General features: G+C 72.2%; 55 protein-coding genes (2 of these 55 running past the window's edge). 22 read left to right on the top strand and 33 right to left on the bottom strand.

The window, feature by feature from the left end; genetic code table 11:
- From mpaP to ACYVD5_RS07930, 13 genes are all read right to left on the bottom strand, one after another.
- Nucleotides 1-960: the 5' portion of a daptide biosynthesis intramembrane metalloprotease gene (mpaP, locus tag ACYVD5_RS07990; RefSeq protein ID WP_461000291.1), read on the bottom strand. The gene continues 696 nt to the left of window position 1, outside the view; the window shows 960 of its 1,656 coding nt (coding positions 1-960); its start codon is at nt 958-960; its stop codon lies beyond the left edge, outside the window.
- Nucleotides 957-1,697 carry a hypothetical protein gene (locus ACYVD5_RS07985; protein WP_461000290.1) on the bottom strand — a complete coding sequence of 247 codons (741 nt, stop codon included), beginning with the start codon at nt 1,695-1,697 and terminating at the stop codon, nt 957-959. Before ACYVD5_RS07985 ends, mpaP begins: the two co-directional genes overlap by 4 nt.
- Nucleotides 1,690-2,427 (bottom strand): ATP-binding cassette domain-containing protein, encoded by a 738-nt coding sequence (locus ACYVD5_RS07980; RefSeq protein ID WP_461000289.1) that lies wholly within the window; start codon nt 2,425-2,427, stop codon nt 1,690-1,692. The genes ACYVD5_RS07985 and ACYVD5_RS07980 overlap by 8 nt, the downstream gene beginning before the upstream one ends.
- Nucleotides 2,424-2,618 carry a hypothetical protein gene (locus tag ACYVD5_RS07975; protein WP_461000288.1) on the bottom strand — a complete coding sequence of 65 codons (195 nt, stop codon included), beginning with the start codon at nt 2,616-2,618 and terminating at the stop codon, nt 2,424-2,426. The genes ACYVD5_RS07980 and ACYVD5_RS07975 overlap by 4 nt, the downstream gene beginning before the upstream one ends.
- Nucleotides 2,619-2,793: 175 nt before the next feature.
- Entirely contained in the window at nt 2,794-2,961 is a 168-nt protein-coding gene (locus tag ACYVD5_RS07970) for a daptide-type RiPP (RefSeq protein WP_461000287.1), read from the bottom strand.
- 67 nt (nt 2,962-3,028) lie between these two features.
- A complete protein-coding gene (locus ACYVD5_RS07965) occupies nt 3,029-3,205 on the bottom strand; it encodes a daptide-type RiPP (RefSeq protein ID WP_461000286.1) in 177 nt (58 codons plus the stop codon).
- A gap of 4 nt (nt 3,206-3,209) precedes the next feature.
- Nucleotides 3,210-4,514, bottom strand: coding sequence for a daptide-type RiPP biosynthesis dehydogenase (gene mpaC, locus ACYVD5_RS07960; protein ID WP_461000285.1), 1,305 nt, complete (start codon nt 4,512-4,514; stop codon nt 3,210-3,212).
- Entirely contained in the window at nt 4,511-5,794 is a 1,284-nt protein-coding gene (gene mpaD, locus ACYVD5_RS07955) for a daptide-type RiPP biosynthesis aminotransferase (RefSeq protein WP_461000284.1), read from the bottom strand. Before mpaD ends, mpaC begins: the two co-directional genes overlap by 4 nt.
- A complete protein-coding gene (gene mpaM, locus ACYVD5_RS07950) occupies nt 5,791-6,609 on the bottom strand; it encodes a daptide-type RiPP biosynthesis methyltransferase (RefSeq protein WP_461000283.1) in 819 nt (272 codons plus the stop codon). Before mpaM ends, mpaD begins: the two co-directional genes overlap by 4 nt.
- Nucleotides 6,606-7,685 carry a daptide biosynthesis RiPP recognition protein gene (gene mpaB, locus ACYVD5_RS07945; protein WP_461000282.1) on the bottom strand — a complete coding sequence of 360 codons (1,080 nt, stop codon included), beginning with the start codon at nt 7,683-7,685 and terminating at the stop codon, nt 6,606-6,608. Before mpaB ends, mpaM begins: the two co-directional genes overlap by 4 nt.
- Before the next feature lie 97 nt (nt 7,686-7,782).
- Nucleotides 7,783-8,715: an LLM class flavin-dependent oxidoreductase gene (locus ACYVD5_RS07940; RefSeq protein ID WP_461000346.1), complete on the bottom strand. Its 933-nt coding sequence runs from the start codon at nt 8,713-8,715 to the stop codon at nt 7,783-7,785.
- Nucleotides 8,716-9,405: 690 nt separating this feature from the next.
- Nucleotides 9,406-9,546, bottom strand: coding sequence for a hypothetical protein (locus ACYVD5_RS07935; RefSeq protein ID WP_461000281.1), 141 nt, complete (start codon nt 9,544-9,546; stop codon nt 9,406-9,408).
- Nucleotides 9,543-10,283 carry an SAM-dependent methyltransferase gene (locus tag ACYVD5_RS07930; protein ID WP_461000280.1) on the bottom strand — a complete coding sequence of 247 codons (741 nt, stop codon included), beginning with the start codon at nt 10,281-10,283 and terminating at the stop codon, nt 9,543-9,545. The genes ACYVD5_RS07935 and ACYVD5_RS07930 overlap by 4 nt, the downstream gene beginning before the upstream one ends.
- A gap of 279 nt (nt 10,284-10,562) precedes the next feature.
- Here ACYVD5_RS07930 and ACYVD5_RS07925 point away from each other — a divergent pair, with 279 nt between their 5' ends.
- Nucleotides 10,563-12,092 (top strand): aldehyde dehydrogenase family protein, encoded by a 1,530-nt coding sequence (locus ACYVD5_RS07925; RefSeq protein WP_461000279.1) that lies wholly within the window; start codon nt 10,563-10,565, stop codon nt 12,090-12,092.
- Nucleotides 12,093-12,318: 226 nt separating this feature from the next.
- Here ACYVD5_RS07925 and ACYVD5_RS07920 read toward each other — a convergent pair whose 3' ends face one another.
- Nucleotides 12,319-15,219 carry a type I polyketide synthase gene (locus ACYVD5_RS07920; protein ID WP_461000278.1) on the bottom strand — a complete coding sequence of 967 codons (2,901 nt, stop codon included), beginning with the start codon at nt 15,217-15,219 and terminating at the stop codon, nt 12,319-12,321.
- 976 nt (nt 15,220-16,195) lie between these two features.
- Here ACYVD5_RS07920 and ACYVD5_RS07915 point away from each other — a divergent pair.
- Entirely contained in the window at nt 16,196-16,792 is a 597-nt protein-coding gene (locus tag ACYVD5_RS07915; RefSeq protein WP_461000277.1) for an NADPH-dependent FMN reductase, read from the top strand.
- Nucleotides 16,792-17,154 carry a winged helix-turn-helix transcriptional regulator gene (locus ACYVD5_RS07910; protein WP_461000276.1) on the top strand — a complete coding sequence of 121 codons (363 nt, stop codon included), beginning with the start codon at nt 16,792-16,794 and terminating at the stop codon, nt 17,152-17,154. The genes ACYVD5_RS07915 and ACYVD5_RS07910 overlap by 1 nt, the downstream gene beginning before the upstream one ends.
- Before the next feature lie 98 nt (nt 17,155-17,252).
- Here ACYVD5_RS07910 and ACYVD5_RS07905 read toward each other — a convergent pair whose 3' ends face one another.
- The gene (locus ACYVD5_RS07905) at nt 17,253-18,176 is read right to left on the bottom strand and encodes an alpha/beta fold hydrolase (RefSeq protein ID WP_461000275.1); all 924 of its coding nucleotides are present in this window, start codon (nt 18,174-18,176) and stop codon (nt 17,253-17,255) included.
- A 128-nt stretch (nt 18,177-18,304) separates the two neighbouring features.
- On the opposite strand from ACYVD5_RS07905, the gene ACYVD5_RS07900 reads away from it, so the two are divergent.
- Nucleotides 18,305-18,598 (top strand): ArsR/SmtB family transcription factor, encoded by a 294-nt coding sequence (locus tag ACYVD5_RS07900; RefSeq protein ID WP_461000274.1) that lies wholly within the window; start codon nt 18,305-18,307, stop codon nt 18,596-18,598.
- 82 nt (nt 18,599-18,680) lie between these two features.
- On the opposite strand, the gene ACYVD5_RS07895 is transcribed toward ACYVD5_RS07900, so the two are convergent.
- From ACYVD5_RS07895 to ACYVD5_RS07870, 6 genes are all read right to left on the bottom strand, one after another.
- On the bottom strand, nt 18,681-19,715 hold the full coding sequence (locus ACYVD5_RS07895) for an alpha/beta hydrolase (protein ID WP_461000273.1): 1,035 nt from the start codon (nt 19,713-19,715) through the stop codon (nt 18,681-18,683).
- A 121-nt stretch (nt 19,716-19,836) separates the two neighbouring features.
- Nucleotides 19,837-20,139, bottom strand: a complete 303-nt coding sequence (locus ACYVD5_RS07890) for an aldehyde dehydrogenase family protein (protein WP_461000272.1) — start codon at nt 20,137-20,139, stop codon at nt 19,837-19,839.
- Between the two features lie 196 nt (nt 20,140-20,335).
- Entirely contained in the window at nt 20,336-21,157 is an 822-nt protein-coding gene (locus ACYVD5_RS07885) for an ABC transporter ATP-binding protein (protein WP_461000271.1), read from the bottom strand.
- Nucleotides 21,158-21,925, bottom strand: a complete 768-nt coding sequence (locus tag ACYVD5_RS07880) for an ABC transporter permease (RefSeq protein WP_461000270.1) — start codon at nt 21,923-21,925, stop codon at nt 21,158-21,160.
- Nucleotides 21,926-21,936: 11 nt separating this feature from the next.
- Nucleotides 21,937-22,701, bottom strand: coding sequence for an ABC transporter permease (locus ACYVD5_RS07875; protein WP_461000269.1), 765 nt, complete (start codon nt 22,699-22,701; stop codon nt 21,937-21,939).
- Nucleotides 22,698-23,633 carry an ABC transporter substrate-binding protein gene (locus tag ACYVD5_RS07870; RefSeq protein ID WP_461000268.1) on the bottom strand — a complete coding sequence of 312 codons (936 nt, stop codon included), beginning with the start codon at nt 23,631-23,633 and terminating at the stop codon, nt 22,698-22,700. Before ACYVD5_RS07870 ends, ACYVD5_RS07875 begins: the two co-directional genes overlap by 4 nt.
- Nucleotides 23,634-23,920: 287 nt before the next feature.
- Between ACYVD5_RS07870 and ACYVD5_RS07865 the strand changes: the two genes are divergently transcribed.
- Nucleotides 23,921-24,448: a MarR family winged helix-turn-helix transcriptional regulator gene (locus tag ACYVD5_RS07865; protein ID WP_461000267.1), complete on the top strand. Its 528-nt coding sequence runs from the start codon at nt 23,921-23,923 to the stop codon at nt 24,446-24,448.
- 150 nt (nt 24,449-24,598) lie between these two features.
- On the opposite strand, the gene ACYVD5_RS07860 is transcribed toward ACYVD5_RS07865, so the two are convergent.
- From ACYVD5_RS07860 to ACYVD5_RS07850, 3 genes are all read right to left on the bottom strand, one after another.
- On the bottom strand, nt 24,599-24,955 hold the full coding sequence (locus ACYVD5_RS07860) for a CU044_2847 family protein (protein WP_461000266.1): 357 nt from the start codon (nt 24,953-24,955) through the stop codon (nt 24,599-24,601).
- A gap of 18 nt (nt 24,956-24,973) precedes the next feature.
- On the bottom strand, nt 24,974-25,897 hold the full coding sequence (locus ACYVD5_RS07855; RefSeq protein ID WP_461000265.1) for a trypsin-like peptidase domain-containing protein: 924 nt from the start codon (nt 25,895-25,897) through the stop codon (nt 24,974-24,976).
- Between the two features lie 271 nt (nt 25,898-26,168).
- Complete coding sequence (locus ACYVD5_RS07850) at nt 26,169-27,002, bottom strand: DeoR/GlpR family DNA-binding transcription regulator (protein WP_461000264.1); 834 nt, start codon at nt 27,000-27,002, stop codon at nt 26,169-26,171.
- A 181-nt stretch (nt 27,003-27,183) separates the two neighbouring features.
- On the opposite strand from ACYVD5_RS07850, the gene ACYVD5_RS07845 reads away from it, so the two are divergent.
- From ACYVD5_RS07845 to ACYVD5_RS07795, 11 genes are all read left to right on the top strand, one after another.
- Nucleotides 27,184-28,068, top strand: a complete 885-nt coding sequence (locus tag ACYVD5_RS07845) for a carbohydrate kinase family protein (protein WP_461000263.1) — start codon at nt 27,184-27,186, stop codon at nt 28,066-28,068.
- Complete coding sequence (locus ACYVD5_RS07840; RefSeq protein ID WP_461000262.1) at nt 28,065-28,994, top strand: hypothetical protein; 930 nt, start codon at nt 28,065-28,067, stop codon at nt 28,992-28,994. The genes ACYVD5_RS07845 and ACYVD5_RS07840 overlap by 4 nt, the downstream gene beginning before the upstream one ends.
- Before the next feature lie 81 nt (nt 28,995-29,075).
- Entirely contained in the window at nt 29,076-30,089 is a 1,014-nt protein-coding gene (locus ACYVD5_RS07835; protein ID WP_461000261.1) for a zinc-dependent alcohol dehydrogenase, read from the top strand.
- A 32-nt stretch (nt 30,090-30,121) separates the two neighbouring features.
- Nucleotides 30,122-31,501: an MFS transporter gene (locus ACYVD5_RS07830; RefSeq protein ID WP_461000260.1), complete on the top strand. Its 1,380-nt coding sequence runs from the start codon at nt 30,122-30,124 to the stop codon at nt 31,499-31,501.
- Nucleotides 31,502-31,532: 31 nt separating this feature from the next.
- Complete coding sequence (locus ACYVD5_RS07825; protein WP_461000259.1) at nt 31,533-32,984, top strand: aldehyde dehydrogenase family protein; 1,452 nt, start codon at nt 31,533-31,535, stop codon at nt 32,982-32,984.
- On the top strand, nt 32,981-33,724 hold the full coding sequence (locus ACYVD5_RS07820) for a TSUP family transporter (protein ID WP_461000258.1): 744 nt from the start codon (nt 32,981-32,983) through the stop codon (nt 33,722-33,724). The genes ACYVD5_RS07825 and ACYVD5_RS07820 overlap by 4 nt, the downstream gene beginning before the upstream one ends.
- A 216-nt stretch (nt 33,725-33,940) precedes the next feature.
- Entirely contained in the window at nt 33,941-34,705 is a 765-nt protein-coding gene (locus ACYVD5_RS07815; RefSeq protein ID WP_461000257.1) for an N-acetylmuramoyl-L-alanine amidase, read from the top strand.
- Nucleotides 34,706-35,045: 340 nt separating this feature from the next.
- On the top strand, nt 35,046-35,744 hold the full coding sequence (locus ACYVD5_RS07810) for a Crp/Fnr family transcriptional regulator (RefSeq protein ID WP_461000256.1): 699 nt from the start codon (nt 35,046-35,048) through the stop codon (nt 35,742-35,744).
- Nucleotides 35,745-35,884: 140 nt separating this feature from the next.
- Nucleotides 35,885-36,985, top strand: coding sequence for a hypothetical protein (locus ACYVD5_RS07805; RefSeq protein ID WP_461000345.1), 1,101 nt, complete (start codon nt 35,885-35,887; stop codon nt 36,983-36,985).
- Nucleotides 36,982-39,183 (top strand): hypothetical protein, encoded by a 2,202-nt coding sequence (locus ACYVD5_RS07800; protein ID WP_461000255.1) that lies wholly within the window; start codon nt 36,982-36,984, stop codon nt 39,181-39,183. Before ACYVD5_RS07805 ends, ACYVD5_RS07800 begins: the two co-directional genes overlap by 4 nt.
- Complete coding sequence (locus ACYVD5_RS07795) at nt 39,180-40,805, top strand: hypothetical protein (protein WP_461000254.1); 1,626 nt, start codon at nt 39,180-39,182, stop codon at nt 40,803-40,805. Before ACYVD5_RS07800 ends, ACYVD5_RS07795 begins: the two co-directional genes overlap by 4 nt.
- 201 nt (nt 40,806-41,006) lie before the next feature.
- Here ACYVD5_RS07795 and ACYVD5_RS07790 read toward each other — a convergent pair whose 3' ends face one another.
- From ACYVD5_RS07790 to ACYVD5_RS07780, 3 genes are all read right to left on the bottom strand, one after another.
- Entirely contained in the window at nt 41,007-41,825 is an 819-nt protein-coding gene (locus ACYVD5_RS07790; RefSeq protein WP_461000253.1) for an SAM-dependent methyltransferase, read from the bottom strand.
- A gap of 208 nt (nt 41,826-42,033) precedes the next feature.
- Nucleotides 42,034-42,288, bottom strand: coding sequence for a DUF6343 family protein (locus tag ACYVD5_RS07785; protein ID WP_461000252.1), 255 nt, complete (start codon nt 42,286-42,288; stop codon nt 42,034-42,036).
- Between the two features lie 116 nt (nt 42,289-42,404).
- Nucleotides 42,405-44,354 (bottom strand): hypothetical protein, encoded by a 1,950-nt coding sequence (locus ACYVD5_RS07780; protein WP_461000251.1) that lies wholly within the window; start codon nt 44,352-44,354, stop codon nt 42,405-42,407.
- A gap of 137 nt (nt 44,355-44,491) precedes the next feature.
- Between ACYVD5_RS07780 and ACYVD5_RS07775 the strand changes: the two genes are divergently transcribed.
- Together ACYVD5_RS07775 and ACYVD5_RS07770 are read left to right on the top strand one after the other, a co-directional pair.
- The gene (locus ACYVD5_RS07775) at nt 44,492-45,139 is read left to right on the top strand and encodes a nucleoside/nucleotide kinase family protein (protein ID WP_461000250.1); all 648 of its coding nucleotides are present in this window, start codon (nt 44,492-44,494) and stop codon (nt 45,137-45,139) included.
- Nucleotides 45,140-45,299: 160 nt separating this feature from the next.
- Complete coding sequence (locus ACYVD5_RS07770) at nt 45,300-46,253, top strand: glycoside hydrolase family 6 protein (protein WP_461000249.1); 954 nt, start codon at nt 45,300-45,302, stop codon at nt 46,251-46,253.
- Between the two features lie 139 nt (nt 46,254-46,392).
- Here the strand turns inward: ACYVD5_RS07770 and ACYVD5_RS07765 are convergent, their stop codons facing one another.
- From ACYVD5_RS07765 to ACYVD5_RS07750, 4 genes are all read right to left on the bottom strand, one after another.
- Nucleotides 46,393-46,563, bottom strand: a complete 171-nt coding sequence (locus ACYVD5_RS07765) for a hypothetical protein (protein WP_461000248.1) — start codon at nt 46,561-46,563, stop codon at nt 46,393-46,395.
- Between the two features lie 134 nt (nt 46,564-46,697).
- The gene (locus ACYVD5_RS07760) at nt 46,698-47,093 is read right to left on the bottom strand and encodes a hypothetical protein (RefSeq protein ID WP_461000247.1); all 396 of its coding nucleotides are present in this window, start codon (nt 47,091-47,093) and stop codon (nt 46,698-46,700) included.
- A 90-nt stretch (nt 47,094-47,183) separates the two neighbouring features.
- On the bottom strand, nt 47,184-48,179 hold the full coding sequence (locus tag ACYVD5_RS07755) for a bile acid:sodium symporter family protein (protein WP_461000246.1): 996 nt from the start codon (nt 48,177-48,179) through the stop codon (nt 47,184-47,186).
- Nucleotides 48,180-48,337: 158 nt separating this feature from the next.
- Nucleotides 48,338-49,240 (bottom strand): LysR family transcriptional regulator, encoded by a 903-nt coding sequence (locus tag ACYVD5_RS07750; RefSeq protein ID WP_461000245.1) that lies wholly within the window; start codon nt 49,238-49,240, stop codon nt 48,338-48,340.
- A 157-nt stretch (nt 49,241-49,397) separates the two neighbouring features.
- Between ACYVD5_RS07750 and ACYVD5_RS07745 the strand changes: the two genes are divergently transcribed.
- The 3 genes from ACYVD5_RS07745 to ACYVD5_RS07735 all read left to right on the top strand — a co-directional run bounded on the left by ACYVD5_RS07745 (nt 49,398) and on the right by ACYVD5_RS07735 (nt 53,776).
- Nucleotides 49,398-50,165: an SDR family NAD(P)-dependent oxidoreductase gene (locus ACYVD5_RS07745; RefSeq protein WP_461000244.1), complete on the top strand. Its 768-nt coding sequence runs from the start codon at nt 49,398-49,400 to the stop codon at nt 50,163-50,165.
- 581 nt (nt 50,166-50,746) lie between these two features.
- On the top strand, nt 50,747-52,489 hold the full coding sequence (locus ACYVD5_RS07740) for a DUF2637 domain-containing protein (protein WP_461000243.1): 1,743 nt from the start codon (nt 50,747-50,749) through the stop codon (nt 52,487-52,489).
- A 240-nt stretch (nt 52,490-52,729) separates the two neighbouring features.
- Nucleotides 52,730-53,776: a DMT family transporter gene (locus ACYVD5_RS07735; RefSeq protein ID WP_461000242.1), complete on the top strand. Its 1,047-nt coding sequence runs from the start codon at nt 52,730-52,732 to the stop codon at nt 53,774-53,776.
- 52 nt (nt 53,777-53,828) lie between these two features.
- Here the strand turns inward: ACYVD5_RS07735 and ACYVD5_RS07730 are convergent, their stop codons facing one another.
- Nucleotides 53,829-54,806 carry a helix-turn-helix transcriptional regulator gene (locus tag ACYVD5_RS07730; protein WP_461000241.1) on the bottom strand — a complete coding sequence of 326 codons (978 nt, stop codon included), beginning with the start codon at nt 54,804-54,806 and terminating at the stop codon, nt 53,829-53,831.
- Between the two features lie 62 nt (nt 54,807-54,868).
- Here ACYVD5_RS07730 and ACYVD5_RS07725 point away from each other — a divergent pair, with 62 nt between their 5' ends.
- Nucleotides 54,869-55,294: a VOC family protein gene (locus ACYVD5_RS07725; protein WP_461000240.1), complete on the top strand. Its 426-nt coding sequence runs from the start codon at nt 54,869-54,871 to the stop codon at nt 55,292-55,294.
- A gap of 46 nt (nt 55,295-55,340) precedes the next feature.
- On the opposite strand, the gene ACYVD5_RS07720 is transcribed toward ACYVD5_RS07725, so the two are convergent.
- On the bottom strand, nt 55,341-55,439 hold the final stretch of the coding sequence (locus ACYVD5_RS07720; protein ID WP_461000239.1) for an SDR family NAD(P)-dependent oxidoreductase. 825 nt of this gene lie beyond the right edge of the window; the window shows 99 of its 924 coding nt (coding positions 826-924); the start codon falls outside the window, past its right edge — the gene reads right to left on this strand; its stop codon occupies nt 55,341-55,343.

The raw sequence follows: 55,439 nt of genomic DNA, 5'->3' as shown, positions 1-55,439 counted from the left end.
GCGCGCGTCGGTGATCGCCCGGTCCCGGAGGTAGGGGATGTCCACGCGGCTCATCAGGGCGATGTAGCCGTCCAGCTTCACGAACGGGATCAGGTTGAACACGCCGGCCAGGTAGGCGACGACCGCGAACACGAGCATCCCGCTGCGCACGTCCCCCGGACCCGCGGCCAGCGAGCCCACCGCCACCGCACCGGCCACCACGCACTGGGTGGCGATGCCCGCCAGCGCAATCCGCACCCGTTGCAGCTGCCCCAGCCGCCACCCGTCGGACACGTCGCAGAAGAACGCCGGCATCAGGTAGAACAGCATGATCCCGATGCGCGACGGTATGCCGCCGTAGCGGACCAGGACGGCCGCGTGGCCCATCTCGTGCAGGGCCGTCGAGGCGAGCAGCCCCGCCGTCACCCACAGGTAGACGCCCATCGGCAGCGGTGCGCCCACTGCCTGCTGGAGCGCCTGCGCCTGCACCACCAGGGCGATCAGCCCGCCCAGGCCCAGTGCCACCGCGACCGCCGCGGTGACGGGGTTGGCCATGGCCGTGAAGAACGGGCGCAACCGCGCCAGCAGCGCCTCGGGCCGGACCAGGGTGAACTGGACCGTGAGCGGGGGCACGAACTTGACCCACGGGGTCGGGCGCACGGGGACGCCGTTCGCGCCGTCGAGCAACCCCTGCTCGTCGAACGTGCGCAGCGCCCCCTGCACCACTTCGGGCCGCCATGCGGGACCGCACGCCTGGGCGAGCTCCTGCCAGTTGCGCCGGCCGTCCAAGTGGCCGAGCAGGTGGGCGGCGTCGGCGCCGATCCGGAAGTACTTGCCGCCGCGCTGCACCACCCACTTGGCGCCCTCTTCCGCGGGCGGGTGCAGCCTGACCCCGGCGGCCAGCCGCGGTGTCTCGGGCAGGGGGTCCGGCTCTCCCAAGGGAGGGGCCGGCGCCGCAGCCCGGCGCTTGGTCTTGGTCACACGATGTCCCGGTTGCGGAACAGCGCGAACCCGGCGGCGCCCAAGGCGGCGATCCAGCCCCCGATTACCGCCAGCGCCCAGGGCACCGACAGCAGTTCGGGTTTGCCGTCCAGATAGACCGAGCTCATGGCGATGGTCATCAGGTACTTGGCCACCTCGGGGACGGCGCGCAGCAGATACGGCTCCAGGCCCATCGTCAGCAGGACGAGGATGAGCACCGCCGCCACCCGGTTGCGGACGATCCAGCCGACCATGGCGCCCCAGGGGACGGCCAGCGCCGTGACGGCGAAGACCCCCGCGGCGGTCTGCCAGGTCTCGGTGGTCCACTCGGGGCTGAAGCCGCCGGCCGGCATGAACAGCATGGGCGACACGAGTGCGCCGGCGGTCGCCGCCGCACCGAAGAGGACCCCCATCGCGGTGGCGACCAGCGCCTTGGCGGTGAAAATCCGCCCCCGGCCGCCGCCGAGCAGCACAGAGCGGCTGATGGTGCCCGTTCCGTACTCCTGGGCGACGTAGACGGCCCCGAACAGCGACGACAGCAGGTGCATGGTCATCCATGCCCGCACGACCTCGCCGGTCAGGTCTGCGCGCGCCTGGGTGGGCAGCTCACCGGCTTCCACCTCCGACACGAAGCCGTAGGCCGAGACCACGCTGAGCAGCACGCCGCCGCCGATCATGTACAGCCAGACCGGTGTGCTGACGGCCTTGGTCGACTCGGCCAGCAGGGTGTTACGCATCCGCTCCTCCTTGTGCAGCCTCGCCGACCAGGTCGAAGAAGCGCTGCTCCAGGTCGCCGGCCGCACCGGTGACCAGTCCGTCGAGCGGACCGGCGTAGCGGAGGGTCTGCTGGAGCACCACGACGTCGTCCACGGTCTGCTGGACCTCGGACAGCAGATGGCTGGAGAGCAGGATGGTGCGGCCCTCGTCGGCCAGGGAACGCAGGAACCCGCGCAGCCAGCGGATACCGTCGGGGTCCAGCCCGTTCATCGGTTCGTCCAGGATCAACAGCTCCGGGTCGGCCAGCAGCGCGCACGCCAGTGCGTGCCGCTGCCGCATCCCGGTCGAGTAGTTCTTGACCTTGGTGCCGCCCTGCCCGCCGAGTCCGACGAGTTCGAGCACCTCGTCGGCGCGTGCAGCGGGCAGCCCCAGCATCCGCGCCCACACGCGCAGATCGCGGCGGCCGCTCAGGGTCGGCACCGAGTTGACCCGCTCCATGCTGACCCCGACCCGGTGCGCCGCCCGGTCCAGCCCGGCGTAGGGCCGGCCGAAGACGGTCGCCTCGCCGGCGCTCGCCTCCATCAGCCCGGTGAGAATCCGCAACGAGGTCGTCTTGCCCGCGCCGTTGCGACCGAGAAGCCCGGTGATCCGACCACTGCGCACGCTGAACGTCACGTCGTCGACGGCCGCGGTGCCGCCGAAACGCTTGGTCACCGAGTCGAACCGGACGGCGGCGTCCTCAGCGGTCAACTCTTCCCCTTCTGGAACCCGGCCAGGGCGCCGCACAGCGCAACGACCACGATGGTCGAGACGACGGCCACGATCCGGATGGTGTCCCCCTCAAGGAAGAAGAAGGTGAAGGCGCAGAACAGGAGCATCAGGGCGGGGACGCCGATGGCGATCCGGTTCGCGGCGCTCGACGGGAGCGATTTCGCGGACATGGGAACCTCCTGGGTTCGTTGAACGGGGTAGCTTGAATCCGAGGCGCCGCCCGTTGCCGGATCGAATCCGACGACGTGTCCGGGACGATCGCGCTGTCTACTCGATCCGGCTCGGGGCGGCGCGGCCAGGTGCCGCCCGCGGCAGCCGACCGGGTCGGCTGCCGCGGGCGGACCGTCAGGTCAGGCTGATCGCGAACGAAGCGCTGACCCCGGCGCCGACCAGGGCGCTGGTCCAGAAGCCGGGGGCCTCCATGGTCTCCAGCTCCTGCATCTCCAGTTGCTGCATCTCCAGTTCCAGGGTCGGTTCACCGGGTGCCGCGCTGGCGGGGAAACGGTTGTCCATGGCCTTTCCTACTCCTAGGTACTCAAAGGGTTGCGGATGGTGATGGGGCGGTCCGGCTGTTACCGGATCAGGTGATGGCGATGCTGACGGTGTACCCGCTGTAGGCGGCCGAAGCGGTGGAGGCGGTGCTGACGATGAAGCCGCTGACCGTGGCCCAGCCGGGGGCCTCCATGGTCTCCAGCTCCTGCATCTCCAGCTCCAGCACCTGGTCGGGAACCGCTGCCGTCGTGTTCATCTCCTGCATGGGCCTAATCTCCTTCTGTTTCGGTGGGTGATGCGTCCCGGAGCAAAATCTCCGGCAGCCGGCGCCCGTCGGGCGGACACCGGCGGTCTGTGGCGGGTCCAGCGCGGCCGGCCTGCTCGGTGGGCGCCGCCGACGGTGCGGCAGCCGCGGTGAGCAGGGAGTTGACGTCGGAGGTCGTGAGCCCGCCGAGCATCGGCAGCCCCGCGCCCCACGCGCGCACGGCGCGGGCGGCCACGTCCCGGATCTGCTCGGGTCCGGCGCTGATGCGGGCGTCGATCCCCCAGGCTCGGACCAGCGCGGCGATGCCCTCGGCCGGTGCCTGCGGCAGGCCCGGGCTCTCATCGCGGATGCGGCGCCACATGCGGTGCAGTTTCGGCGCGCTGCCCAGCCGGTGGTCGCCGTCGGCGATCCGCTGCCACAACGGGGGCAGGACCGCCGCGGCCGCCGGGACCTTGCGCAGCCCCAGCGCCCACGACAGCTCGTTGGCCAGCGGCCACCCCTTGGCCGGGAAAGGCATCCGGTGCGCGAGCAGGTCGGCGGAGTGGCTGTACCCGCTGAGGCCGGCGATGCGCAGCCGCAGCTCTGGGCCGGCCCGCTCGCCGGCCGCGCGCAGCCGGGCGGCCTCGTTTCCGGCGCGCACCAGGCTCGCGGCGGTGTCCTCGGCCGCGCCGTCCTGCGCGGGAAGCTCCGCGGGGTCGCCGATGCAGGGGCCGACCGTCCGGAACAGCGCTTCGAACACGCCCTCCGCGACCAGGTGCGCGGGCAGGGTCTCGGTGGCCTCGGCAACGTGTGCCCACGCGTCCGGCCGCAGGCAGATCCCTTCCACAATGCGTTTGCCGCGGGCCGATGCCACACACGCGCTGCAGCCGCGCTCACTGCCCGTGCCCAGGGTGGTCGGCACCGCCGCCAGCCCGATGTGCCGCGCGAGCCCAGCAGGCAGTACCAGGCTGCCGCTGCGTTGGGGCGAGTCGATACGGGCGGCCGCAGCGGGGTTGCCGTGCAGGGCCGCGGCCAGCTTCGCCTGGTCCAGCACCGTGCCGCCGCCAACAGCGACCACCAGGTCCGCGCCGTCCAGGTGTTCGGTCAGCGCACGGATGGCGCCGATGTCGCCGCCGGTATCCAGTACCCGGGTGCGGGCGGCGCACCCGGCGGCGCCCAGCACGTCGCGGACCGCGGACTCCACCGGTGTCCCGGCAACGGCCGGGTCGGCCAGCAGCACCGCGTTCCGCGCCCGCCTTTGTGCGGCTGCGGCGGCCACGGCACCGTAGGCGCCGACCGGCTCTTGCAGCGGCGGTGCTGCGGCGGTCATCGGGCCACCGCGGCCGCACCCGGGCGGCGGGAGGCGCTGTGCGCGGCGATCCCGCGGCGCACGCACTCCAGTAGCTCGTCGACCTCGGCGTCGCTGTAGGTCAGCGCCGGGATGAGCTGGACTCCGTGCGGGCCGGGGTGCACCACGGCACCGGCCGCCCGCACCGCCGCGACCAGGTCGGGCACCTGCTCCGGAGGCAGCGGATCCCCCGAGTCGCCGGCGACCGCCAGCGAGCGGAAGCATCCGCTCCCGGCGGTGCCCGCGACCTGCGCCACGTCCCGGACCAGGCGTTCACACCCCTCGCGGAGCCGTTCGCCGACCCGCCGGCCGGCGGCGACCGCATCGAGCCTGCGCATCTCCGCGATCGTCGCGGAGATCGCGGCGCACGGCACCGGGCTGCCGCCCTGGGTTTCGGCGTGGCTGAGCACGGCGTTGCGGTCGGCGAAGGTGCCGGCAACCCGGTGGGAGGCGACGATCGCGGCGGCCGCGCAGGTGCCGTTAGTCAATCCTTTGGACGTGATGAGCAGATCCGGCGGCTCCGGCCACCGCTGCGACGCGAAAAAGCTGCCGGTACGGCCGAACCCGGTGGCCACCTCGTCGGCGATGACGAGGAAGCCGTGCTCCGCGCGCAGCCGCAGGAGTTCGGCGACGTACTCCCCGGTCAGCGGCAGTGTTCCGGTGCCCAGCACAGGCTCGACCACCACGGCCGCGAGGCGGCTGCCGCTCCGCGCCACCAGGGCGGCCAGTTCGCCGGTGTCGTTGGGCGCGGTGTGCCGGATCAGCCGCTGGTCGACGCCATAGGACTGCTGGCCCAGGTCCTCGCCCGTCAGCGAGAACCCGCCGAAGGTGAGGCCGTGGAAACCGCCGCGCAGTGCGGCGACCAGGTTGCGGCGCGGTTCGCCGGCCAGTGCGTGGTACTGGCGGGCCAGCTTCATCGCGGCGTCGTTGGCCGCCCCGCCGGAGGTGGAGAACAGCACCTTGCCGTAGTGGCCGGGCCCGCACACCTCGAGCAGGTCGGCCGCTGCCCTGCGGGCATAGGCGTTCTCGTAGCGGAACGCGCTCAGATACGAGGCGTCCCGCAGCGCGGCGCCGACGGCATCGGCGATCGCCGGGTTTCCGAAGCCGAGATTGGCGTTCCACAACCCGCTCGCGCCGCACAGCACTTCGCTGCCGTCGGCGAAGCCGATGCGGTGGCCGCGGGCCCAGACGGCGCAGACGCCGTCGTCGCCCTGATCGGCCGGTGCCATCAGATAGGGCCAGAGCCCGTTGGGGTCGTTCATCGGGCGGCCTCCGCTTCGAGCAGCGTGATGTGGTGCCGGCCGGGGTCGGCCCATTCGGTCCGGTCGCCAACGGTCAGGCCGGCGCGGGCCAGCTCGCCGGCCAATCGGTCGGCGGGCAGCACGGCGACGCGGGCGACGAAAACCTCGACGGCTCCCGCGGACTCCGGTTCGGCGGGCAGGACCGTGATCACCCGCTGGTCGGCGTCCTCGGGCCAGTACTCGTGGAGCCGGTACGCGGTGCCGCTCGCACCGCGGACCACGTGCTCGGTCTCCGCGCCGGCTTCGGCGCCGCCTGCGTCTCCGCGGGTCAGCGCGGTCGTCAGGAAGCGCCCGCCCGGCACCAGGTGGGCTGCGACCGCGCTGAACAGGCCCGCCCGCCCGTCCGCGTCGAGCAACGACGCCGATGTGGCACCGAGGACCACCGCGCGGAACCGGTCCGCGAGCCGGAAGCCGTTCATGTCGGCTTGGACGAGCGTGCAGCGGTCCCGCAAGTGGGCGGGCGCCGTACCGAGCCGTTCCGCCAGCACGGCGAGCATGTCCGCTGATAGGTCCAGGGCCGTGACAGCGCGGCCCAGCGCCAGGATGGGCAGCGTGATCCGGCCGGAGCCCGCCGCGAGGTCCAGCACCGGGCCGGGAACCGCGCGCACCCGCCGGACGATCTCGCGGGTCTCGGCCGTGTCACCCGCGGACATGTCATGGTAGACCGACGCGCCTTCGGGGCCGTAGAGGTCGCGCAGGCGCGCCCGCGGCCCGAGCTCGGCAACGCGCGCCCCGGCGGCACCCGGCGGCGGCGCAAGCTGGTCGCGGATGGTCATGCGGCGCTACCTGCCGTTTCGTGGTCGGCATCGCCGGGCGCCAAATCCACGCCGGCAGCGGCGAACCGGTCCTGCACACCGCTGAGCGCCTCGGGTGCGGCGAACTCCGCGGCGGCCTGCAGGCCGCCGGTGGCGAGCACGGCCTCGATCGCCTCCGCCGCTTGGGGGCCGACACGGAAGACGCGTTCGCTGTCCGGGAGGTAGACGTAGCGGCCTGCGCCGCTGCCGTCGTCGCCTTGCAGCAGCAGCGGAGCCGCGCCCCCGCGCATATCGGCGGGCCGGGCCACGTTGTCCAGCGCGGGCAGGAACCGCCCGCCGAACCCGGAGACCCGCACGTCGGTGATCTCGCGCGCGGCCAGTTGGCGGATGCCGTCGAGGGCGGCCAGGTAGCGGCCGAGCCAGGGGCGGGCACCGATCTGCGGCGCGCGTTCCTCCTCGGGTACGGCCGCGCCCAGGCAGACGGCGCACGGCGCGGCGCTGGCGGCGTTGGTGCGGTCCCAGGCCTCCTGCAGCGCACCCATCCCGTCGCCCGTTCGGCCGAGGTTCAGCCCGCCGACGGACGTGGAGATCCCGCCGTCGGCGCCCACGTACAACCGCAGCGACGGGCCGTCGGCCGCGGTTCGCGCACCAAGACCGCCCATGTCGGCGATCCGCACCGAGGGCGCGGTGGCGAACTCCGGGAACAGGCCCTCGGCCAGTGCCGTGTCGGCGTCCTCCAGGAACACCGCGAAGTCTTCGGTACCGCAGACCCGGGCCAGGGTGGGCCCGAGCACGGACATGAACTGGCTGGTGGCGTAATCCTGGATCTGCAGATAGAAATCGTCGCCGACGCAGATTTCCGCACCGGGATCGCCGATCGCGCCGGAAATGGTGACGGCTCCGCTGGATTCTTCCCCGGGCGGAGCGACGACAAGGGTCTCGGCGCCGATGACCCCGGACTCCCGCAGACCGGGAAGGTGACCGGAATCCGCGACCACCGCGGTCGCCGCCGCGGCCGAACCGGTGCGGGTATCCAGATGTCCCGTACCCCAGGACATGAGGTTCCGCTTGATTCTTTTCCGCTCGGTTTTTTCCATTCCAGCCACCTTCGTTCTGAGTGCGGTTTCACCGGTTTTTGTGCCGCGCAGGATCAAGCCGGGAGTCCACCAGAATCCCGCGCAGGTTGCCGGGCACTCACGCGGACACCGCCGAAAGTATCGACTTGGTGTCGTCCAAAGCGGCCTGCGGCCCGAATTCGTTGTACACACCGGTCAGGTTGAGAACGATCTCCTCGACCCCGGCTTTCCGGTACTCGTCAAAGAGGATCGCGACCTCTTCGGCCGTACCGCTGACGAAGGCGTTTTCCGCCACCAGGGCACGGGCGCCGGCTTCAGGGTCGTCGGCCGACACGTCGAGCCCTGCCTTTTGCAGCATGTCGACGTAATGCGGCCCTTGGAGATGGCCCCGGTTGCTCGACAGGGCGAGCTGTTCCGGTGAGCGCTCCGGCCGGGAGAGGGCCGTGGGAACGACCGCGGTGACGGTGGGGGTGTCGCGCCCCGCCTGCCGGGCCCCGGCCTGCAGCGCCGGAACGAGGGTGTCGCGGATGTATGCCGGAGGAGCCAGCCAGGTGATGGCGACATCGGCGAGTTCACCGGCGACCCGCGCCATCCCCGGCCGCAGGACGCCCAGGCCCGTGCGTATCTCCGGGGTGAGCGCCGGCGGCAGTTGGCCGTGGCACGAATGGTATTCGCCGCGCTGGTCCACTGTCTCGCCGGCCAGCAGGCCGCGGACGGCACCGAGGTACTCCCGGGTGGCGGTCAGCGGGCTCCGGTAAGGCGCGCCCAGCACCGACCGCTGCAGGGGCCGCGCACCCGGACCGAAACCGGCGACCACGGACCGGCCGGTGGTGAGCGCAATGGAACGCGCCTGGAGCGCAGCACCATAGGGCGAGTGAAATGGCATGAGTGAAACACCCAGGCCGATGGGAACGCGAAATCCGGAACCGGCGGCGTAGGCGGCCCCTTGTTGGGCGTCGAGAAGCGCCGCCTGCCCCTGCCACAAGCGCTCGGCTCCGGTCCAATTCACCAAGGCCGCGTACGGAAGCAACTGCTCCGGCCTGCGGGGCATGAAAGGGACGAGGACCGAGCAGCTTGTCATTCAATCGTTCCAGATCGTGGTGGGAAACAGGGGGATGGGGTCCGGGATACCTATTCAGGCCCGACCGGTTCGCACCAAGGTATTACGAATAATGAAAGACACCGGCACACCGCTTCCCCTCCGCGACACCAATACACCCGCATGCTGCTTAAGAGATCAATAAAGAAGATCAACGGGCAACTTAACAAGTAATTCGCGTTAACTCAACGTGAATCGGATACGCAGGGTTCTGATCGTGGCACCCTCCGGATCCGGCTGAGTGGTTTTCGCAGGCCGCAGGGGCGCAATGGATGACGAGCGGCAGCCGCCATGTGGCCGGATCAGGACACGCGGGACACACAGCGCGAACCAGGACACTCTGGGACCGGCGGCGTGGAGGGCCCGGAGCGGCCTGCGGGTACACAGTCACGGGTGCGCGGCTGCGCCCCGCGACCGTGCCCGTGCACGCCCTTCCGTTATCAGGCCCGCAGCGCCCGAGCCGGTCAGCGGCACGGCGCCGCAGTCGGCCGCCCGGCACGACCGCCGACAACCAACTGCCCTGGTTGCGGCAGCAGCGAAAGGGGCGTGGCCGGCGATCCCAGGCCCGGCCCCGGCGCCGGCCCGTGCGGGCGGTGCCGGGGCCGGAGGGGTTGTTCGCCAGCTGCTCGGTTGTCCAGCGGCTCAGCCGGTATCGCCGGACCGTCCGGCAGCGGTGGTGGTGGGGCCGCCGTTCCAGCGGCCCACCCCGGCGACGGCCCAGACCTGCTCGGGGTCGTAGTAGGGCTCGTCGGCGTACGGGCGCCAGTCGGCCAGGTGGGTCACGCCCGGATCGACCAGGTCGAGGTCGTCGAAGAAGTGGCGGATCTCGGTTTCTGCGAGCGGATCTGGCCGGGCGAACTGGTGGCCTCGTAGCTGTCCTGGGCGAACCGCGCCCGCTCGGGATGGGTATCCCCCTCGACGTGGCTGATGGCCACGTAGGACCCGGCGGGCAGGTGGTCCAGGTAGTTCCGGACCAGGTCGAAGGGCCGCTGCTCGTCCTTGAGGAAGTGCAGCACCGCGACCAGCAGCAGCCCGATCGGACGGGAGAGGTCCAGGCGCCGCGTCAGCGCGGGATCGGCGAAGATCGTCTTGGGGTCGCGCATGTCGGCCTCGACCACACCGGTGATGTCGGGCCGGTCGGCCAGCAGCGCCTCGGCGTGCACCCGCACCACCGGGTCGTGGTCCACATAAACCACACGGGCCTCGGCATGGTGGCGCCGCGCCACCTCGTGCACCGGCGCCTCGGCCGGCAGCCCCGCACCGATGTCCAGGAACTGGTCGACGCCCCGTTCGCACATCAGATCCACGGCCCGCCCCAGGAACGCCCGGTTGGCCCGTGCCCACATGCGCCCCTCGGGGATTGCGGCGAGAATCCGGTCGCCGGCTTCGCGGTCGGCCGCGTAATTGTTCTTGCCACCCAAGTAGTAGTCGTAAAGCCGGGTGGAGCTGGGCACGGTGGGGTCCACGCCTGCGGACCTACCGGGAGCGGCCGGGTTCGCGGGGTCGGCTGAGTCGTTCACGGCGGTTCCTCATCGTCGGGAGGGCGCGGGCAGGCACCCCTCTGCGTGATTGCGCACGGTGTGTACTCATATTATTACGGAAAGCCATTACCGCGCCGGATTCCGTAGCGGCCGGCGCCCGACCGGCCGGGTTTGGCACGCACCCGGCCGGATAGCCGTCCCGATCGGGGACCGTTGATCCGGCGATCCGCCCCACCGGACCCACCGGCCCCGCCGCCCCATCCGACACGGCCGGGCGGCCGGGCGGCCCATCACGGCGCGAAAGAGTGAGGCAGCGGAATGACAGAGACCGCGGAACGCACCGAACCGGTCCGCACCGGGCTGCTGATCGGCGGCGAGACAGTGCAGCCCCAGGAGTCGTTCCCGGTGCACGACCCCGCCGCCCCCGACCGGGTCGTCGGCCACGCGGCGTCGGCGGCGCCGGCGCATGCGCGCCAGGCGGTCGAGGCCGCCCACGACTCCTGGGCCGACTGGAGCGAGCGCGCTCCGGAACGGCGCGCCGAGATCCTGACCGAGGCGCTCGGCGCGCTGGATACCGGCAACGAAGAGCGCACCGACCTCCTCGTGCTGGAGAACGGCAAGATCCGCGCCGAAGCCGCGGCCGAGATGGCGGTGTTCGCCCAGCGCTGCCGGCTCGCGGCCACGCTCGCCCAGGAACTGCGCCACGTACGCCACCACCCCGCGGCCGGGCACCAGGACATGGTGGCCTCGACCTCGGCGGCGGGAGCCGCCCCCGACGGCGCCGGGCCGCGGTTCCGCTCCGAGGTGTCGATGCTGCCGCTGGGCGTGGTGACCATCATCGTCCCGTACAACTGGCCGCTGGCGATCCTCGCCGCGAGCCTGCCCTACGCCCTCGTGGCGGGTAACACCGTGGTCGTCAAGCCGCCGCCCACAACTCCGCTGTCGGTGGTGACCACGCTCCAGCGGCTCGCCGCGCGGTTGCCCGCGGGCGTGCTCAACATCGTCACCGGTACCAACGAGGCCGTGGCGCCCGCCCTGGAGGACCCCCGGGTCCGCCGGATCGTGTTCACCGGTAGCACGAACGCGGGCCGGACCATCATGCGCACGGCCGCGCAGAACCTCACCCGGGTGACCCTGGAACTCGGCGGCAACGACCCGGCCATCCTGCTCGACGACGTGGAGCTGGACGACGCCGCCGTCGGACGCCTGGAAGCGGGCGCCTTCCTGACGGCCGGCCAGGTGTGCATGGGCATCAAGCGCCTCTACGTGCACCGCTCCCGGTTCGACGAGGTGGTCACCGCGCTGTCGGCGGCCCTGGGCCGGCACCGCGTCGGGCACGGCCTGGACCCGGATTCGACGATGGGGCCGCTCAACAGCGCCCGGCAGCGCGACTTCGTACGCGGTCTCGTGGACGACGCGCGCTCCGCAGGCCGCGAGGTGCGCGAGTTCGGCATCGTCAGCGGCGAAGCCCGCGAGTCGGGCGGCTACTTCCTGCCTCCGGCGCTGGTCCTGGACCCGGCGCCGCACGACCGCATCGTGGTGGAGGAGCAGTTCGGTCCGGTGCTGCCCGTCATCGCCTACGACGACGTCGACGAGGCGGTCGACGCGGCCAACAACGACTGGTCCGGCCTGTGCTCGTCGGTGTGGACCGCCGACCCCGACCGCGCGGCGCGGGTGGCCGGCCGGCTGCGGACCGGCACCACCTGGGTGAACGACGCCAATGCCGTTGCCGAGGACGACCGGGCGCCGTTCGGCGGGTTCCGGCAGAGCGGCATGGGCCGCGAACTGGGCATCGAGGGACTGATCGAGATGACCGAGCCGCACACGGTCACCTACACCCGCCGGTGACGCGCCGCCGGCAGGGCGGCTGCGCCACCGCCACGGCCCCGGCCCGGGCAACAGCGCGGGACACTGCGGGACGCGGGGGCACCGCGGCACACCCCGGAAGCGAACGGGGCCCCGCCCGGCCGATGGCCGGGGAGGCCCCGCACTACGCGGCGGTGCCGGGCACCACTCGGCGGTTCCGATTACCGCCCGGCACCGCCGTACAACCCGGCCCTACCGGGCTCCGCCGCTACCGCGACGACCGGGCGGCCAGCGCCGCCGCCAGAGTCGGCACCCCCGCCTCGCCGTAGAAATCGCCGATCTCGACGCGGTGGTCCGGGTCGAGCTGCTGCAGGCGCGAACGCAGTCCCATCAGCACCAGCGAACCCAGCCCCAGCGCGGTGAGGTCGGTGTCCAGGCCCACTTTTTCTCGGGCCTCGGCCTGACCGGGCACCTGGTCGGCCACCCAGTCCTGCAGCGCCGCCGCCAGCACAGCGCGGCGTTCGCCCTCGTCGGCGGCTGCCGCGAATTGGGCGCGGCGCCAGGCCAGCTCGTCCTCCGGAGCCTCATCGGCCGCGGAACCCTGGTCGAGGCGCGCCCAGGCGCGCGCGGGCAGCGGCGCCACCGTCGCCGGCCGCTCCGCATCCCAGGCCCGTTCGACCCCGCGGACGTACAGGCCCGCGGCGGTGCGCAGCAGCGCGGTGTGCTCGTCGTGGTTCTCGTCCGCACAGGGCAGCACGTCGGCGTCCAGGATCGGCGCCAACACACTGTGGGCACCGATCTCGACCAGCACCGTCGACTCGCCATGGCCGTCGATGGCGGCGGCCACCGCCGCATCCAGCAGGACCGGCGCACGCAGTTGGCGGCCCCAGTAGTCGCCGTCGAGCCGCCCGCCGTCGATCTGCGCGCCCGTGGCGGTGGAGTACAGCGGCATGGTCAGACCGCCGGGCCGCACGTCGGCCAGGTCCTCGGCGAGGTGGCCGGCGGCCGTGTCCAGCAACGGCGAGTGCCCGGGCGGAGCCTGGGACACCTCCCAGGACCGGGCCCGCGGATAGTGGGCCTCCAAGTGCTCGGCCAGCGCCGCGAGCGCGTCGTGGGCCCCCGAGAACACCGTCGATCGCGGCCCGTTGACCACGGCCAGCGTGGCGCCGGTCGCCTCGGCGACCGCCGCGGCCCGGTCGGGGTCCAGGTCGGTGGCGACCATGCCGCCCAGGTCGGCTGTCTCGGCCAGCAGCGCGCTGCGCCGGGTCACCAGCCGGGCGGTGTCGTCGAGGGTGAGCGCGCCCGCGAAGTGCGAGGCCGCGGCCTCGCCCAGCGAGTGGCCCACAACGGCATCGGGGCGGATTCCCCAGTGGGACAGCAGCGCGCTCAGCGCGATCTGGTGCGCCACCGCTGAGGACTGCACGACCTCGATGTCGGCGTCCGCCAGCCCCGACTGGTGAGCGGACATGGCGGCGGTGGCCTTCTCCAAGGCGGCGGCGTAGACGGGTTCGCGCCGAGCCAGCACCTCGCCCATGCCGGGGCTGTGCGAGCCGTGGCCCGGGTAGAGGAACACGACCCGCGGCCGGGGCGCGGTCGCGCGGCGGGAGGCCGCCACCGCCGGGTGGGTCCGGCCCGCGGCGAGGGCCTCCAGCGCGTCGGCCGCCTCATCGGGGGAGGTGGCGACCACGGCGGAACGCTGGGCGAGGTGGTCGCGCCCGGTGGCCGCGGTGCGGGTGATCTTTTCCCACGACGATTCCTCCGCGCTGCGCAGCGCCGGAACCCAGCGGGCGGCGGTGGTGGCCAGTGTCCGCGGATCGGCCGCCGAGACCGGCAGCAGGCGCGCAACCGGATCCGCCGCCGCACCGGCCGCAGCCTCCGAGGCAAAGGCAATGCCGGGATCGGGGTCGGGGTCGGGTTGGGTGAGGATGACGTGGACGTTGGTGCCGCCGAATCCGAACGCCGACACGCCGGCGACGCGCCGCTTGCCCGGCGCACCGGGCCAGGGCCGCGGCTCTCGGGCCACCTCCAGCCCCAGATCGCCCAGGCGCGGGCGCGGCTCGTTGTGGTTGGGGGTCGGCGGGATCTGGCCGTGCTCCATCGCCAGCACCGTGGACACGACCGAGACCAGCCCGGCCGCGCCCTCCAGGTGGCCCACGTTGGCCTTGACCGAGCCGACCAGCAGCCGCTCGCCTTCGGCCCGGCCGCGGCCCATCACGTTGGCGAGTGCCATGGACTCCGCGCCGTCGCCGGCGCGGGTGGCGGTGCCGTGGGCGTGCACGTAATCCACCGAGTAGGGGTCGATGCCGGAGCGCTCGTAGACGTGCCGCAGCAGGTCGGCCTGTGCCGCGCGGTTGGGAGCGGCGGGGTTGAGGTGGACGAAGCCGTCGGAGTTGGTGTGGCTGCCGGGCATGGCGGCGCGCACCCGCGCACCGGACTCAGCGGCGCGGCCGGCCGTGGTGAGGACGACCACGGCCATGCCTTCACCGCGCACGAACCCGTCGGCGTCGGAGGCGAACGGGCGGCAGCGCCCCGTTGGGGAGTAGGCCCCCGAGCGCCGGAACAACTTGGTGTGGTTGTCCAGGCCCAGGTACTGGACTCCGGCGACGATGGCCGTGTCGGCCTCGCCGGACAGCAGGGCCTGGCGGGCGCGGTGCAGGGCCACCAGCGAGGAGGAGCAGGCGGTGTTGATGACCTCGGCCGCGCCCCGCAGGTCGTAGACGCGGCTGATCCGGTTGGCGAGCATGCTCGGCAGGGAGCCGGCGGTCTCCAGCATGGTGCCGGCGTGGTCGACGCCGAGGTGGGTGATGGCCTGGTCCAGGCACGAGGAACCCACCCACACCCCGACCGCGCTGCCGCGCAGGTCGCGGGGGGCGATTCCGGAGTCCTGGAGTGCTTCCTCGACACCCTCCAGCATCAGCGCCTGCTGCGGGTCCAGAGTGCGGGTCTCGGCCGCCGACATGCCGAAGTGCTCGGCGTCGACGCCCAGTTCCGTCTCTTCCAGCAGGCCGCCGGGCAGTACGTCCTGGCGAGGGTGCGGGGTTTCGTCGGCGGGAGCCGGGTCGGTGATCAGATCGGCGCCGTCATACAGCGCCTTCCAGAGGCTTTCGGGAGAGTCGATACCGCCGGGCAGGCGGCAGGACATGCCTACGATCATCACCGGCTCGGTCATCGGCGCGCCCCCGATCCGCCGGCGGCGCGCTCAATGGTCGGTCTCGGCGGGCCCGGTTCGGCTCCGGGGCGGTGGCGGTCGGGCAGACGGTCAGGATCGGATGCGAACAGGCAGGCCAAACCATTCTCCTAGGGACGGTGACAACGGGGGCGGTGTGGTCTCTATGGAGTAGCGTCTGCACGGTGCGGAGTCAGCTGCCTGCGCGGGCGGCGGGTTCGGCCGGAAGCGCGGGCACCCGGCGGCTCATGCGCCGGAGACGGCGGTGGCTTCCGCCGGGAAGGTGCGCGCCTTGGCGGGGTCGGCGATCCAACCGGCGGGCTTGTCCCAGCTCTTGGAGAACGCTGCGGCGACCGGAGGTGTCCGGCCCGATGGGGCGCGCCTCGCGACCGGCGCCGAGCAGTGGGCGCGCCAAGGTCGGTCCTGACCGGCTCCGACCGACGATGGTGAACCTGCTCTGCTTCGGCATGGGCGGGGTTCCTCGGGTCGGGTTGCCGTTGGGTACTGAAGCGGTCGCGGTGCCGGCACACGCCACCCCGGGCGGGAGAAACGAGGGGGACCCCACCATCCGCTCCTGAACTTGTCGGCACTGCCGGTACGAGCGCAACCCGTCACAGATCACGCTAAGGCGGGATTATTCCACCCGATGATCTTGGCAGTCCAGCGGCCCAGCGCCCCGAAATGCCCGCCACACAAGGCTTCCCGGCTTCTCCCACCAGTCACTGGAGCCACAACGCGCAGGTGGGAGGCGCTACAGGAACCGGGCATTTCGGGTCCGTACCTGGCTCTAAAAGACCCCGGCGTCCGGTGATGGGACGACCGGCCGGGACGGCCTGCCGGCCTGTCCGCGGTTGCCGCCGTGTGACTAAGCTTTCCTTTTCAACTCAACTTTCCTTACCTAGGATGGCCCGGTCAGTGCAGTTGCAGCCCGCCGGGCGTTGGGCCCCGCAGGGTTGCGGAACTCTGGGAAGAGGTCACCTTGGCCGTACTTCAGATCATCGTCGCCAGCACCCGCCCCGGCCGCATCGGTCCGTCGGTCGCCCGGTGGGTTGAGGGCGAGGCCCGTGCGCACAGCGGGTTCGACGAGGTGGAGGTGGTCGACCTCGCCGAGGTGAACCTCCCGTTCCTGGACGAGCCGAACCACCCGCGCCTGGGCCAGTACACCCACCAGCACACCCTCGACTGGAGCGCCAAGGTCTCAGCGGCCGACGCGTTCGTGTTCGTGATGCCCGAGTACAACTACGGTTTCAACGCCGAACTGAAAAACGCCATCGACTTCCTGCACCACGAATGGGCCTACAAGCCCGTCGGCCTTGTCAGCTACGGCGGCGTGGCGGCCGGTACCCGCGCCGCGCAGATGATCAAGCAGGTCCTCACCACGCTCAAGATGACCCCGTTGCCCGAGGCCGTCTCCATTCCGTTCGTCCGGCAGTTCCTCGACGAGTCCGGCGGCACCCTGGTGCCCAACGACACCATGACCTCCGCTGCCAAGGCGATGCTCGACGAACTCGTCCGCACGAGCGGCGCCCTGCGCCCCCTCCGCGAGAGCGCCGCGCAGCAGGCGCAGGCCGGGTGATGTCCGGCGGCACCGGCGGCACCGGCGATGTCCACCGCGTCTGCACGCGCTTCCACGCGGCGATCGAACTGATCGGCGCCCGCTGGACCGGCGCCATCGTCCGCGCCATGTTCACCGGGCAGCACCAGTATTCGCAGATCAAGGCGGCCGTTCCCGGGTTGAGCGACACCATGCTGGCCCAGCGGCTGCGCTCTCTGGAAGCCGAGGGCATCGCCGAGCGCCGCGTCTTACCGACCACGCCGGTGCAGGTCGAATACCACCTCACCGAGAAAGGCCGCGACCTGGGACCGGTGCTGGATGCCGTCGTCGACTGGTCGCACCGCTGGATCCCGACCCCGCCGGCGGACGGCGACCGGTCATAACGCGGCCGGTCCGGCGGCGCGGCTCTCGGGGCCGGCGCCGCCGCCTGCCCCCTGTACCCGCCGGTGCCCGGCGGCACCGGCGGGAGCAGGGCACGGTCTCAGCGCAGGAAGGCGGTCAGGGCGTCGATGACGGCCTGGGGTTGCTCCTCGGGGATGTAGTGGCCGCTGTTGGCGACCTCGACCACCTCGACGTCCGTGCCCTTCGACGGCATCACGTTGCGCAGGAGGGCGTGGTTGCTCTCGTCGCCGCCCAGCGCGAGCAGCGGCACCGCCACCGGCGCGTAGGTCTGCTCGTCGGCGATGTCGCGGTTGAACGCCCGGTACCAGCCGTTGCCGGCGCGGACCGCGTCGGCGGTGGAGTAGGCCGCGGCGTAGATCTCCCGGGAGCGTTCGTCGATGCTGGCGGGGTCCTTGGCCATGCGGTCGAAGAGCCAGTCGGCCAGCAGCCGCGCGCGGCCCTCCAGCAACTGCTCGGGCAGGCCCCCCACCTGGTTGAACGCGAACCACCACAGGTAGTTGCGGGCACCGTCCTCAATGACCGAGTCGACGTGCTGGTCGGGTCCGGGCAGCAGCTTGAACTCCGACCACACCGCATCGGGGTGCGGCACGTCCAGCATCGCGAGCCTGGTGGTGGCCTCGGGGTGGTTGGCCGCGAAAGCGTAGGCGACCATGGCGCCGATGTCGTGGCCGGCGATGGTGGCCGCCGGCAGGCCGAGGTGCCCGAGGAGTCCGTGGATGTCGCGCGCCATGGTCTTCTTGTCGTAGCCGCCGGCGGGCTTGGCCGAGGACCCCATGCCGCGGATGTCGACGGCGATCACCCGGTGGTTGCGGGCGAGGGCGGGCATGACCTTGTGCCATTGCCACCAGGTTTGCGGCCAGCCGCCCAGCAGGACCAGCGGCTCGCCGCTGCCGCCCTCGACGTAGTGCAGCCGGGTGCCGTTCACCTCTGCTTCGTGGCTGGAGAACCCGCCGTCGAGCGAGTCGGCCAGGGCGGCGTCGTTGTCTCGGTGGGACGTGTACACGGCACTTCCTCAATGTTCGATGATACGAATTTTTCGCATAAACTGTCGTACGACATCCTCGTATGATCGGACGATGGCCGTCAACCTGGATCACTAAGGTTTATACGAAAATCGCGTACACTGGGTCGATGGCCGTACTGCACCATCCCGACGCCGCGGAAATCGAGCTCGTCGACGTGCTCGCCGCCCTGGGACACCCCGTCCGGCTGGAAATCGCCCGGGCACTGGCCTCCGGCGAAGAGCGGTTCTGCGGCGAGTTCATGCCCGACGTGCCGAAGTCGAGCATGACCCACCACTGGCGGGCACTGCGCGAGAGCGGCGTGATCCGCCAGCGCCGCTCCGGCCGCAGGCTCTACCTCACCCTGCGCCGCGACGACCTGGACTCCCGGTTCCCCGGGCTGCTCGACATCGTGCTCAACTGAGCCGGCGCCCGTCCGACAAGCCGACCGGCCTACCGGACGGCACGGCGGGCTGCCTACACGCACCGGTCTTTCCGCGGCCCCGTCAGGACATGTGCGCCGCGAACCAGTCGAGCACCGGCTCGGGGCGGCGCTGGAACTCCAGGTAGCCGTCCCAGCGGGCGGTCGTGCCCTCGATCCACTGCAGCTTCTTTTCAGCGGCGGGGAGGGGGATGTTGTCGAACATCGCCTGCACGTCGCCCGGGTGGGTCAGCACGTCGTCGCCCACCTGGTACAGGAAGGTCGGGATACCGACACTGCGGGCCCATTCGCGCGGGTTGCGGGCCGCGAAGCCGATCCCGGTGCGCCGGATGATCCGCTGTTCCAGATCCGCGGTCCGGTCCGGGAGGCCCATCATCGCCAGCCGGCGCCCGATGATCGTCTGCGCGGTCACGGGCTGGGGCCCGACCAGGCACCGCACCCCCTCGAACTCTTCGGGGAACCGCTCCATGGCGGCGAACGTGGAGCTGCAGCCCAGGCACCGGCTGAACAGACCGATCGCCGCGCCGCGGGTCTCCGGCCGCCGGCGGGCGTAGGACAGGGCGCCGACGACGTCACGCGCCTCGAAGATCCCGCTCGAACTGATACCGCCGTTGGCCGCCCCGCTCAGTCCGTGGTTGCGCAGGTCGTAGGCGAGGACGTGGTAACCGGCGCTGTGCAGGACCGCGTAGTCGGGGATCAGATTCACCTCGAACCCGTTCCCGCTGGGCGCCCACAGCGAGTGCCAGGGCTCCAGGTGGGCGGGCAGCCCCGAGCGGGTGAAGCCCATGGGGTGGTTGGCGATGACCAGCTTGTCCGAACCGGGCGCAGGGATGAACCAGCCTTCCAGCGGTACCCCATCGCGCGACGGGAAGGTGACCTCCTCGAAGTCCAGTCCGTATTCGTCCGGCGAATGCAGCACCGGGGACCGGGCCTGGAAACTGAACCCTGCGGCGAACCCGTCGAGCAGCCGCTCGGTCCGCTCGGCCTGTTCTGCCTGTTCTGCCTGTTCTGCCTGTTCGGTCCGTTCGCCGGACGGTGCCGAAGGCCCGCCCGCGCCCGGCACGCCGGGGGTGTGCGGCACGTCTTGCACATCTGCCATGGTCGTCGGTTCCCCTCATTGCGTTGGAAAGTAAACGGAAACGGAGTGGCGGGGCGGCGGTGTCCCGTACACGGCCGGCGCCGCCCCGGGTACTGCGCGGACGCACCGCGGGTCCGCCGGTTCAGTGCCATGCGGGCTTGCCGTTCTCCGCGCGGATGAGTGCCGCCAGGTCCTCACCGCCGCGGGCGATGTCGCGGCGCCACGCCCGCAAGCGCGCCGCCCGGCCGGCGAACCCGAGGTCCCACCACGGGTCGGCGGCTGCGCGCGCGGCCGCGACGGCCGCGTTCGCCTGCTCGGGTCCTGCCGCGGGGTAGCGCGCCAGTTCCCGGCCGGTGGCCTGGTCGAGCGTTACCACCTCGGCCCCGGTGGCGCCCGGGTCGCCGTCGCGCGTGGTGGCCGCCGTGTTCGCGGCGTCGGTGCTCATCGCCGCCCTCCTTTGGCTGGTTGGCCGGTTGGCCGGTGTTTCGGGTATCTGCGGACATGCACGGTTGGCGTCCGCGGCGGTGCCTTGCCGCCTTGCCGCCTGACCGCGTTGGTGGGATCGGTGGCTCGGTGGACCGTCGGCTCAATGCCCGGATGGCCTGCTGTGGCTTGCGCCCCCGCGCCTTCGGACCGCGCCTTCACGGGCCGGCGACGGGTTCCGCTGCCGCCGCTGCCGCCTCCGCCGCGGTGCCGCGGTCGCCGCCGCTGCGCCGGATGAGCGTCAGCACGTGCGCGCGCAGCTCGGCAAAGCCGCTCAGGCTCTTGGTGGCGACCTGGTCGCGCGGCCGCGGCAGGTCGACGTCGACCGTCTCGACCACGACGCTGGGGCGCTGCGATAGCACCACGACCCGGTCGGCCAGGTAGACCGCCTCGTCGATGTCGTGGGTCACCAGCAGCATGGTGACCCCCGTCCGGTCGCGCACCCGCAGGATCAGGTCCTCCAGTTCCGCGCGGGTCTGGGCGTCCACGGACGCGAAGGGCTCGTCGAGGAGCAGGATCGCCGGCTCGTAGGCCAGGCCGCGGGCGATCGCCACACGCTGCTGCATGCCGCCGGAGAGCTCCCACGGGTAGCGCGCGGCGGACGACTCCAGACCCACCGCCTTCAGCGCGTCGGCGACCCGGGCGGCGCGGTCGGCCGCCGACCGGTACTTGTTGCGCAGCGGCAGGCCGACGTTGCGCTCCACGGTGAACCACGGCATGAGCGACCGGCTGTAGTCCTGGAACACGGCGGCCATCGCCGTGGGCGGCCCGGCCACCGGCGCGCCGGCGAGCTCGACCGTGCCCGACGACGGCTCCAGTAGGCCGCACAGGCACTTCAGCAGCGTCGTCTTGCCCGCGCCGGAGGGCCCGACGATGCAGGTGAACTCCCCCTCGCCGACCGCCAGGGTCAGATCGCGGACCGCTTCCACGGCGCGGGCGCCGGAGCCGTAGGTCTTGTGCAGGTTCGTGACCGAAAGCATTTAGTTCCTCCCTGTCATGCCGATGTGCCAACGCAGGACCCGCCGCTGCAGTAAGAGGAAGAGGGCGCTGACCGCCACCCCGAGCAGGCCCAGCAGCACCGTGCCCGCCCACATCTGCGGCACGTCGAACGAGTTGCGCGCACTGAGGGTGACGAAGCCGATGCCGTTGGTCGCCGCGTAAAGCTCGGTGACGACCATCATGATGAAACCGATCCCCAGCGCCGTGCGGATACCGGCGAAGATCTGCGGGCCCGCCGCCGGCAGCAGGACGAAGGCCAGCCGCTGGGTCGGGGTGAGCCGGTAGGAGCGGGCGGTGTCGTCGAGCTGCGGGTCGATACCGCGGACCGCGTCGGCGGTGTTCAGCAGTACCGGGAACACGCACACGAACGCGATCACCGCGATCTTGGCGCTGTCCCCGATGCCCAGTAGGACGACGCTGACCGGCACGAGCGCGGTCCCGGGCACGGAGCGGCAGAACTGCAGTGCCGGGTTCAGCGCCCGGGCAAGAAGCCGGTTGCGGCCGAGCGCGGCGCCGGCGGCGACACCGGCGACCGCGGCGATCAGCAGGCCGGCGGCCAGCCGGACCAGGCTCGGCACCGCGTCGGAGCCGGCCTGCGCGAACAGCCAGGTCTCCCGGAAGGACAGCGCCACTTCGCTCAGCGGGGGGTAGACGGGCGATGGGCTTCCTGCCGAGGTCGTCCACCACAGCAGGACGAGCAGTGCCGGAACGAGCAGCCGAAGGCCGGTTCTCCGGAGGGTTTCCACCATGTGCGGGCTCCTCATGCGTTCCGGGGCCGGTGGGAGGGGTGCCACCGCAGCACGCGCCGCTCCAACCGCTCGAAGGCGCCGTTGAGCAGCACACCGAGCAGGCCGGCGATGGCAATGACGCCGTACATCGCCTCGTAGCGGCCGTTGGCGGCGTGGAGCGCCAACGTGCTGCCGAGGCCGGGGACGGCGCCGATGAGTTCGATCGCGATCGCCGCGAGCAGCGTGATCGCCGAAGCGATGCGCACGCCGGTGGAGAAGTACGGCAGCACGCTCGGGACGACCACCTGGAGCAGCCGCTGCCCGGGGGTCAGCCCGAACACCCGGGCGGTGTCGCGCGCGACCGGGTCGATGTCGGTGACGCCGTAGCAGGTCTGCAGCAGCATCGGCCACGCGGCCGCCACGGCAGCGAGGATGACCACCACTGCGGGCGTGGCGCCGAGCAGCAGCAGCATGATGGGCAGGTAGACCACGACCGGGATCGCCCGGAAGAACTCCACCGGCCCGATCAGCAGTTCGTTGACCGCCGGGACCGCCGCCATTGCGCCGCCGATGGCCGCGCCGGCAGCGGCTCCCGCCAGCAGGGCGAGGCCCCAGTGCCCCAGCGTCTGCGCGACGGCCGTTGCGACCTCTGCGGTTGCTGCGTTGCCCCGCAGCCAGCCGGCGACGGCGGAGACCGCGGGGATCTCGACCGGGAGCGCTCCCAACGCTGACAGCGCCTCCCAGCCGCCGAGCAGCGCGGCGGTGGTGAGCACGGGCAGCAGCGCAGCGGGCTTCACGGCGCCGCCCCCGAGACTTCCAGCCCCCGCGGGGGAGTCGTGAGGCCGGTCGCGTCGGGCGCCTGCGGCCAGGTGAACTCCTCCAGGGCGGGCGCAGCCTCCAGCCAGCCGTAGTCGGCCATCAGGCGGGCGATGAGCCGGGCCGAGGGGCGGTCGATTCCGCTGACGAACCACGGCAGCGGCAACTCCGCCACCGCCTCCGGGGGTGTACCGGTCGTCTCGGCGATCGTCCGGCGGACCTGCCCGGGGTGGTCGTTGGCGTACTCGGTGGCCTCGCCCCAGGCCCGTTGGAAGCGCCGCATGACGCCCGGGTTCTGCGCCACGAACTCCCGCGACCCCATCAGGACGCTGGGGACGCTGCGCGGGCCGAGGGCGGCGGTCGCGGGGTTGCCGACCGAGCGGAACCCGTCCGCAAGCAGTTGGCCCGCGAACGGCTCGACCGTGCTGACCGCGTCGACTCGGCCCTGCCGCAAGGCGCCGGCCTGGTCCTCGAACGGCACCTGGAGGATGTCGACCGCGTCCGGATCGCCGCCGGCCCGCCGGACTGCTTCGAGCAGCGTCAGGTCGAAGAAGCTCTCCAGCCCGTTGACCGCGACGGTGCTGCCTTCAAGGTCCGCGAAGGACCGCACGGTGCTGTCGTCGGGGACGACAAGGGAGAACGCGTCGCCCTGCGGCGACTCGTAGTCGGTGGTCAGCGAGGTCACGATCTGCACCGGGAAGTCGGCGGCGGCTGCTTTGGGCACCGCGGTGATCTCGGTGACGGCCAGTTGGGTCTGGCCGTTGATCAGCAGCGCCACGCTGTTCGCGCTGGCTCCGGAGCCCGGCACCTGGTCGATCGCAATGCCGTGGCGCTCGAAGACCCCGCGCTCGGCACCCAGGGTGAGCTGGGCGTTGTTGGCGGTGTGGCTGTAGTCGATGACGATCTGCGTCAATCCCGACGCGGTGGTCCGCGCCTGCTGGGCACTGCCCGTCCCGCACGCGCTGAGGGTTGCGGCGAGGCTGACGGCAAGGCCCGCGGCGGCCAGCTTCCGCCGCGGCCGCGCGCCGCCCCTCGCTGCCCCCGGTGGTCTCCTGCCCATGTCCGTTGATCACTCTCCCCTGTCTGTGCCGGGTCGGCGGGTCCATCACGGACACCCTCTCTTCACTCGCTGACGCTAATCAAGATCTTGATACTTGGCAAGATATGTATTCAAATGAAGTTGCGTTAAACTCGGTGGCCATGACCGACGAGCCGACAGCCGCAGCGCACAACGCCGAGGTCCTCGGACGTGTCCCCGCTGTCCTGCGGCGGGCCGACCTTGCGCTGCTGGCCGCCAAAGAGCCCCCGCTGCGCAAGCTAGGCGTCTCCGGATCGCTGTACTCCGTGCTGATGAATCTTCAGGTCGAGCCGGGCCTGACCGGCGCGGAACTGGCCCGCGTCGTCGGGGTCACGCCCCAGGCGATCGCGCCGCTGGTCGGCAAATTGGTCGAGCGCGGTTGGATCGAACGCCGCGCACACGCCCGGCACACCAACGTCCAGGAACTCCACCTCACCGACAGCGGGCGCCGCGAAGCAGCCGAGGCCGACCAGGTCATGGTGCACCTCGACGCCCATCTCCGGCGGTCGCTCGGCAATGAGGACTACGAGCGGCTCGCCGCGTTGCTCGGCCGGGTCATCGAGACCCTGCCCGCCTGGACACCGCCGGACGGCGCGGCAACCGAAGAAACGGCAGCCGAGGACACGGCCGCCGGCGGCGAGCGGCCCTGACCTGGCAGGCGGCAACAGGGGCGATCGGGGCGGCCCGGCGGCGGCGCCGAAAGCAAAACCGCCCCGGCGGTGGCCGGGCGCCGGGGGCGGCGCCCGCAGAACCGCGGGGCGGCGGAAAAAGGCGTAGGGGGTCTCAGCGGGTGGCGGGTATCAGAGCGGACCGCTGCGGCCCGGCTCCGGCTTTGGCGGTGCGGCGCCCCAGTTCAGCGTGACGGTGACATGGGCTTCGGCCTTGGTGCGCGCGACGACGACACCCAGGTCGGTGGAGAACTTGACCCCGAACTCGGCCTGATAGGACTCGGGCCGCACCGGCAGGCGCCCGATCGCGCTGGTGATCGCCTCGGCCATGGGCCGGATGCGCTCCATTGCCTCGTTGAGGGACCCCTGCATCCGCCCGACCTCGGCTTCGGAACCGCGCCCGGCCGGCACCATGCCACCGGGCGGAGCATCCACCTCGATCCGAACCACGCCGCCGCTCTCGTCCGGAACATCCAAGTAGTGAGCCACGCAAATCCCTTCTGTTCGTTAACCGCAGAGGTTTTCGGTTTGAGTTCCCGGCGGCAGGCCGCGTTCTTCGACCGGCGCGAACTCCGGGTCCCCCACCAATCCGCATAGATGGCCGATCCAGTCATCGGGATCCAGCGAATACGTCGCGACGCCGTCGTGGGGACCGTTCGCCACCATGGTGTGCAGTTCACCGTCGGGTTGCCCGATGTGTTCGGTGACCGATTCCACGAGCTGCTCCCGCCCATGGAAAAGGCGGTGCTCCTCCGGTTGGAAAGCGCGCAGGCCGCGGTAGGGATTGGGCGGAATGGCGCGCTGCTGGAGCCTGGGGGCGGCGGCGATGAGTGCCCGCCCGGTTATCGCATAGCTCGTCCGATGTTCGGGCCGCGGTGCGACGGCCACGGTCATCCGCACGACTCCCTGCAAGTCGTCCGACCACAGCGGCCCCCCGCTGAAACCCGGCTGGATCGGCAAGCCGGACGTGCGCTGGTCCTCGGTCTGTGCCAGTCCGGCAGCCGAATGGCCCAGGATGGTGCACCTCGCCCATGCGGCTCCGTCGCAGCCCTGCGGGAAGCCCCCGGCCCGGGCTTCGATGCCCGAGACGTCCCCGCTCGCCACCAAACGGACCGGCCGCGCGCCGGCTGGCGCCGCAGCGAGCAGGCGGAGCACAGCGGCATCGTCCGGTGCCGAGCCGTTTTGCGGCCACCATGCCTCGACCGAGCAGGCGACCGCTGCGGTCGGGCTGATCAGCGGGAATACGAGGGTAACGGTTTGCCCGGGCGCCGGAATCGCCGATTTTTCCAGCCCGAGCGCGCGGGCGACGACATGGGCACAGGTCAACGCGAGACCGTGCGAAATGAGAAAGCCCGCGCCGGTCGGGCTGGTCGCACTGCTTTCGCCGCGGACGCGCACGAGAGCCGCTTCGACCGGAGCGTTCAGCGCCATGCTTTCCCCTGGTATCGACTGGACTTCCCGCCAGAGATAGCAGACAAAGGCCATTTCAAGCAGCGAATCGACGAAATTCCTGCGGGAGGCTCTATGGCCCGCATCGGAGAATTCGGTGGATGGCGGCCGCGGAGACTGCGGAGACAATGGTCAGCGGGGTCCGCGCCGAGCGCGGCGGGCGGGCCGGCCCCGGTGGTGGTTGCGGACCGCGGGACCGATCGGCGGGTACGGCGCGGGCTGAGCCGGCGGCACCGGTCGCGCCGCCGCCGGCTCAGCCCGGTATCGGCCGCTCTTCGGCGGCGACCGGGGCGACGTGGAGGTCTTTGCCCAGTTCTGCCAGGCGGGCGGCGATAGCGGGTGGCGGCGGGGTGTCGGTTACCAGAGCGTCGACGCGTTCCAGGCTGCTGAGCAGGACCGGGGCGGAGCGTGTGAACTTGGCCGAGTCGGCGAGGACGACGACGCGGTCGGCCGCGTCCATGAGGGCGAGTTTCGTGGGGCGTTCCAGGTCGGCCTCGACGTAGATGCCGCGCTCGTCGACGGCGGCCACGCCCATGAAGAATGTGCGTACCCGCAGGTCGGCGGCTGCGCGTGCGGACATGGGACCCACCATGGCCTGGCTGTCGGGGGACAGGTCGCCGCCCAGCACGACCACGCGGTGCCTGGCGTGGCCCAGCAAAAGCTGAATGACGGGGACGGAGTGGGTGACCACGCACGCCGGCGCGAGCTCGGCGGTCTCGGCCATTTCGACCGCCAAGGCGTAGACAGTGGTCCCGGCGTCGAAGGCGACGGTGTCGCCTGTTGCCATGAACCGCGCCGCGGTGCGGGCCAGTGACCGTTTGGCCGCCGCGGAGCGTTGCGCGCGGCCCACGAAGTCGGGGGTGCGCAGCGTTCCGTGCGGCAGGCTGGCGCCGCCGTGTACAACGCGGACCTCGCCCGCCTCTTCAAGTTTGCGCAGGTCGCGGCGTACAGTCATGTCGGAGACGCCGAGGTTTTCCGCGAGCGCCCGCACCGAGAGGAAGCCGTCGCGGCTCAATGCCTCAAGGATGCGCCGGCGCCGGTCCGGCGCGGCGTCGTACCGCATTGCGGCGGTCGGTTCCCCCTCCACAGCACCTCCATGACGGTGTCCGCCCTGCCGGCCCGGCTGCCCCCTGCACGCGTTGTCCCAATGATAGACCTCGCCCAACGGATGTTGACTTTCCAACATCCGTTTGTGAATATACGAACATGACGGCGAGATGCCCGTCACCTTTCCCACCCGTTTCGCACAGCAGGTGTTCGGAGGCGCAGTGACTCGTGTGGTCTGTGTCGGTGCCGTGGTCAGCGACGCGATCGCGGTCGTGGACCGCTTCCCCGGCCCCGATCAGCGGGTCGTGGCCGAAACCGTGACCCAGGCCGGCGGCGGCCCCGCCGCCACGGCCGCTGTCGCAGCGGCCCGGCTGGGTACCCCGACCCACTTCGTCGGGACCGTGGGCGGCGACCCCGAAGGGGAGCGGCTCGTTGCCGGGCTCGCGGCCGAAGGGGTCGACACCTCCGGCGTCGCCGTGGCCGGCCCCGGCACCACCGCCTCCTCGGTCATCATCAGCGACACCACCAGCGGCACCCGCGCCATCTGCGTCCACCCCGGAGGCGCCCTGCAGTTGACCGGCCACGCGCGGCGGCTCATCCGCACAGCCGACTGGGTGCACGCCGACCACCTCGGCTGGCCGGCCGTTGCCGACGCGCTCGGCGGCATGGCGCCCGCAAACCGGCCGCGTCTTTCGGTCGACGGCGGCAACCCGGTTCCGGACCTCGACCCCGCGGCGATCGACCTGTTCGTGCCGACGGGCGAACGACTGGCGGCCGAGTATGGACCGCTGCCGCTCGCCGAACTGATCACCCGCACCGGCGCCGTGCGCACCGTGGCGACCCTCGGCGCCGACGGCGCCATCGGGTGCGACAGCGACGGCTCCCTCCACCGCGTCGCAAGCCTGAAGGTCGACGCCGCCAGCACCCTCGGCGCAGGCGACGTCTTCCACGGCGCGCTGCTGGCCGCCGCCGTGCGCGGCGACCCGCTGCCGGACGCCATGCGGTCGGCGGCCTACGCGGCGGCGCTGTCCTGCCGCGGTGTCGACGGCCGCTCCGCGATCCCCACGCCCGACGAACTCCGGCAAACCCTTGAGGAGAACCAGTGACCACCGCGCAGACCCGCTACGACCTTTCCGCGCTGACCCGGCCGTCGGGCGGATTCGCCATGCTCGCGGTCGACCAGCGGGAGGCCCTGCGGCTGATGTTCGCCGGCGCCGCCCCGCTCGACGACGGCACCGTGCCGCCCGAAGTGCGCCGACAGGTGCCCGACCAAGTGCTGACCGATTTCAAGGTCGCCGCAACCGAAATCCTCACCCCGCACGCCTCCGGAGTGCTCGTCGACCGGCAGTTCGCGTTCGACGCCGTGGTCGGCGCCAACGCCGTCGCCCCCGAATGCGGCCTGATCAGCTCGGCCGACCACTTCGTCCCCGGCAGCGGCGAACCGGTAGCCGACGTCGAGATCGACACCGGCGCCGTGCCCGAGCGGGTGCGCGAGCAGGGCGCGGTCGCCATGAAGCTTCTCGTCGTGCACCGGCCTGACGGCTCACCCGAGCGCCGCCGCGCCCTGGTAGCGGAGTTCGCCGAGCGCTGCCGCCGCGCCGGGCTGGTCAGCATCGTTGAGCCCGTCTCGCGCAAGCCGCTCTCGGGCGGCGCGTGGAACCCGCAGGTGTGGCAGCAGGGCGTGCGCGACGCGGCCGCGGAGCTGGGCACGCTCGGCGCCGACCTGTACAAGGCCGAGGTCCCGCTGCGCGGCCAGGGCACCGACGACGAGGTCCGCCGCCACTGCGCCGAGTTGAACTCCCTCATCGCCTCGCCGTGGGTGGTGCTGTCCTCGGGCGTGCCCGCCGACGAGTTCCCCCGCGCCGTCGAGCTGGCCTGTGCCGAAGGCGCGTCGGGCTTTCTCGCCGGGCGCGCGGTGTGGAGCGCGTGCGTCGGCGCCGACGACGTGCGCGCCGCCCTGCGCGAGGACGCGGTCCCCCGCCTGCAGCGCCTCGGCGGCATTGTCGACGCCGCCATGGCCGACCGCTCCTGAGCGGAGCCGGCCGCCGCACGCGCCGGCGCGCAACCGCCCATACCAGTCAGAGCATCCCAGATCAGCCCAGAAAGGACGGGCATGCTGGTACAGGAGATCCGATTCACCGACATCGGCCGGGTCGCGGTGGGAGAAGTCGAGGAGGAGCCGAACCCCCGCGCGGGTGAACTGGTGATCGCCCCCGCCTTCGCCGGGATCTGCGGCTCCGACCTCCACCTGCTCGACGGCCGGCACCCGTTCGTCCGGCCGCCCGTGGTCACCGGCCACGAGGTCGCCGGAGTCGTCACCGCGGTCGGCGCGGGCGTCACCGGCCGGACCGCGGGCGACCGCGTGCTGCTCAACCCGCTGGTTTCCTGCGGCACCTGCGCCGCGTGCGCCGCCGGGCTGCTCAACCACTGCGAACACGCCCAGGTCCTGGGCTACAAGCGCCCCGGCGCGGCCCGGACCCGGGTGGTGGTACCGGCCGCCCAGACCCATCCGCTGCCGACCGGGCTGCCGCTGGACGCGGCCGTACTCGCCGAACCGCTGGCAGCGGCCTGGCACGCGGTTGGCCGGGCCGGCGCGCAGCCGGGCGCGCTGGAGGACGTCCTCGTCATCGGCGGCGGGCCCATCGGGCTGTGCGTCGCGGCGGCGGCACGGGCGGCCGGCGCCGGGCGGATCACCCTGGTCGAGCCCATGCCCGCCAAACGGGAGCTGGCCCGCACACTCGGCGCCGACGCGGTTCCCGAACCCGGCACGGCACCGGTCGAACCCGGCACCTGCAGCGCGGCGTTCGACTGCGTCGTGGTGCCCGCCACCGTGCGCACAGCGGTGGACGCCACCCGGCCCGGCGGCCGCGTGGTCACGGTCGGGGTCCCCCACGACGACACCTGGCAACTTCCGCTGCCGCGCATGCAGCGATTTGAAATCGACCTGGTCGGCAGCGGCATGTACACGCCCACCGACGTGGACGCGGCCATCGCGGCGATCGCCGGCGGACGGATCGACCCGCGTCCCCTCATCTCGGCCCGCTACCCGCTGGCCGACGCGCCCCAGGCCTACACCGCCGCGGCGTCCCCCGAAACCGTCAAGGTCCTCATCCGGATCGGCGGCTGAGGCCGCCGCTCCCTCCCTCGCAGGAGTACCTCATGGCAGACACTTCGCCGCACACCCCTGACAAGCCGGGCGGGCGCAGCCGAGTGCGCACCGTGGCGATCGCGAGCTTCGCCGGCGCGCTCATGGAGTGGTACGACTTCTTCCTGTTCGGCACCGCATCCGCGCTGGTGCTGGGCAAGCTGTTCTTCCCCAACATCGACCCCGCCGCCGCCACCATCGCCGCGTTCGCCACCTTCGGCGTGGGTTTCGTGGCCCGCCCGCTGGGCGGGGTGGTCTTCGGGCACTTCGGCGACCGCTACGGCCGCAAGTCGGTGCTGGTGGTCACCCTCATCCTGATGGGTGTGGGCACGGCGGTGATCGGCCTGCTGCCCACCTACGACAGCATCGGCGTGGCCGCGCCGATCCTGCTGGTGGTCCTGCGGCTGGCGCAGGGGCTGGGGATCGGCGGCGAGTACGCCGGGGCCGCGCTCATGACGATCGAACACGCGCCCGAGCACCGGAAGGGTTTCTGGGGCAGCCTGCCGCAGGCCGCGGCCTCGGGCGGGATCCTGCTCTCCACCGGCGCGTTCGCGCTCGTCACCCAGCTCGGCGATGCCGATTTCGAGGCGTGGGGTTGGCGCATCCCCTTCCTGTTCAGCGCCCTGCTGCTGGTGGTCGGACTGTTCATCCGGCTGAAGATCAGCGAGAGCCCGGAGTTCGAGCGGGCCCGCCGGGAGCGCGAGGCTTCGGCCGAGAAGCAGCGCCCGCCGTTCATCGAGGTCTTCCGCAAGCACCCGCGCAACCTGGCCCTGGCGTTCGGCGCGCGGATCGGCGAGACGGTCAGCTCCAACGTGGTCAACGCCTTCGGCATCTACTACGTGTCGACGCAGGTGGGCGTCGACCGCGATGCCGCACTCGACGGCATGCTCGTCGCCTCGGCGATCGGTCTGGTCGCGGTCCCGCTGTTCGGGGCGCTGTCGGACCGGATCGGCCGCCGCCCGGTGTACATGACGGGCGCGCTGCTGGGTGCGGTCCTGGCGCTGCCGATGTTCTGGCTGTTCGGCACCGGGTCGCTGGCTCTCATCACGCTCGCGTTCGTCGCGGTGTACGTGCTCGTGCCGACCATGATGTTCTCCGTCCAGTCGACCCTGTTCACGGAGATGTTCGGGGCCAACGTCCGCTACACCGGGCTGTCGCTGGCCTACCAGGCCTCGGCGATCGTCGGCGGCTACGTACCGACCGTGGCGACCGCGCTGCTGGTCGCGGGCGACGGCGAGCCGTGGCTGGTGGCCGCCGGCTTCATCATCGCCTCCCTGGTGACCGCCGGATGCGTCGCCGCGATCACGACCGGGGCGAACCGGTCGGCAGGCCCTGCCGACCCCGCCAACCCCGCGGCGCCCGCGCAGGGCACCGGCGCCGCCAAGCCCCGTTGAGCCACCCCTTCCCCAGTAAGGAGCCTGGAAAATGCCGGAGCAGCCGACCGTGTTGATCGGCGGGCGGTGGGACACCCGATCAGAGCGGTTCCCCGTGCACAACCCCGCCGACGGCGGCCTCGCGGGCACCGTCGACTGGACATCGCCCGCCGATGCAGCTGCCGACGCCGCTACTGCCGCCGATGCCGCCGCCCGCGCGCTGCCCGACTGGGCGGCCACCCCGGCCCGCGGACGGGCCGACCTGCTCCTGGCCGCCGCCGCCCGCATGGAAGAGCGCCGCGGCGCGCTTGCCGAACTGCTGGCGCAGGAGGCGGGCAAACGCCTCCCCGAGGCCGCCGGCGAGATCGGGCTGTCCATCGAGTTCGTCCGCTGGTACGCCGAAGAGGCCCGCCGCTCAGGCGGCGGGATCCTGCCGCACGAGGCGGCCCACCGCCGCCACCTGGTGGGCCGCCATCCGGCGGGTGTGGTTGCGAGCCTGACCCCGTGGAACTTTCCGTGCTCGATCCAGGCGCGCAAGCTCGCGCCGGCGCTGGCCGCGGGCTGCACGGTCGTGGCCCGGGTCAGCGAGAAGGCGCCGCTCGCCGCCACCGAGCTGATCCGCTGCTTTACCGACGCCGGCCTGCCCGACGGCACGGTCAATCTCGTCCACGGCCCGCCCCGGGAGGCGACCGCCGCGCTGCTGGCGCACCCGGCGGTGCGGGTCGCCAGCTTCACGGGGTCCACCCGCGTGGGGCGCGAGATCATGCATCTGTGCGCCGACCGGCTCGTGCGCCCGCTGCTGGAACTGGGCGGCGACGCGCCGTTCGTCGTCCTGGAGGACGCCGACGTCGACCGCGCCGTCCAGGGCGCGCTGCTGGCCAAGTTCCGCAACACCGGCCAGTCCTGTGTGGCGGCCAACCGGTTCATCGTGCACGAAAAGGTCTACGACGCGTTCGTCGATGGCTTGGTCCGCGGCATCGATGCCATGACCGTGGGCAACGGGCTCGCCGACCCGGTGCCCGACCTCGGACCGGTGATCGACGACGGCCACCGGAGGGCCATCGAGGCCATGACCGCCGAGGCGGTGGCGGGCGGAGCGCACACGCTCACCGCGGACCGGACCGGAACGCTTCCGGAAGCGGGCAGCTACGTCGCCCCCGCGCTGCTGGCCGACGTGCCCCGCGACGCGCGCCTGGCCACCACCGAGATCTTCGGGCCCGTCGCCGGCGTGGTGCGGGCCCCCGACGAGGACACCGCCCTGCGGATGGCCGATGACACCGACATGGGCCTGGCCGCCTACGTCTATGCCGGCGACGTCGACCGTTGCTGGAGAGCGGCCGAGCGGCTGCACGTCGGCATCGTCGGCGTCAACGAGCCACTGCCCAACGTCGCGTTCGCCCCTCTGGGCGGGGTGAAGCAGTCCGGCCTGGGGCGCGAGGGCGGATCGGCCGGAATCGAGGAGTTCACCGAACTGCGCTACACCTCGCTCGGCCTGCGGCCGTGACCGCTGCGGTGCTGGGCCTGGGCGGGTGCGCCATCGTCTGCGGCGCCGCCGCCCAACGGGTCACCGGGCTGGGGTTCGCGCTGGTCGCGGCGCCGTTCCTGGTCTTGGCGGCGGGGCCCGGCGCCGGGGTCGGGGTCGCCAACCTGCTCTCGGCGGTGCTGTGCGCGCTCGTGCTGGTGCGCACCCGGCACGGGCTCGACCGGCGCCGCGCGGTCCTGATGGCCGTGCCCGCGTTGGCGGGCGTTCCGCTGGGGGTCGCGGTGCAGCACCGGGTGCCGGAAGGCCCGCTGATGGTGCTGGTCGGCGTGCTGGCAGGTGCGGCGGTGCTGCTGGTGACCGTGAGCCGACGCGCGGCCGTGCTCCGCGGCCGCCCGGGAGCACTGGCGGCCGGGGCGCTGTCGGGCTTCATGAACGCAAGCGCCGGACTGGGCGGCCCGCCCGTCGCCCTGCACGCCCAGTCCGAGCGCTGGTCGGCGGAGGTGCTGGTGCCCACCAGCCAGCTTTTCCTGCTCGCGGTCAACATCGCCTCGCTGGCGGCACGCGGCTGGCCGCCCTTTCCGCCGGCGGTGCTCGCCGGTGCCGTGGTCCTTGTCGCGGCCGGGGCCGCCCTGGGCGGGCGGATCGCGGGGTGTGTCAGCGTGGAGCGCACCCGCGCCCTCATGCTGGCGATCGCGCTGCTGGGTGCTGCGGTTGGTGCGGTCCGCGGTGCCGTGCTGTGGTCCGGTGCCGCCCTGTGGTAGAGAGCGGTCACTACGGCGGCGCAGGCGCTGACCGGGGCCGATGGCGGCACCCGAAGGCAGACGGGCGGGGCGCGGACAGCTACGTTCGGTAACCGGGCGGCCAGGTTGGGTGATCCGGCGACCCGATTGCCTTCCGTTTACCTGCGAGAATCGCGGACCGTTAGCGCCCGACCTCGGAACGATGCCAAGATTTTGCTATGTCAGGAGGACGGAGCAATGGTTAATATCATCGATCGTTCCGAGTGGGGCGCGCGCCCGCCGCACAGCCGCAACACCGTCTCATGGGGCACGCGCACCGAGTTCATAGTCCACCACTCCGCCGGCCCCACCAGCCAAAGCATCAGCTCCATCCAAGACTTCCACATGGACAACCGCGGCTGGTCCGACATCGGCTACAACCTGCTCGTCGACCAAGACGGCAACGCCTACGAAGGCCGCGGCTGGCTGGTCGTGGGTGCGCACGCGGTCGGCCACAACACCAGCGGCATCGGCGTCTGCTACATCGGCCAGAACAGCCCGAGCGGTGCCGCGAAATCCGCCATCCGCGCGCTTTACGACCAGGCCTGCGACCACGCCGGGCGGGAACTGGCGGCGAAGGGCCACCGCGACGTCAACAGCACCACCTGCCCCGGCAGCAATCTGCATTCCTGGGTCCACAACGGCATGCCCGCCGACGGGTCCGGCATCGGAGGAGGCGACATGTCCCTGATCGGGCTGAAGAAGGGCGACAGCAGCGACAACGGCTTGAAAGAAGAGGTCATCGGTCTGCAGTCGATGATCGTCAAGGCCGGCCGCGGCGATGCGCTGGAACCCCACGGCGTCGACGGCGACTACGGCGACGCCACCGCCGAGGCCCTGCGGCTGGTCCGCAAGGACGTCGGCTCCGCCGCAAAGGAAGGGTGGGGAGACCGCGTCAGCGGCCACGCCTACTCCCAGTTGCTGCAGGCCATGGTGATCCACCAGATCGGCCAACACACCTGATACCGGCGCCGGCGCCGCGCATCCGGTCCGCGGACCGGTGCTGAGCCCCCGCCCCCGACCCTGGTCCCGAATCGGCGAACCCCCGGACCCGAAACCCCGGGGCGCCCAACCGCCTACCCCCGGTCCCCGGGTGCGCGGACCGGCACACCAGCCCTGGCGGCACCCTCCGCCAGGGCTCCGTCGTGCCGGTAGCCCGGGACTCTACAGCCGGTCCGCCTGCGTGCCACCGCTTCCGCACCCCGAAACACCCGCGACCGGATGCGGACAGTCGGCCGCTGCAGCCCAACTGGTGCCCGCATGCGGGAAAGGTCTCACCGACACACACGGAGGAGGACCGGCTTTGGGCAGGCAGGGCTTCGGCGGCCACTTGTCGGATGCGCAGTGGAGCGCCTTCCTCCGGGCGGGCGCCACGCGCCGCTACAGCGACGGCGAGACCATCATCCACCAGGGCGCCCGCGACACCAGCGTGTTCCTGCTCGCCGAAGGCATGGTCAAGGTCACGACGGTGCGCCCCGATAGCGACCGTGTGCTGCTAGCGCTACGCGGCCCCGGCGAGTCCCTGGGCGAACTCTCGGCGGTATCGGGGCTGCCCCGCACCGCGACCGTGGCCGCATCGGGCGGCGACTGCCTGACCAGGGTCCTCAGCAGTACCCGGTTCTACGACCTCGCCCGCGAAATGGGGGTGGAGGCGGCCCTATGGCAACACGTGGTGCTGCGGCAGGCCGAAAGCGACTCACTGCGGGCCGAAATGGTGGCCCTGCCCTCCGGCCGACGGCTCGCCGCCGCCCTGCTCCGGTACGTCGCGCTCACCCGCGACCACCACTCCCCCTTCCAGGCCGGTGCAGACGGCAACCGCACCGTAACGCTGCGGCTCGGGCTTTCGCAGCGGGAACTGGGTGATGCCGTGGGCCTCTCCCGGACCTCTGTCGCCGCCGAGTTCGCCCGTCTGCGCGACCTCGGCGTGGTGCGCACCGGACGCCGCTATGTCGCGGTGCTGGACGTCGACCGCTTGCGGAAGCTGGCCGAAGGCGCACTGTGATGCACGTCGCCCGCGGGCGGCAGCCATGTGTCCGATCTCGGACACAGTGCCGCCGCGCCCGCTGTGAGAGTCGGGGACACAACGGCGGGACCTCTCTGGTCCGCGCCTGCCCCCTTTGAAGGAGTGCTCCAGTGACTGACATGTTCCGGCCGCCGCCCGCCGGCATGATCCTTCCCCCCTACCGAGCCGTCCTCGTCGTGGACGCCGAGCGCTACAGCCGGGCTTCCTCGCTCAACCAGCGTGCACTCAGCGGCAAGATCCCCGCTGTGCTGGAGGCGGCGTTCCACCGCGCCGGCCTCGCCGATCAATGGGAGCGGGCGAGTTTCCCGCAGAGCACGGGCGACGGTTTCGTCGTGGGCGTCGACCCCGCATACCTGGGCCGACTCGTCCACCCGCTGCTCGGCGAGATCCAGCATGTCCTGGAGGGGGTCCAGGACGAGTTCGCCGTGCTCGACCGCTCGCTGCGGCTCCGGCTGCGGGCCGGCATCGAGGTGGGACCGCTGCACGACACTGGCGGCGACGACGGTCTCGACGGTGTCGGACACGCGATGACCGAGACGCACCGGCTCGTTGACTCCCCACCGGTCCGCGCAGCCCTGAGCGAATCCGCACCCGATATCACCCTGCTCAGCGCGATCATTTCGCGGCGGGTGTACCAGGACGCAGTCCAGGGCGGCTACACCGGACTGGCGCGCGACCACTTCCACGAGGCCCACGCAGCCATTCCCGCAAAGGAGTTCAGCGCCGAGGCTTACGTCTACGTTCCGCGCCCATCGGGAAATCCAGCAACCCGTTCATCGGCCCCCGATACCGCCGACACCTCCGGTGCCGACGGCGCAGGGCCGGATGCGACCGGGCGCCCGCGGCCGCCCCGGGACCGGTCGCCAATGGAATCCGGCCGGTCCCCCGGAGGTGTGCACGCCGACCGCGGCGCCACCGCCAACCAGGCCGGCTCCGTCTCCGGAGGCGGTGTGCAGGCAGGCGCCGTCCACGGCGGCCTGCACACCGGCGACCGCTTCGAGACCGGCACCCGCTACGGCGGGATCGGCGACATCAGCGGCGATGTCGGCACCGTGATCAGCGGCGCGAGCGGCCCTGTGCATACCGGGCGCGGCGACCAGTACAACAGCCGGCAGCAGCCCGAACCGACCGGAAGTCGGCGTCGCCGGCCCGATCGCAATGCCGCCGACGACTGGGACGGGCCGGACCTGGGCGACGACGACTGGGAGGGAACGTGGTGACCACCGAACAGCCGTTCCCGCCGCACCGGGCGGATCGGCCCGAGCCGGAGCCGGCGCCCGCCAGCGGCGGTGTCGGGTCGGTCCGGGGCGGTGCGCGCACTGTGGCCACAAACCAGCAGGGTCCGATGCACTCGGGCGACGGCGATCAGCATTACATCGGGGAACAGCACAACTATTACCAGAAGAACGTGCTCGACTCGGCGCTCACCGCGCTGGCGAACGCACATTCGTCGTCCGCCGATGGAGCCCGCGGGCGCGTCTCCGGGCGCGTGGTCAAGGAGGAAGCCGACCTGCTGCGTGCGTGCTTCGTCCGGCCGCACGGCTTCGGCAGGGCCGAAGACGAGCTCGGCCGAAGCGGGCTGGTCGTACTATCGGGTCCGCGCGGCAGTGGCCGCCGCGCCGCGGCGATCAAGCTGCTCGACGCCGTGTACAACCCTCCGGCCACGATCCGGACGCTTCCCGACGCCGAGGAAAGCGAACCCTACCTGCACAAGGACGCGGTCGAACAGGGCGAGCTCCTGCTGCTGGAGCTACCCGCGCTGGAGGACGACCTGGTCAACGGGGTCTACCGGCAACTGACCGCCTACCGGGACCGGGTCGGTGCGCGCGAGGGGTACCTGGTCGTCGTGGTTTCCGAGGAGCACGAAGCAGCGGTGCGCAACCATCTGCGCGCCGCCATCGTCCGCATCGAACCTCCCGATATCCGGCAGGTCCTGCACAACCACCTCGACTACCGGAATGTCGCTCTGTCCGGTGCCCTCGACGACACCATGGTGGCGCGGTTGCAGGCGCTGCCCGTGGACGAGGTCCCACGGTTGGCGGACCACGTGGTCCGCCTCGCCGCGAAGCCGGAGGCCGGGGCCGCGGGCCTCAACGACCTAGTGCGCACGGCCATGGACGATGCCGCCGACTGGGTCGGCGCGGTGAGCAAGCAGATCGAGCGGAACGGCGGCGTGCGGCAGCGCGCGGTCCTGCTGTCAGCCGCCATGCTCAGCGGCCGCACCACCGACGCGGTCTTCGAGGCCGCCGAGAACCTGCTGAGCTGCGCCAAGCTGGGCGACGAGGAACCGCAACCCGGCCTGGCACGCCAGGGATTCATAGCTCAGCTCAACGAACTCAACGTGGAAACCACCGCCGACCGCACGCTCGCATTCAGCGGCCTCAACTACGATGCCGCGGTGCGCAACCGGTTCTGGGACGATTTCCCCGACCAGCACGACACCTTCCGCACGTGGGTGGAAAGGTGTGCCCGACCGGGCACGGGCGCCTACACCGCGCTGGACGCTCCCACGTTGGCCGTGCTCGGCCAGCGCTTCGCCGAGCAGCACCTGCGCACCCGCGGTCCCGAGCACCTACTCGCCGCCGTCGAGCCCTGGGCCGGCGGAAAGACCCCGGAATCCGCATACCCGAACCTGCTCCTGGGAGCGCTTGAGGCGATGCTGGGCGACGACCGCGCGGCGCCGCTGACGCGCAGGCGCATACGCGAATGGGCCACCGATACCTCGCTCTCTCCGCCGGTCGCGCATGCCCTCATCGGGCTGTGCGAAAAGGTGGTGGCGCCGACCCATCCCCCGCAGGCGGTCGTCCGCCTGCGGCACCTCGCCCGCCACCGGAACGGCGGAGTCGCCGGGCAGGCGTCCGACGCCTTGCTGCGGCTGGCCCGCGACTCGTGGAACCACCGGACACTGATCAGTATCCTCGCCGACCGCATGGGCCGGGACCACCGCTCGGGACGCGAGGTCTACGCCACCGATCGGGCACTTCTGCGCGAAGCGACTCAGCCGGCGGTACTGCGCGGCCACGGCCGGAACCCGGCACGCGCCGTGAGCCGGGACGAGCTCATCGCATTGACCGCCGCCATGGCCGCAGCCGACGACGACGTGCGCGAGTACACGCACCGCTGGCTGACGGCCTTCGCATTCGATACCCCGCAGCCAACCGGTCCCCAGGCGGGCACCAGCGGGCAAGGGCGGCTTCCGGAGCGGCTCCGCGCGGTCGCCACCGCCGCTTGCGACGCGCAGCAGTGGACGACCTTGTACGCAGCCGCGCTGAACTGGTCGAACGAGCGTACGTGCCCGCCCGCGCTCCAGCGGCGCCGCGAGCTCGGCGATCTGTTCCTCCAACACGCACGGGCCGTGCGGCGAAGCGGGACCACGCGGACCGGTACCACCCAGACACCGAAGGAGACGCAACGATGACCGTGGACAGCCGCCTGCTTGCGGCGCTCGCGCTGCTCGCCGCCGCGGTACTCGCGGTGCTCGCCGCCGCAGCAGGATGGTGGGGCCTGCTGTGGTGCGCAGTGCCGCTCGGGCTCAGCGGACTTGTGGTACTCCTGCTGCGCGGCCCCGGGACATCCCACCGACCGGCACCGCCTCCAACCGCGCCGGCACGGGACGCGGCAGAGTCCGAGCAGCCCGCACCGGCCCCATCCACCGCTCCCTGGGAGCCGCGGCGGGCGCACCTGGCCAAGGCTCCGCTGCCCAGCGCCCACCCGGAGTATGACGTGCTCCTGTCCGGCGTGGTCTGGTGGCGAACCGACCGCGGCAGCGATCCGGGGAGCGGCGGGCGCGCCAAGAGCCTGATCGTGGAGCGGGCCGCCGAGCTCACCCGCAATGACCCACCGCAGGACTGCAAACTCACCGGGCACCGCCTCGCCGCCGCACTCGGCCAGGCGGTCCGTGCCGAGCCGGACGGAATCGAGGTGTGGGCGGAAGAGGTGCGGCTGGAGTTGCACGACGAGGACGCGGCACGGCTGGAGCGGATCCGCGGCTTCCGCAAGGATGAGGAGGTCCGCGAGCACGAACGCGCTGCCGAACGCAACTTCCGGCAGTACCTGCGCAGCGAGATGCTCGCCGATCCGGGCCAGGCCGTGCTGTGGTGGCTGGCCCGCGATCCCGAAGCCATCCACGACACCGTGGGCGAAATCGGCACGTTGTCCCGCTTGACGGCGGCGACGGGCGGCACCGAAATCCCGCCGCTGTACCGGGACCTCGCCAACGGAACCACCGAGCCCGAACCCGAGCCACCGTCGCCGAACCCGCCCGAGGGCCCCGAGCCGAGCGGCCCTGGCGATGAAACAAGTGGCGCGGCGCCGCCTCCCGGATTCCCCGGCACACTCTTCGATCCCGGCACCCGCGTCCCCGCGGGCTCCAACGGCGCCGGGCACGGGACGGTGTCCGGCGGCGACATCGGCAGCGGCGACGGCGGTGGGCGACATGGCGGCGCCGACGACCCGCGGCGTGCTGTACATGTGATGGGGGGTGTGCTCGCCGGTTCGGGCAACGCCCAGGGCCGCGACCGCGTGGAAGTGGTCGCGGCCATGCTCGCCGAAGCCGGACGCGCCGATCTCGCCGGAGTGATGCGCGACCGCGGGTCCGCCGGGGCCGGCCCGGCGAGCGCCGCAGACCCCTCCGGCAGCGCCGACGGATCGGAAAACTCCGGCACCGGTGCCGGAGCGGGCCACCGCGCAGAGCACGGCGACTACGGGGCGGCCGATCCGGGCCCCGAAGCCGAACAGCCGGACCCGGCAGCCGGTGCGGAGGATCCGCGTCCCGCCCCCCGGGACGGCGACCGCAACCAAGCTCCGGCGGACGACGGTGCGGGCGCCGCCGGCCGCTGGTTCGGTGCCGCGGCCTGGACGTCGAGCGCCGATGGAACCGTGTCCTCCCCCAGGGACGCATCCGCGGACCAGGCCAACAGGGCGAGTCCGAGCGGCCCCGACGATACCGGTCCCACCAAGCCGACCGATGGCGCCAATGGCAGCGGGCAGCCCGGCCCCGGGCCGCAGGCGGATCCGTCCGGTTTCCGACCCCTTAGCTGACCAACGCACCGCACGATGTGCTCCTGATCCGCCCAACCCGCCGAATCGCTCACGGTCCGACGGCGACGGGGGTGGCGGCGAGTAGCTGGGCACGCGCCACGGCCGGACCAGGGCGCGGGGCGGCGGTGGGGCCGTGGCCGGGGTGGCCGATACGGGTTCGCGCTGCCGCGCCGCCGCCCCGGCGCCGGGTTCGGGCGCAGGTCAGGGCTTGCGGCCCACTCCCGCCAGTGACGGGGCGTCGAGGTTCTTGCCGACCTCGGCGAGTTCGGGGCGCCACTGCGGGCAGGGGACCAGGCCGGGCTCGACGACCTCCAGGCCGTCGAACAGGGCCGTGATCCACTCGGGGCTGCGGTGCCGGTAGGGCAGCGGCGCGTTGGAGTTGTAGTCGTCCAGTGCGGCCAGGACCGTGGGGTCGGTGTCGGTGCCGTCCCACAGGGCCAGGTAACTGCCGCTAGGCAGGGCGTCGACCAGGGTGCGGACGATGCCGGGCACTTCGTCGGCGTCGATGTGGCCGAGCACGCCCATCAGGATCAGGGCGATCGGGCGGTCGAAGTCGAGCCGCTCGCGGGCCATGGGGATGATGGCCTCGGGGTCGCGGATGTCGGCGTGGATGTAGTCGGTCTTGCCCTCGGGCGTACCCACGAGCAGCGCATGGGCGTGCGCCAGGACCAACGGGTCGTTGTCGACGTAAACGATCTCGGACTCCGGCGCCTCCTCCTGCGCGACCTCGTGGGTGTTGTTCGCGGTGGGCATGCCCGTGCCCAGGTCGAGGAACTGGCGGATACCGGCCTCGCGGGCGAGGTAGGTGACCGCGCGCATCAGGAATCCGCGGCCTTGGCGGGCGAATGCGGGCACCTCGGGGAAGTTCTCCAGGAACTGGTCGCCGGCCTCGCGGTCGGCGGCGTAATTGTCCTTGCCACCGAGCCAGTAGTTCCAGACCCGCGCGGAGTGCGGCACGGAAGTGTCGATCGTGGGGACAGGGTCGGACGCGGGTTTCGGCCAGGAGGGGGTGTCGTTCATCGGTATTCTTCCCAGTTCGGGGATGGCGGACGGCCGCCCCCCGGGGCACACCGACTCCGAAAGCGTCCAAGGCCCGCCACTGCGTGGTTTCGGGTGATCATCCTACCGCTCGGTATCCGCCGTTCCGGGGCTGTTCGGGGCTGCGGGCCCGCTGAGTCCCAACTGTTGTTTTCAGTCCCGCACCCGGGCTTTGGACCGACCGATCCGGTCATTCGAACAGTGAGCGGTGTCCCGGGCCCCGCTGGCGGCGGCGCCGCAGGACCACCACCAGGTCGACCGCGCCCACCGCCGCGAGCACCCAGAGGATGGCGGCCGCGACGGGCAGATCGGCGGCCCAGGCCACCGCGCCGAGAGCGAGGCTGATGACGATGCCCAGCGAGGCCAGGACCAGCCGGAGGTTCAATGCGCTGTAGGGGCGGTCGTGGGTGCCCCGCGCAGGGCGGTCTGCGTTGCGACGTCTCATGGCGGCCTCCTGCGCGCACCGCTACCCGCCGCACGCGCCCGAATGCAAGCGCACCCGAGCGTACGGCGGGCGCAAACACGGCCCCCGCAGCACGGGGTCCGGTGCGCGCAAGGGGCTCATTGCCCCAAATGTGCCAGCGCGCTCCTGGCGGCCTCGGTGACGTGGGGGTCGGGGTGGGAGTGCACGATCCGCTCGGTGACGCGGCGGGCGCGGGTGCGGACGGGGGGTTCCTGACCGCTCAGCAGCTCGGGCAGATCCGCGAAGATGGTGGCGAGTTCCGGCGCGGATTCGAGGGCCTCGCCGGATTCCCATTCGCCCGCACCGAACTGGCTCGTGACCGATTCCAGCGACTGGAGCAGCCCCAGCAGCCAGTCGTCCTTGCTCAGTTCCTCCATTTTCATGAAGCCGTTGGTGGCCAGCCAGCGGCGCGCGAAACCGCCGCGTTCGGGATCGGCGGCCCATTCGCGGACCTTGTCCATGCCGGTATCGCCGGCCTCGTGCACGGCCACATGCAGCGCAATGGCCTCGTGGTCGGGGTCGTCGGTGCGTTCGGCGAGCGCCACGAGTTCGGCGGCGCTCTGGTCTTCGGTGCGGGCATCGGCCCAGGCCGCAACGGCATCGTCGCCGGCAAGCCCGGAGTCGACCAGGCAGACGAGCAGCTCGGCCGGTTCGGCGGCGAGTTCGGCGCTGCTGTAGGCGGTGAACCCGAGTCCGGTGTAGTGGTCGCGCAGCCCGCGCATGCCGGCGGGGGTGGCGCGCACCCAGTCGGTTGAATCGGGCCCGGTAACGAGTTCGGCGGCGCCGAAGGAGACCAGGATGCGGCACATGCGGCGCACCGACAGGTCGAGGGCCGCGGTTGTTTCATCGGCGGTTTCGGCGGCCGTGTCATCGGGGGTGCCGGCCGCGGTACCGGGCCGGGCGGCTTCGTCGCCGTACTCGTCACCGCCGCCGTCGTGCTCTGTGTTGTCCCACGCCTTTGCGAACGCAGCGGCGGCCTCGTCAACGAGGTGGCCCACGGCGAAACCGTCGCCGCCCGCCTGGTAGAGCGCGGTGCAGACGAACTGCGCGATGCCGCCGCCGGGGTCGATGGCGAGGTCGGGCGACCGGTCGTCTTCGGGGTCGGCGAAGCCGATCCGGTCCCAATCGGGAAGAACCCGCAACGCCCGCGCCAAGAGCAGGTCGGGGTGGCGCACCAGCGCCCGGTTCTTCTTCACCGGTACCAGGTGGCCGCGGTAGGAGCGGATGGTGCCGATCTCGGCAGCGATATCGACGATGCGCTGCGCCGAGAGCCCGGGAACCGCCACCGAGGCCAAGCGCGCAGCCGAATCTTCGGTAAGTTCGCGGTACTCGCGGACGGGAACGCCGCCGGCGCCGACCGCGGAGTCGAGCGCCACCAGCGCCGTGACGACCGGGGTCTGTGCCGCGAAGTGCGCCGCCTCGTCAGGTGCCGGCGTGTCGACGACGGGCAGCACATGCCCTTGAGGGGATTCGAATCCGGTGTCCTCGTGTATCTCCCGTTCGAGGATGGTGTACAACGTGTCGGTGTCGACGGCTACGCGCCCGTCGTTGACACCCTCGATGAACGTGTCGACGGCATCGGGATCGCCGTCATTGATTCCGTGCGCCGCCATTTCGCGGGCCCAGAACGCCTCGGACGCCAACCGGGCGGGATCGGCGAGGCGTTCGTGGAACTCGGGCCGCAGTTCCTCGACATGGGTGCGGAGTTCCACCAGCGAATAGGATCCGGGGTCGAAGAGGCCGCGGTCGTCGAGGAAGCCGAGCCACTGCAGCAGCGCATCGGCGGCCCGGTGCGGCTCGTCGGCGACGAGCACGCGCGGCAGGTAGCTCAGCAGCAGGTCGCGGATGTGGTCGTCGCGCCACAGCGCAAGCCGGCCGTCGCCGTTGTGGACACCGTTCAACCCGTACTTGAAGTCGAGAACCGGCGCGAGGAACGCGGCGGGAGGTACGGCGGGGTCGAGTTCGGACGATTCGGCCACCGCGGCGATGATGCGGGAGCGGGAATCAAGGTAGGCCCGGGGGTCGGCTCCGGTGAAGGTGAGGCGCATGGGTGGCTCCCCGGTACGGCGGCGGTGGTCGAATCCGCCCCCAACCATAGGGCCGCAGCCTGGCGGCCGGAGCGTTTTCCACACCCTTGGGAAGATCGCAGCGGACGGGCCCGCCGGCAACGGCCTAAAGTGATCCCATGCTGGAGGAATTGGCGGCCGAGGCCCGGACCATGGCGGCGCGGTCCGCATCGCGGGCGGTGCTCGGCCTCGCGGGTCCGCCCGGGGCGGGAAAATCGGCGCTGGCGCGGTATCTGGTCGACCAGGTCCGCAACGGGCTGGGGCCGTCCAGTGCCGCCTACCTGCCGATGGACGGGTTCCACCTGTCCAACGCGCAACTTGAGCGGCTCGGCCGCCGCGACCGCAAGGGCGCGCCCGACACCTTTGACGTGCGTGGTTACCTGGCCATGCTGCGGCGGCTGCACACGGTCGGCGACGCTCCGGTCTATGCCCCCGACTTCGACCGCACCCTTGATGAGCCCATCGCAGCCCGGCAGGCGATCGAACCGGGGGTCCGGCTGGTGGTGACCGAAGGCAACTACCTTGCCGAGGACGCCCCGCTGTGGCGCGAGGTCCGGGCGCTGCTGGACGACCTCTGGTACGTCGAAGCCGACGACACCACCAGGGAGGCCCGGCTGGTCGACCGCCAGATGGCCGGCGGCCGCAGCCGCGGCGACGCCGAAGCCTGGGTGCAGCGCAGCGACCGCGCCAACAGCGAGATCGTGAAGGCGAGCCGCGCCAACTGCTCCCGGATCGTGCGCCTGGACCACTCCGAACGCCTGCGCTGACCCCGGCCGGCGGCGGGCGGTCCGGATTCACGGCATGTTTCCAACTCTTTACAGCGTGCTCTCACTCCTTTAAAGTCCGGCATATGTGGGAGCGCTCCCAGCAATACGGGCGCCCCGCTGTCCGTCCACGGGGGCCGCTGCAACGACAAAGGACTCGTGCATGTTCCGAGAATCCGTGCGCCCCATCGCCGGCGCCGCGCTCGTACTGGCCGCTGCGGTGGCAGCCGGCCCAACCCCCGCTTCGGCCGCCGAGTCGGAGTTCTACGTCAACCCGGACATGGCCTCGGCCCAGTGGGTCCGCGACAACCCCGACGACTCGCGCGCCGGTGTCATCGCCGACCGCATCGCCGATGTCCCGCAGGGCACCTGGTTCACCGAGTACAACCCGGACGAGGTCCAGGGCCAGGTGGACGCGCTGGTCGGGGCGGCCGACTCCGCCGGGAAGACCCCGATCCTGGTCGTCTACAACATCCCCAACCGCGACTGCAGCAACCACAGCGGCGGTGGCGCGCCCAGCCACTCGGCCTACCGCACCTGGGTGGACCAGGTCGCCGCCGGACTCGACGGCCGCCCCGCCGCGATCGTCATGGAGCCCGATGTCCTGTCGCTGATGGACAGCTGCATGGACCAGGGGCAGCAGAACGAGGTCATGGAGTCGATGGCCTACGCCGGCAAGGCGCTGATGGCCGGCTCCTCCCAGGCGCGCGTCTACTTCGACGCCGGGCACTCCGGGTGGCACGCCCCCGGCGAGATCGCCTCGCGGCTGAACGGCGCCGATATCGCCAACAGCGCCCACGGGATCTCCACCAACGTGTCCAACTACAACCGGACCGCCGACGAAACCGCCTACGCCGAGCAGATCATCGCCGCCACCGGGCACTCCGGCCTGCGCGCGGTCGTCGACACCAGCCGCAACGGCAACGGGCCGCTGGGGTCGGAATGGTGCGACCCCGCCGGCCGGGCGATCGGCACCGAAAGCACGACCGACACCGGCAACCCGGTCATCGACGCGTTCCTGTGGGTGAAGCTGCCCGGCGAGGCCGACGGCTGCATCGGCACCGCCGGCGAGTTCGTGCCGCAGCGAGCCTATGACCTGGCGGTGGCCGCGGGCTGATCCTGCAGGCACCGGACGTGCCGGGGAACACCGGCGCTGCGGGTTCGAGGGGGAGGGTGCCGACCGCACCCTCCCCCTCTGCCGCCGCCGCACGGGCCGCGCCCGTGCCGCCCGTGCGCACTCGTGCGTGCGCCCCTGCTCACTGCTCCTCGAAGTCCTCCCGGTCGGTGCCGGTCTCCTCCATCGCGTCCTGGAGTTCGGCCTCGATCTCGCGGCGGGTGTCGGGCTCTCGTTCGCTCTCGTCCTGCGGCTGCGGAAGGACCTGGTCGGTGTCCGGAGTCTTCTCCCCGGACTCCTCGGGCATGGTCATGGGGCTCTTCTTTCCGGGTCTGCGGTGATCACGGCCCCGCTACCCGGTCCGCCGCAGCTCACACGGGCGCGCCACGCCGATCCCCGTCCGCGCGCTGCGGGCCTGCCGCGCCCCCGTGGCCCGCGGACAGCGGTTCAGCTACCGGCGCGCTGGAGCGGGCGCAGCCACGAGGCGGCCAGCACAGCGACCACCAGGATCACCAGCAGCAGTGCGGTGGGGACGTGCAGACCGAGCATGCCGTGGCTGCCGAAGTAGGCCTGGGCGAAGCTTGCGGCGAAGGCGGCGGCGCTGGCGGCGGCCGGCCAGACGGGGCCGCCGCCCGGGCGCACCAGCAGGGTTGCGGCGATGAGCTGCGCACCTCCGGCGACGTGCACCGCGATAGCGGTACCGGCGTGTATCCCCATGACCGACATGTCCTGCATGAGGAGCTGCCCCGCCGTGGTGAACTCCACGGCGAGCAGCACCGCATGGACGAGGGCGGTAATGCGCAATCCCCACAAATAGGGCGGATCAGGTTGCGGTTGGACCATGCTGCTGCCTCCGGTGGGCCGGGCGAACGGGGGGCGGTCGCGCCCCGCAGGGCGGCCCCGGAAGCATGCTACTTACCGGGCGGCGGCCCGCTACTGGGCGGCGCCGCTGGAACCACCGGCACCGCCGGAGGCCGCGGAGCCCTCCGCACCGGTGTCCGCCGCAGCTGCGCGGCGGGACCAGTACGAGGCGATCAGCGCGCCGGAGATGTTGTGCCAGACCGAGAACAGCGCGGCCGGCAGGGCGGCCAGCGGTGCGAAGTGGACGGTGGCCAGGGTCGCGGCCAGGCCCGAATTCTGCATGCCGACCTCGATGGAGACGGCACGCCGCGCGCTTTCCGGCAGGCGCACCAGCTTGCCCGCCCCGTAGCCCAGGGCGACACCGACCGCGTTGTGCAGCACGACGGCCACCACCAGCACCGCACCGGTGGACAGCAGCGTGTCGGCGTTGGCGCCCACCACCGCCAGCACCACCAGCATGATGCCCGCCACCGAAACGAGCGGCAGTAGCGGCAGCACCTTCTCGACCGCCCGCGAGAACAGGGCGCGCGCCCCGATGCCCAGCACCACGGGGACGAGGACGACCTGCAGGATGGAGACGAGCAGCCCGCCGGCGTCGACCGGCAGCGTCGACCCGGCCAGCCACAGCACCAGCAACGGGGTGGCGAACGGCGCGAGCAGGGTCGAGATCGACGTCATGGCCACCGACAGCGCGACATCGCCGCGCGCGAGGAAGACGATGACGTTGGAGGACGTGCCGCCCGGGGCGGCGCCCACCAGCACCATGCCGACCACGAGCAGCGGCGGCAACTGCAGCAGCTGCGCCAGTCCCCAGCCCACCAGCGGCATGATCACGAACTGGGCGATGACACCGGCGACCACCGCCTGCGGCCGGGTAAGGACGATCTTGAAGTCGGCGGGCCGCAGCGTCAGGCCCATGCCGAACATGATCACCCCGAGCAGCACGCTGATCCAGGGGGTGAGCCGGGCCGCCTGGTCGGGGACGAGCAGGCCCAGCACCGCGCTCACGAGGATGAGCAGCCCGAACCAGCGTCCGGCGAATGCCGCGGCCTTGACCAGAATTCTCATGGCGGATATTCCAGCAGGCCGCGGCCGGGTCCTGACACCCGGGGGGGCGGGTGCGGGCCGAAACGGGGGCCGGCCGCAATGCCGCCGGTGCGGCGGCCACGGCCGCAGGGCCGAAGGGCAAACGGCGGCAAGAGCCGAAGGCCGCGGCGGCCCTTTCGCTAGCCGTGGTGGGCGGCGACCTCGCGCAGGGTGCGCACCGCTGCCGTAACAGCGGGGCGGCGGGCGGCGTCCTTGCGCCAGAAGGCGAAGACCTGCCGGACCAGCGCCGGCTGGACCGGCAGCAGCCGCACACCGTCGGGTACCGGCCCGCGCCCGAGCCGCGGCAGCACGGCGGCGCCCAGCCCGGCGGCGATCATCGCCAGCTTGGTCTGGTGTTCCTCGACCGCGTGGGCGATCCACGGTTCCACGCCGCGTGCGCGCAGCATGCCGACCAGCCAGTCGTGGCAGATCGAGCCTTTGCCCCAGCTGATCCACGGCTCGCCGACGACCTCGTCGAGCTCCAGCAGCTCGCGGTGCGCAAGCGGGTGGTTGACCGGCAGCGCAACGTCGGCGACGTCGACCATGACCGGGGTCTTGACCATCGACTTGGGCAGCTCGATGGGTGCGCCCTCCCAGTCGACGGCCACCGCCACGTCGGCGTCGCCGCGCGCCACTGCGGGAATGCTGTCGTCGGGTTCCTGCTCGCTGAGCTGCACCCGCAGCTTGGGGTGCGCCTGGGCCAGCAGGGCCAGCGCGGGGATGATCAGCCCGCGGGCCCCCGTCGCAAAGGCGGCGAGCTCCAGCGTGCCGACGATCTCGCCGCGGTGCGACTCCAGCGCGGCTTCAGCCTGGTGCACCAGGGACAGGATCTGCCCGGTGTGCTCCACGAGAATCTGCGCCGCTTCGGTGAGCCGGACTCCGCGGCCGTTGCGTTCCACGAGCGCCTGGCCGACCTCGCGCTCCAGTTTCGTCAGCTGCTGGGACACGGCTGAGCTTGTGACGTGCAGCGCTTCGGCAGCGCCGTTGAGGGATCCGTTGGCCGCGATCGCGTGCAGGATGCGCATTCGGTCGACGCTGAGCATGTAAGAAAGCCTAACCTTGCACGCCACAGAATATAAAGGCCGACTAACCTGGCCCGTCCGGTGCGTCCGGTGCGGTCTCCGGCCGCCTTTCCCACCAGCGGGTCCGAATGATGTCATGGCGAAGCATCCGCGATCCGGAAGGGCAACTGGGGGACCGATGATCGACTACGGGCAGCGGCGCGAGGTGGCACTCGTAACGGGGGGAAGCAAGGGAATCGGCCGCGAGGTCGCGGGACGCCTGGCCGCAGCAGGCATGATCGTCTATTTGGGCGCCTGCGACTCCGAGCAGGGCCGGGCCGCCGCGGCGGCGCTGGAAGGCGACGTGCGCGCCGTTGCGCTGGACGTAACCGACGACGACGATGTCGCCGCGGCCGTACGGCGGATCGACGAGGAGTCCGGGCGGCTCGACATCCTGGTCAACAACGCCGGTGCGGCCACCGAGCGGGGCGTGCCCACCGACGAGATCTCCGCTGCACTGCTGCGGGCGTCCTACGAGGTGAACGTGGTCGGCGTGGTCGGGGTGACCTCGGCCTGCGTCCCGCTGCTGCGCCGGTCCAACGCGGGCCGAGTGGTGAACATGTCCAGCCCGCTGGGGTCGCTGACCTTCGTCGGCGACCCGGGGCACCCGACCGCCACGCGCGGCCTGCTCGCCTACAACTCCGCCCGGGCCGCGCTGGACGCGGTCACCCTGAGCTACGCCAACGCGCTGCGCGCGGACGGAATCCGCGTCGACGCGGTGAGCGCGGAGGGCGCCGGCACCGACCTGTACCCGGGCTCCCCGCTCGCCGGAAACGGCGGCGCCCGGGTTCCCGGACAGCGCACCGAGGGCCCGGTGGGGTTGGCGCTGCTGGCGGGCGCGGGAGTGCCCGGCGTCTTCCGGGGCGGCGACGACGGCCAGGCGGCAGCGGCGCCGCTGCCGCGGTGAACGGGACCGGCGGAACCGCGGCCCTGGGCACCCGCGGCACGCGTTAGCGTCCGGCCTTCCGGGAGCGGTCCCACGGCTACCGCTCCGGAGCTGCAGGGGCGGCGCACCCGGGAACGATCCGGAGCAGGAAGCAGGGACAACACCAGGAGCAAGAGCGGAGAGTAAGAGCAGGCGCCGCCAGGAAGAGCAGAGCCGGAGTCGCAGGCCCGTGTCCGGCCGGTCCCCCAGCCCCGTGGACCCCCCTGGGTTCCGGCGGACCGCAGTGGCTATGCTGTCGCGGAAGCCGACAAACCGACCGTCCGTCGGCGCCGCGGACTTGCCGATCGGGTCCGCGGTACCGTCCCCCCGCCCGATTTCCGGCGCGGCGGGCGGGGATTTCCCGTCAGCGGCCATGGCGGCGTTTTAGCCGCCCCGCACCGCCCCTCACCGCGGGCGTTGCCGGATCCGGCCGCCCCCCGCACACCCGCACGCACCGCACGGCGACCCGATGCAGTGGTCGCCGGATCGCGTAAAAGAGACATGTCTCTGCCACACTCGCGTGGGTTTGGTGCAGTGCGCCCTGATTCTGGAGTTGAGACCTGATGCCTGCGTGGATCTCGGACGTGCCGTGGTGGGCAATCGCCACGGCCGCAGTGGTTCTGGTGGTGGTCGTCATCGCCGGGCTGCGCGCCCTGCTCTCCCGCCAGCAGCGCCCCCGCACCACCGGTTCCGGCCTGCACACGGGCTACCTCGTGGCCACCGCCCTCATCGCCGCGGCCGCGCTGCTGCTGATCATGGTCGCGTTCACCATGAGCTATGCCGCGCTGTACGAGTCGGCGACCTGGCTGGAGCGCACCCAGCTCACCGCGATCAACGGCGGCGACCTGCGGTTCCTGTTCCCGCTGGGCATCGACGCCGTCATCGTCTACTTCCTGGCGATGGACCTGGTCATGGAGTGGCAGGGGCGCCGCCACCCGCTGAACCGGTGGTCGGCCTACGGGCTCTCGGCGATCACCATCGTGCTCAACGTCTCCCAGGGCGAAGGCACCACCTCGTCCTACCTGGGCCACGCCGGCCCGCCGGTGGTCATCATCCTCATCGCCGAGGGCGTGGCCGCCTGGGTGCGCCACCTGGCCGGACTGGCGCACGGCGGCGCCGCCGACCGCATCCCGGCCGGGCGGTGGATCGCCCACCCGCTGTCGACACTGAAGGTCGCCCGGCTGATGCTGGGCTCGGGCATCATGTCCTACCCCGACGCGCTGGAACGCGAGCAGCAGCGGCAGTTGGCGTACGCGATGCTGCGCGAGCAGTACGCGAACCGGTGGCGGAAGGCCACCCCGCGGCATCTCAAGTGGATGCTCGACAACGGCTACGACCTGCCCGCCGCGTTCCAGATCATCCGGGCGATGACCGCCTCGCGGGTGGCCATGACCGCCGACGAGGCGCGCGTCCTGCTGGGGCTGCCGCCCAACCCGCCGGCGCCGGCGGGCCCTGCGGCGGGGGCCGGGCAGGCGGAGTGGACGGCCGTGGCCATTCCCGGCGCCGACGAGGGTCCGAACGGGCACGGCACGGCGGCCGATGGCGGCGGCAGCAGCAGCCGGAGCGGCGCGAACGGCGAACCCGACGCGGCGGCGACCGCCGACGCCCCGGACTCCGCGGCGGACCGGGGCGGCGACGCCTCCGGCGCCGCTGACGCGGACGGCCTGCGCGCCGGGTCCACCGACGACCGCGCCGAACGCGGCCACACCCCGGTGTTCCAGGCGCCCGGACCGGCGTCGGAGTTCCACGCCGAAGACGACCCGGAACCGACGGCACCGGAAATCCCGGAGGCCCCGGCCGCCGGGGCGGCCGGCGGATCCGCACCCGCCGAGTCCCCCGAGCGGCCCGGCGAGCCGGACCCGGCGCCTGCGTCGGCAACCGGCCCCGCGCCCACCGCCCGGCCCGAATCCGGTCCGGCCCCGACCGCCCCGTTGGAGACCGGCGCCGAAACGCGCCCCGAGCCCGAAGCGGTATCGGTACCCGGGTCCGACGCCGATCCGGACTTTCAACCGGAACCGGAACCGGATCCGGAGGCGGCGGAAGCCGCCGCCGACCCGCCCCCGCGGCGCAATGCGCGTTCGCTGCCCCGGCCCAGTGCGCAGGAGAGACGCCAGCGGGTTCGCCAGCTGGTGGACACCATCCCCGACATCACCGACGAGGAGATCGCCGGGCAGATCGGCGTCGCCCCACGCACTGCGCGGCGGTACCGCAACGAGATCCTCAACGCCGCCTCCAGCGGGGACGTCCGCATCGAGGAGTCCGAGGACGGCCAACCCCGGCTGGTGAGCACCTCCTACGGGGAGTAGGCGCCGTACCGGGTGCCCCCGGTGCGCGCATGGCGGGTCCGCGCGGGCGGACCTGCGCCGGAGTGGCGTATGCCGCACTCGAACCGGCAAATCGACAGAGCGACCCGGCCGTGGCGATGCAACCGCGCCGCGCACAGGCGGCGCACGCCGGAACCCACCCCTTCAGCTAAGTATCTCTAATCCCGGAGTTAAGGAGAATGAAGTAGACCTAACGACCGCGGCGGCGATATCCATTGAGCCATGAGCCTCGAACCCAGGCACCACCGCGCTGCCGGAACCGCCGCGGCATTCCGCGGCACCGCAGCGGTCCCGACTCCCGAACCCGCACCGCGCCCCGCGATCAACTGGCGGCTGAAGTTCCTGCTGCTGGCGCTGGTCTGGGGCAGCAGCTTCATGTTCATCGGTATCGCCGGCGAATACCTCGCGCCGATCCAGATCACGCTCGGCCGGATGCTCACCGGCCTGCTCCCGCTCGCCGCGTTCCTGCTCATGCGCAAGGGCAGCCTGCCGCGCGGCCCGCGGATGTGGTTCCACCTTTCGGTCACCGCGTTCCTGCTGAACGTGGTGCCGTTCACCCTGTTCGGCTACGCCGGCCAGCTCATTCCCTCGGCGCTGAACGGTATCTGCAACGCCGCCACACCGCTCTTCGGCCTCCTATTTGCGCTCCTGCTGCTCCGCGACGAGCGCCCGACGCGCACCCGCCTGGCCGGACTGGTCGTCGGGTTCGCGGGCGTGCTGGTGGTCTTCGGGGTGTGGACCGGGTTCGCCGGAGCGGGTGCGGCGGGAATGCTGATGGCCCTCGGCGCGACCGTCTGCTACGGCATCGGAACGCCGTACCTGCGGCGCTTCGTGGCGGGCAACGGCCACTCGTCGGTGGAGCTGGCCACCGCGCAGCTCCTCACCGGAACCGTGCAGATCGCGCTCGCCGCCCTGCTGTTCACCGACGCGCCCGGGGCGCTGCCGCTGCCGGTCCTCGCCGCGGTCACCAGCCTGGGCGCGCTGGGCACCGGGCTCGCCTACGTGCTGCAGTACGCCGTCATCCGCGAGGCCGGGGCCACGGTGGCCACCACGGTGACCTACCTGGCGCCGGTCGTGGCCATGGGCGCCGGCGTGCTGCTGCTCGGCGAGCAGCTGGCCTGGAACGAGCCGCTGGGCGCGCTGATCATCATCGTCGGCGCCGCACTGGCCCAGTACCGGCGCCGCACCACCGCCCCGCCACCCGGCGCCGCGCAACCGGAGAAGGCACCGGCGCCGGCGGCACCTGCGGCACCGGGCGCCGGGCGCTGACGGCGGCGGGCCGCGCGCGGCAGGTGCCGAGCAGGCGCGCCCGGCACCTGCGTCAGGGTGGATCGCCCGTGTTCTGCCGGACCAGCTCCCGCGTGCGGCGCAGCAGCGCCTCGCGCACGTCGTCGGTCGACAGCACACGCAGCGGAACCGCCAGACCCAGGAGGTACCCGGCGAGCCCGTCGGCGTGCGGACCGCCGATCTCGACGACGGTGGCCCCGGGGCCGTCGGCCCGGTGGGTGCCCACGGTCGGCGGGATCAGCCGCAGCGCCCGGTCCTGCGGCACCGGCAGGCGCACCGTCGCATACACCGGGTAGGTTCCGCTCGACCTGGCACGGGAGACCAGCAGCGCCGGATCCGGCGGGTCGGCGGATTCCACCGGGCGGCCGGTCGGCTCGACCCGCTCGACCCGGTCGGCGCGGAACGTCCGCCACTCGTCGCGCGCAACGTCGCGGGCGACGAAGTACCAGCGCCGCGCGGTGCGCACCAGGCGGTACGGGTCGACGTCGCGGCTGGTGGCCTGCTGTTTCCGGTCGCGGTAGGCCAGGCGGGCGCGCTCGCCCCGGCGGCACACGCCGGCCAGTTCCAGCAGCAGGCCGGGGGCCATGCGCCGCTCACCCGCGCCGGAAGCACCGTCCCCGGGGACGTGCACGAACGCGGAATCCATCGCATCCAGCCGGTCGGCGACCGGCGGCGGCAGGACCTGGCGCAGTTTCAGCAGCGCCGAAACCCCGGCCTGATCACTGCCGAGAACCCCGCCCGCGGCGTCGCCGCGCAGTGCCACGGCCACGGCGAGCGCCTCTTCGTCATCCAGGACCAGCGGCGGGACCCGGGTGCCGCCACTCAGGCTGTAGCCGCCCCAGGGGCCGGGGTCGGACTCGACCGCGTACCCCAGTTCCCGGAGCCGGGCGATATCGCGCCGGACCGTGCGCTCGGTGACCTCCATGCGCCCGGCCAGCTCACCGCAGGTCCATGACGGCCGCGCGCCCAGCAGCGCGACCAGTCGCAGCAGGCGGGCCGATGTGCTCATCATTTGTTGATTCTCCGGCACGACCAGGACAGAAACCGTCCGGGTCGGCTCGTAACGTCGCCGCCATGACGAACGGAACCGAAGGAACCCGGACCGGAACCGAAGCCCGGACCGCGGCCGGCGCCGCGCCCGCGATCCGCTACGCCGCAGTCACGTTCGACTGCGCCGACCCCGCGGAGCTGGCGCGCTTCTACGGCGAAGCGCTCGGCCTGCCCACCGTCTTCTCCAGCGACCACTTCGTGCTGCTCGGCCAGGAGGGCTCGGCCGGGCTGGGGTTCAACCGCCTGGACGACCACCGCCGCCCGACCTGGCCCGAACCCGGCCTGCCGAAGCAGGCCCACCTGGAACTGAGCGTCGACGACCTGGACGCCGCCCAGGCCAGGATGCTGGAGCTGGGTGCCGCCGAGCCCGCGGTGCAGCCCGACCCCGACCGGTGGCGGGTGCTGCTGGACCCGGCGGGCCACCCGTTCTGCATCACCGTGCTGGCCTGAGCGGCACCGGCTCTCCGGCGGGGCCGGTCCCGCCGGAGAGCCGGTCTCAGGCCGCCGGCACCGTCGCCAGCAGGGCGCGCGTCTCGGCGACGACGCGGTCCTGGAACTTTGGGTCCTGCACCTGTGCCGAGCCGCGCATCGGCCG

This window comes from Streptomonospora sediminis (assembly GCF_054778995.1).
This window is presented reverse-complemented; position numbering and strand designations above follow the sequence as displayed.

What these genes read in the sequence shown, in the direction of transcription:
- ACYVD5_RS07965 (WP_461000286.1), bottom strand. Translation starts at nt 3,205, where the DNA reads ATGCAGGAGATGAACACGACGGCAGCGGTTCCCGACCAGGTGCTGGAG.
- ACYVD5_RS07885 (WP_461000271.1), bottom strand. Translation starts at nt 21,157, where the DNA reads ATGCTTTCGGTCACGAACCTGCACAAGACCTACGGCTCCGGCGCCCGC.
- ACYVD5_RS07805 (WP_461000345.1), top strand. Translation starts at nt 35,885, where the DNA reads ATGTTCCGGCCGCCGCCCGCCGGCATGATCCTTCCCCCCTACCGAGCC.
- ACYVD5_RS07985 (WP_461000290.1), bottom strand. Translation starts at nt 1,697, where the DNA reads ATGCGTAACACCCTGCTGGCCGAGTCGACCAAGGCCGTCAGCACACCG.
- ACYVD5_RS07970 (WP_461000287.1), bottom strand. Translation starts at nt 2,961, where the DNA reads ATGGACAACCGTTTCCCCGCCAGCGCGGCACCCGGTGAACCGACCCTG.
- ACYVD5_RS07825 (WP_461000259.1), top strand. Translation starts at nt 31,533, where the DNA reads ATGCCGGAGCAGCCGACCGTGTTGATCGGCGGGCGGTGGGACACCCGA.
- ACYVD5_RS07855 (WP_461000265.1), bottom strand. Translation starts at nt 25,897, where the DNA reads ATGGCGCTGAACGCTCCGGTCGAAGCGGCTCTCGTGCGCGTCCGCGGC.
- ACYVD5_RS07770 (WP_461000249.1), top strand. Translation starts at nt 45,300, where the DNA reads ATGTTCCGAGAATCCGTGCGCCCCATCGCCGGCGCCGCGCTCGTACTG.
- ACYVD5_RS07750 (WP_461000245.1), bottom strand. Translation starts at nt 49,240, where the DNA reads ATGCTCAGCGTCGACCGAATGCGCATCCTGCACGCGATCGCGGCCAAC.
- ACYVD5_RS07745 (WP_461000244.1), top strand. Translation starts at nt 49,398, where the DNA reads ATGATCGACTACGGGCAGCGGCGCGAGGTGGCACTCGTAACGGGGGGA.
- ACYVD5_RS07730 (WP_461000241.1), bottom strand. Translation starts at nt 54,806, where the DNA reads ATGATGAGCACATCGGCCCGCCTGCTGCGACTGGTCGCGCTGCTGGGC.
- ACYVD5_RS07895 (WP_461000273.1), bottom strand. Translation starts at nt 19,715, where the DNA reads ATGGCAGATGTGCAAGACGTGCCGCACACCCCCGGCGTGCCGGGCGCG.
- mpaB (WP_461000282.1), bottom strand. Translation starts at nt 7,685, where the DNA reads ATGGAAAAAACCGAGCGGAAAAGAATCAAGCGGAACCTCATGTCCTGG.
- ACYVD5_RS07735 (WP_461000242.1), top strand. Translation starts at nt 52,730, where the DNA reads ATGAGCCTCGAACCCAGGCACCACCGCGCTGCCGGAACCGCCGCGGCA.
- mpaC (WP_461000285.1), bottom strand. Translation starts at nt 4,514, where the DNA reads ATGACCGCCGCAGCACCGCCGCTGCAAGAGCCGGTCGGCGCCTACGGT.
- ACYVD5_RS07725 (WP_461000240.1), top strand. Translation starts at nt 54,869, where the DNA reads ATGACGAACGGAACCGAAGGAACCCGGACCGGAACCGAAGCCCGGACC.
- ACYVD5_RS07780 (WP_461000251.1), bottom strand. Translation starts at nt 44,354, where the DNA reads ATGCGCCTCACCTTCACCGGAGCCGACCCCCGGGCCTACCTTGATTCC.
- ACYVD5_RS07755 (WP_461000246.1), bottom strand. Translation starts at nt 48,179, where the DNA reads ATGAGAATTCTGGTCAAGGCCGCGGCATTCGCCGGACGCTGGTTCGGG.
- ACYVD5_RS07920 (WP_461000278.1), bottom strand. Translation starts at nt 15,219, where the DNA reads ATGACCGAGCCGGTGATGATCGTAGGCATGTCCTGCCGCCTGCCCGGC.
- mpaM (WP_461000283.1), bottom strand. Translation starts at nt 6,609, where the DNA reads ATGACCATCCGCGACCAGCTTGCGCCGCCGCCGGGTGCCGCCGGGGCG.
- ACYVD5_RS07740 (WP_461000243.1), top strand. Translation starts at nt 50,747, where the DNA reads ATGCCTGCGTGGATCTCGGACGTGCCGTGGTGGGCAATCGCCACGGCC.
- ACYVD5_RS07900 (WP_461000274.1), top strand. Translation starts at nt 18,305, where the DNA reads ATGGCCGTACTGCACCATCCCGACGCCGCGGAAATCGAGCTCGTCGAC.
- ACYVD5_RS07940 (WP_461000346.1), bottom strand. Translation starts at nt 8,715, where the DNA reads ATGCCCCGCAGGCCGGAGCAGTTGCTTCCGTACGCGGCCTTGGTGAAT.
- ACYVD5_RS07775 (WP_461000250.1), top strand. Translation starts at nt 44,492, where the DNA reads ATGCTGGAGGAATTGGCGGCCGAGGCCCGGACCATGGCGGCGCGGTCC.
- ACYVD5_RS07765 (WP_461000248.1), bottom strand. Translation starts at nt 46,563, where the DNA reads ATGACCATGCCCGAGGAGTCCGGGGAGAAGACTCCGGACACCGACCAG.
- ACYVD5_RS07975 (WP_461000288.1), bottom strand. Translation starts at nt 2,618, where the DNA reads ATGTCCGCGAAATCGCTCCCGTCGAGCGCCGCGAACCGGATCGCCATC.
- ACYVD5_RS07880 (WP_461000270.1), bottom strand. Translation starts at nt 21,925, where the DNA reads ATGGTGGAAACCCTCCGGAGAACCGGCCTTCGGCTGCTCGTTCCGGCA.
- ACYVD5_RS07760 (WP_461000247.1), bottom strand. Translation starts at nt 47,093, where the DNA reads ATGGTCCAACCGCAACCTGATCCGCCCTATTTGTGGGGATTGCGCATT.
- ACYVD5_RS07835 (WP_461000261.1), top strand. Translation starts at nt 29,076, where the DNA reads ATGCTGGTACAGGAGATCCGATTCACCGACATCGGCCGGGTCGCGGTG.
- ACYVD5_RS07830 (WP_461000260.1), top strand. Translation starts at nt 30,122, where the DNA reads ATGGCAGACACTTCGCCGCACACCCCTGACAAGCCGGGCGGGCGCAGC.
- ACYVD5_RS07815 (WP_461000257.1), top strand. Translation starts at nt 33,941, where the DNA reads ATGGTTAATATCATCGATCGTTCCGAGTGGGGCGCGCGCCCGCCGCAC.
- ACYVD5_RS07795 (WP_461000254.1), top strand. Translation starts at nt 39,180, where the DNA reads ATGACCGTGGACAGCCGCCTGCTTGCGGCGCTCGCGCTGCTCGCCGCC.
- ACYVD5_RS07890 (WP_461000272.1), bottom strand. Translation starts at nt 20,139, where the DNA reads ATGAGCACCGACGCCGCGAACACGGCGGCCACCACGCGCGACGGCGAC.
- ACYVD5_RS07910 (WP_461000276.1), top strand. Translation starts at nt 16,792, where the DNA reads ATGTCCGGCGGCACCGGCGGCACCGGCGATGTCCACCGCGTCTGCACG.
- ACYVD5_RS07790 (WP_461000253.1), bottom strand. Translation starts at nt 41,825, where the DNA reads ATGAACGACACCCCCTCCTGGCCGAAACCCGCGTCCGACCCTGTCCCC.
- ACYVD5_RS07865 (WP_461000267.1), top strand. Translation starts at nt 23,921, where the DNA reads ATGACCGACGAGCCGACAGCCGCAGCGCACAACGCCGAGGTCCTCGGA.
- mpaD (WP_461000284.1), bottom strand. Translation starts at nt 5,794, where the DNA reads ATGAACGACCCCAACGGGCTCTGGCCCTATCTGATGGCACCGGCCGAT.
- ACYVD5_RS07925 (WP_461000279.1), top strand. Translation starts at nt 10,563, where the DNA reads ATGACAGAGACCGCGGAACGCACCGAACCGGTCCGCACCGGGCTGCTG.
- ACYVD5_RS07785 (WP_461000252.1), bottom strand. Translation starts at nt 42,288, where the DNA reads ATGAGACGTCGCAACGCAGACCGCCCTGCGCGGGGCACCCACGACCGC.